Source organism: Streptomyces sp. NPDC046197, from assembly GCF_040646295.1.
Classification (GTDB): Bacteria; Actinomycetota; Actinomycetes; order Streptomycetales; family Streptomycetaceae; genus Streptomyces.
Window position 1 is genome coordinate 1 of sequence record NZ_JBEYZY010000027.1, and the last position, 55,695, is coordinate 55,695.

53 protein-coding genes, 5 tRNA genes, 1 other RNA gene and 1 pseudogene are annotated in these 55,695 nt (G+C 71.7%); 25 read left to right on the forward strand and 35 right to left on the reverse strand.

The features are described 5' to 3' along the window. Positions 1–269 precede the first annotated feature (269 nt). On the forward strand, positions 270–992 hold the full coding sequence (locus AB0A61_RS29975; protein WP_361299007.1) for a GAF and ANTAR domain-containing protein: 723 nt from the start codon (positions 270–272) through the stop codon (positions 990–992). Between the two features lie 169 nt (positions 993–1,161). Here AB0A61_RS29975 and AB0A61_RS29980 read toward each other — a convergent pair whose 3' ends face one another. From AB0A61_RS29980 to AB0A61_RS29990, 3 genes are all read right to left on the reverse strand, one after another. After that, the gene (locus AB0A61_RS29980; protein ID WP_361299010.1) at positions 1,162–1,983 is read right to left on the reverse strand and encodes a YceI family protein; all 822 of its coding nucleotides are present in this window, start codon (positions 1,981–1,983) and stop codon (positions 1,162–1,164) included. 100 nt (positions 1,984–2,083) lie between these two features. Then, positions 2,084–4,618, reverse strand: a complete 2,535-nt coding sequence (locus AB0A61_RS29985) for an MFS transporter (RefSeq protein ID WP_361299013.1) — start codon at positions 4,616–4,618, stop codon at positions 2,084–2,086. Between the two features lie 12 nt (positions 4,619–4,630). Continuing rightward, positions 4,631–5,134, reverse strand: a complete 504-nt coding sequence (locus AB0A61_RS29990) for a MarR family transcriptional regulator (protein ID WP_361299016.1) — start codon at positions 5,132–5,134, stop codon at positions 4,631–4,633. A gap of 295 nt (positions 5,135–5,429) precedes the next feature. Here AB0A61_RS29990 and AB0A61_RS29995 point away from each other — a divergent pair, with 295 nt between their 5' ends. Next, on the forward strand, positions 5,430–5,624 hold the full coding sequence (locus tag AB0A61_RS29995) for a hypothetical protein (RefSeq protein WP_361299018.1): 195 nt from the start codon (positions 5,430–5,432) through the stop codon (positions 5,622–5,624). 12 nt (positions 5,625–5,636) lie between these two features. Here AB0A61_RS29995 and AB0A61_RS30000 read toward each other — a convergent pair whose 3' ends face one another. Further along, entirely contained in the window at positions 5,637–5,879 is a 243-nt protein-coding gene (locus tag AB0A61_RS30000) for a hypothetical protein (RefSeq protein ID WP_361299021.1), read from the reverse strand. A 67-nt stretch (positions 5,880–5,946) separates the two neighbouring features. Between AB0A61_RS30000 and AB0A61_RS30005 the strand changes: the two genes are divergently transcribed. After that, positions 5,947–6,381, forward strand: coding sequence for a hypothetical protein (locus AB0A61_RS30005; protein ID WP_361299024.1), 435 nt, complete (start codon positions 5,947–5,949; stop codon positions 6,379–6,381). A gap of 280 nt (positions 6,382–6,661) precedes the next feature. On the opposite strand, the gene AB0A61_RS30010 is transcribed toward AB0A61_RS30005, so the two are convergent. The 8 genes from AB0A61_RS30010 to AB0A61_RS30045 all read right to left on the reverse strand — a co-directional run bounded on the left by AB0A61_RS30010 (position 6,662) and on the right by AB0A61_RS30045 (position 11,090). Continuing rightward, on the reverse strand, positions 6,662–7,579 hold the full coding sequence (locus AB0A61_RS30010) for an RNA polymerase sigma factor SigF (RefSeq protein WP_361299027.1): 918 nt from the start codon (positions 7,577–7,579) through the stop codon (positions 6,662–6,664). A gap of 247 nt (positions 7,580–7,826) precedes the next feature. Next, positions 7,827–8,699 (reverse strand): RNA polymerase sigma factor SigF, encoded by an 873-nt coding sequence (locus AB0A61_RS30015; RefSeq protein ID WP_361299030.1) that lies wholly within the window; start codon positions 8,697–8,699, stop codon positions 7,827–7,829. Between the two features lie 145 nt (positions 8,700–8,844). Further along, positions 8,845–9,138 carry a Dabb family protein gene (locus AB0A61_RS30020; RefSeq protein ID WP_361299033.1) on the reverse strand — a complete coding sequence of 98 codons (294 nt, stop codon included), beginning with the start codon at positions 9,136–9,138 and terminating at the stop codon, positions 8,845–8,847. Next, a complete protein-coding gene (locus tag AB0A61_RS30025; protein ID WP_361299036.1) occupies positions 9,138–9,314 on the reverse strand; it encodes a hypothetical protein in 177 nt (58 codons plus the stop codon). Before AB0A61_RS30025 ends, AB0A61_RS30020 begins: the two co-directional genes overlap by 1 nt. Before the next feature lie 87 nt (positions 9,315–9,401). Next, positions 9,402–9,486: transfer RNA gene (locus AB0A61_RS30030), tRNA-Ser, on the reverse strand. A gap of 67 nt (positions 9,487–9,553) precedes the next feature. Further along, the gene (gene tadA / locus AB0A61_RS30035) at positions 9,554–9,985 is read right to left on the reverse strand and encodes a tRNA adenosine(34) deaminase TadA (RefSeq protein ID WP_361299039.1); all 432 of its coding nucleotides are present in this window, start codon (positions 9,983–9,985) and stop codon (positions 9,554–9,556) included. Positions 9,986–10,041: 56 nt separating this feature from the next. Further along, positions 10,042–10,578 (reverse strand): hypothetical protein, encoded by a 537-nt coding sequence (locus AB0A61_RS30040; RefSeq protein ID WP_361299238.1) that lies wholly within the window; start codon positions 10,576–10,578, stop codon positions 10,042–10,044. A gap of 290 nt (positions 10,579–10,868) precedes the next feature. Next, on the reverse strand, positions 10,869–11,090 hold the full coding sequence (locus AB0A61_RS30045) for a hypothetical protein (RefSeq protein WP_361299042.1): 222 nt from the start codon (positions 11,088–11,090) through the stop codon (positions 10,869–10,871). A 150-nt stretch (positions 11,091–11,240) separates the two neighbouring features. Between AB0A61_RS30045 and upp the strand changes: the two genes are divergently transcribed. After that, entirely contained in the window at positions 11,241–11,876 is a 636-nt protein-coding gene (upp, locus tag AB0A61_RS30050) for a uracil phosphoribosyltransferase (protein ID WP_361299045.1), read from the forward strand. Between the two features lie 366 nt (positions 11,877–12,242). Here the strand turns inward: upp and AB0A61_RS30055 are convergent, their stop codons facing one another. Beyond that, positions 12,243–12,869 (reverse strand): LytR C-terminal domain-containing protein, encoded by a 627-nt coding sequence (locus tag AB0A61_RS30055; RefSeq protein ID WP_361299241.1) that lies wholly within the window; start codon positions 12,867–12,869, stop codon positions 12,243–12,245. Positions 12,870–13,016: 147 nt separating this feature from the next. Then, positions 13,017–13,313, reverse strand: a complete 297-nt coding sequence (locus tag AB0A61_RS30060; protein ID WP_004943146.1) for a type II toxin-antitoxin system VapB family antitoxin — start codon at positions 13,311–13,313, stop codon at positions 13,017–13,019. A gap of 182 nt (positions 13,314–13,495) precedes the next feature. On the opposite strand from AB0A61_RS30060, the pseudogene AB0A61_RS30065 reads away from it, so the two are divergent. Both AB0A61_RS30065 and AB0A61_RS30070 read left to right on the forward strand, forming a co-directional pair. After that, positions 13,496–13,693, forward strand: a pseudogene (locus AB0A61_RS30065) (helicase HerA-like domain-containing protein); the annotation flags it as partial. Positions 13,694–13,746: 53 nt separating this feature from the next. Continuing rightward, complete coding sequence (locus tag AB0A61_RS30070; RefSeq protein WP_361299048.1) at positions 13,747–13,932, forward strand: hypothetical protein; 186 nt, start codon at positions 13,747–13,749, stop codon at positions 13,930–13,932. Positions 13,933–13,964: 32 nt separating this feature from the next. Here the strand turns inward: AB0A61_RS30070 and AB0A61_RS30075 are convergent, their stop codons facing one another. From AB0A61_RS30075 to AB0A61_RS30090, 4 genes are all read right to left on the reverse strand, one after another. Beyond that, the gene (locus tag AB0A61_RS30075) at positions 13,965–14,126 is read right to left on the reverse strand and encodes a hypothetical protein (RefSeq protein ID WP_361299051.1); all 162 of its coding nucleotides are present in this window, start codon (positions 14,124–14,126) and stop codon (positions 13,965–13,967) included. Positions 14,127–14,181: 55 nt separating this feature from the next. Beyond that, positions 14,182–14,529, reverse strand: a complete 348-nt coding sequence (locus tag AB0A61_RS30080; protein ID WP_361299054.1) for a hypothetical protein — start codon at positions 14,527–14,529, stop codon at positions 14,182–14,184. Positions 14,530–14,682: 153 nt separating this feature from the next. Next, complete coding sequence (locus tag AB0A61_RS30085; RefSeq protein WP_361299057.1) at positions 14,683–15,357, reverse strand: HdeD family acid-resistance protein; 675 nt, start codon at positions 15,355–15,357, stop codon at positions 14,683–14,685. 243 nt (positions 15,358–15,600) lie between these two features. Further along, entirely contained in the window at positions 15,601–16,203 is a 603-nt protein-coding gene (locus AB0A61_RS30090; RefSeq protein ID WP_361299060.1) for an HhH-GPD-type base excision DNA repair protein, read from the reverse strand. A gap of 272 nt (positions 16,204–16,475) precedes the next feature. Here AB0A61_RS30090 and AB0A61_RS30095 point away from each other — a divergent pair, with 272 nt between their 5' ends. Then, positions 16,476–18,344, forward strand: a complete 1,869-nt coding sequence (locus AB0A61_RS30095; RefSeq protein WP_361299244.1) for a copper resistance protein CopC — start codon at positions 16,476–16,478, stop codon at positions 18,342–18,344. An 11-nt stretch (positions 18,345–18,355) separates the two neighbouring features. On the opposite strand, the gene AB0A61_RS30100 is transcribed toward AB0A61_RS30095, so the two are convergent. Beyond that, positions 18,356–19,222 carry a DUF72 domain-containing protein gene (locus AB0A61_RS30100; protein WP_361299063.1) on the reverse strand — a complete coding sequence of 289 codons (867 nt, stop codon included), beginning with the start codon at positions 19,220–19,222 and terminating at the stop codon, positions 18,356–18,358. 521 nt (positions 19,223–19,743) lie between these two features. On the opposite strand from AB0A61_RS30100, the gene AB0A61_RS30105 reads away from it, so the two are divergent. Both AB0A61_RS30105 and AB0A61_RS30110 read left to right on the forward strand, forming a co-directional pair. Continuing rightward, entirely contained in the window at positions 19,744–20,034 is a 291-nt protein-coding gene (locus AB0A61_RS30105) for a hypothetical protein (RefSeq protein WP_361299066.1), read from the forward strand. A 12-nt stretch (positions 20,035–20,046) separates the two neighbouring features. Next, positions 20,047–20,937: a DUF2637 domain-containing protein gene (locus tag AB0A61_RS30110; RefSeq protein WP_361299069.1), complete on the forward strand. Its 891-nt coding sequence runs from the start codon at positions 20,047–20,049 to the stop codon at positions 20,935–20,937. Positions 20,938–21,039: 102 nt separating this feature from the next. Here AB0A61_RS30110 and AB0A61_RS30115 read toward each other — a convergent pair whose 3' ends face one another. The 4 genes from AB0A61_RS30115 to leuA form a co-directional block, all read right to left on the reverse strand. After that, positions 21,040–23,733 (reverse strand): SpoIIE family protein phosphatase, encoded by a 2,694-nt coding sequence (locus AB0A61_RS30115; RefSeq protein ID WP_361299072.1) that lies wholly within the window; start codon positions 23,731–23,733, stop codon positions 21,040–21,042. Between the two features lie 338 nt (positions 23,734–24,071). Then, positions 24,072–24,896, reverse strand: a complete 825-nt coding sequence (locus AB0A61_RS30120; RefSeq protein ID WP_361299075.1) for a ZIP family metal transporter — start codon at positions 24,894–24,896, stop codon at positions 24,072–24,074. A 187-nt stretch (positions 24,897–25,083) separates the two neighbouring features. Continuing rightward, positions 25,084–25,893 (reverse strand): ATP-binding cassette domain-containing protein, encoded by an 810-nt coding sequence (locus tag AB0A61_RS30125; RefSeq protein WP_361299078.1) that lies wholly within the window; start codon positions 25,891–25,893, stop codon positions 25,084–25,086. Further along, positions 25,890–27,689, reverse strand: coding sequence for a 2-isopropylmalate synthase (gene leuA / locus AB0A61_RS30130; RefSeq protein ID WP_361299081.1), 1,800 nt, complete (start codon positions 27,687–27,689; stop codon positions 25,890–25,892). The genes AB0A61_RS30125 and leuA overlap by 4 nt, the downstream gene beginning before the upstream one ends. Positions 27,690–27,876: 187 nt before the next feature. On the opposite strand from leuA, the gene AB0A61_RS30135 reads away from it, so the two are divergent. Beyond that, positions 27,877–28,566 (forward strand): FadR/GntR family transcriptional regulator, encoded by a 690-nt coding sequence (locus AB0A61_RS30135; RefSeq protein WP_361299084.1) that lies wholly within the window; start codon positions 27,877–27,879, stop codon positions 28,564–28,566. A gap of 162 nt (positions 28,567–28,728) precedes the next feature. Here AB0A61_RS30135 and AB0A61_RS30140 read toward each other — a convergent pair. Beyond that, positions 28,729–28,813 (reverse strand) — tRNA-Ser (locus tag AB0A61_RS30140). A 72-nt stretch (positions 28,814–28,885) separates the two neighbouring features. Here AB0A61_RS30140 and ffs point away from each other — a divergent pair. The 6 genes from ffs (at position 28,886) to AB0A61_RS30170 (ending at position 38,033) form a co-directional block, all read left to right on the forward strand. After that, positions 28,886–28,984, forward strand: an RNA gene (ffs, locus tag AB0A61_RS30145) — signal recognition particle sRNA small type. Positions 28,985–29,030: 46 nt separating this feature from the next. Further along, the gene (locus AB0A61_RS30150) at positions 29,031–31,520 is read left to right on the forward strand and encodes a DNA polymerase III subunit gamma and tau (protein WP_361299086.1); all 2,490 of its coding nucleotides are present in this window, start codon (positions 29,031–29,033) and stop codon (positions 31,518–31,520) included. A gap of 244 nt (positions 31,521–31,764) precedes the next feature. Continuing rightward, positions 31,765–33,027 (forward strand): phosphoribosylamine--glycine ligase, encoded by a 1,263-nt coding sequence (gene purD / locus AB0A61_RS30155; protein ID WP_361299089.1) that lies wholly within the window; start codon positions 31,765–31,767, stop codon positions 33,025–33,027. A gap of 328 nt (positions 33,028–33,355) precedes the next feature. Next, on the forward strand, positions 33,356–35,263 hold the full coding sequence (locus tag AB0A61_RS30160; RefSeq protein WP_361299247.1) for a hypothetical protein: 1,908 nt from the start codon (positions 33,356–33,358) through the stop codon (positions 35,261–35,263). Positions 35,264–35,533: 270 nt separating this feature from the next. After that, positions 35,534–37,024, forward strand: a complete 1,491-nt coding sequence (locus tag AB0A61_RS30165) for a N,N-dimethylformamidase beta subunit family domain-containing protein (protein ID WP_361299092.1) — start codon at positions 35,534–35,536, stop codon at positions 37,022–37,024. Between the two features lie 109 nt (positions 37,025–37,133). Next, positions 37,134–38,033: a phosphoribosylaminoimidazolesuccinocarboxamide synthase gene (locus tag AB0A61_RS30170; RefSeq protein ID WP_361299095.1), complete on the forward strand. Its 900-nt coding sequence runs from the start codon at positions 37,134–37,136 to the stop codon at positions 38,031–38,033. Between the two features lie 45 nt (positions 38,034–38,078). On the opposite strand, the gene AB0A61_RS30175 is transcribed toward AB0A61_RS30170, so the two are convergent. From AB0A61_RS30175 to AB0A61_RS30210, 8 genes are all read right to left on the reverse strand, one after another. Continuing rightward, a tRNA-Gly gene (locus tag AB0A61_RS30175) sits at positions 38,079–38,151 on the reverse strand. Between the two features lie 23 nt (positions 38,152–38,174). Continuing rightward, the gene (locus tag AB0A61_RS30180; RefSeq protein ID WP_361299098.1) at positions 38,175–38,798 is read right to left on the reverse strand and encodes a response regulator transcription factor; all 624 of its coding nucleotides are present in this window, start codon (positions 38,796–38,798) and stop codon (positions 38,175–38,177) included. After that, on the reverse strand, positions 38,795–40,102 hold the full coding sequence (locus AB0A61_RS30185; protein ID WP_361299101.1) for a histidine kinase: 1,308 nt from the start codon (positions 40,100–40,102) through the stop codon (positions 38,795–38,797). Before AB0A61_RS30185 ends, AB0A61_RS30180 begins: the two co-directional genes overlap by 4 nt. 25 nt (positions 40,103–40,127) lie before the next feature. Then, the gene (locus AB0A61_RS30190; protein ID WP_361299250.1) at positions 40,128–40,934 is read right to left on the reverse strand and encodes an ABC transporter permease; all 807 of its coding nucleotides are present in this window, start codon (positions 40,932–40,934) and stop codon (positions 40,128–40,130) included. 182 nt (positions 40,935–41,116) lie between these two features. Continuing rightward, positions 41,117–42,073: an ABC transporter ATP-binding protein gene (locus AB0A61_RS30195; RefSeq protein WP_361299104.1), complete on the reverse strand. Its 957-nt coding sequence runs from the start codon at positions 42,071–42,073 to the stop codon at positions 41,117–41,119. A 183-nt stretch (positions 42,074–42,256) separates the two neighbouring features. Continuing rightward, a tRNA-Gly gene (locus AB0A61_RS30200) sits at positions 42,257–42,329 on the reverse strand. Positions 42,330–42,410: 81 nt separating this feature from the next. After that, positions 42,411–42,482, reverse strand: a tRNA-Gly gene (locus AB0A61_RS30205). A gap of 157 nt (positions 42,483–42,639) precedes the next feature. After that, positions 42,640–42,957 (reverse strand): Lsr2 family protein, encoded by a 318-nt coding sequence (locus AB0A61_RS30210; RefSeq protein ID WP_361299107.1) that lies wholly within the window; start codon positions 42,955–42,957, stop codon positions 42,640–42,642. A 353-nt stretch (positions 42,958–43,310) separates the two neighbouring features. Between AB0A61_RS30210 and purS the strand changes: the two genes are divergently transcribed. The 7 genes from purS to purM all read left to right on the forward strand — a co-directional run bounded on the left by purS (position 43,311) and on the right by purM (position 51,094). After that, a complete protein-coding gene (gene purS, locus AB0A61_RS30215) occupies positions 43,311–43,574 on the forward strand; it encodes a phosphoribosylformylglycinamidine synthase subunit PurS (protein ID WP_361299110.1) in 264 nt (87 codons plus the stop codon). Beyond that, complete coding sequence (gene purQ, locus AB0A61_RS30220; protein WP_361299113.1) at positions 43,571–44,251, forward strand: phosphoribosylformylglycinamidine synthase subunit PurQ; 681 nt, start codon at positions 43,571–43,573, stop codon at positions 44,249–44,251. Before purS ends, purQ begins: the two co-directional genes overlap by 4 nt. Next, on the forward strand, positions 44,248–46,506 hold the full coding sequence (purL, locus tag AB0A61_RS30225; RefSeq protein WP_361299116.1) for a phosphoribosylformylglycinamidine synthase subunit PurL: 2,259 nt from the start codon (positions 44,248–44,250) through the stop codon (positions 46,504–46,506). The genes purQ and purL overlap by 4 nt, the downstream gene beginning before the upstream one ends. Before the next feature lie 179 nt (positions 46,507–46,685). After that, complete coding sequence (locus AB0A61_RS30230; protein ID WP_361299118.1) at positions 46,686–47,483, forward strand: sterol carrier family protein; 798 nt, start codon at positions 46,686–46,688, stop codon at positions 47,481–47,483. A gap of 89 nt (positions 47,484–47,572) precedes the next feature. Next, the gene (locus AB0A61_RS30235; protein ID WP_361299121.1) at positions 47,573–48,370 is read left to right on the forward strand and encodes an META domain-containing protein; all 798 of its coding nucleotides are present in this window, start codon (positions 47,573–47,575) and stop codon (positions 48,368–48,370) included. Positions 48,371–48,442: 72 nt separating this feature from the next. After that, positions 48,443–49,972 carry an amidophosphoribosyltransferase gene (purF, locus tag AB0A61_RS30240; protein ID WP_361299124.1) on the forward strand — a complete coding sequence of 510 codons (1,530 nt, stop codon included), beginning with the start codon at positions 48,443–48,445 and terminating at the stop codon, positions 49,970–49,972. Between the two features lie 33 nt (positions 49,973–50,005). Continuing rightward, positions 50,006–51,094 (forward strand): phosphoribosylformylglycinamidine cyclo-ligase, encoded by a 1,089-nt coding sequence (gene purM / locus AB0A61_RS30245; protein WP_361299127.1) that lies wholly within the window; start codon positions 50,006–50,008, stop codon positions 51,092–51,094. Between the two features lie 120 nt (positions 51,095–51,214). On the opposite strand, the gene AB0A61_RS30250 is transcribed toward purM, so the two are convergent. Beyond that, a complete protein-coding gene (locus AB0A61_RS30250) occupies positions 51,215–51,466 on the reverse strand; it encodes a DUF3073 domain-containing protein (RefSeq protein ID WP_361299130.1) in 252 nt (83 codons plus the stop codon). Positions 51,467–51,821: 355 nt separating this feature from the next. Then, on the reverse strand, positions 51,822–52,925 hold the full coding sequence (locus AB0A61_RS30255; RefSeq protein WP_361299133.1) for a Glu/Leu/Phe/Val dehydrogenase dimerization domain-containing protein: 1,104 nt from the start codon (positions 52,923–52,925) through the stop codon (positions 51,822–51,824). A 231-nt stretch (positions 52,926–53,156) separates the two neighbouring features. On the opposite strand from AB0A61_RS30255, the gene AB0A61_RS30260 reads away from it, so the two are divergent. Together AB0A61_RS30260 and bldC are read left to right on the forward strand one after the other, a co-directional pair. After that, positions 53,157–54,017: a hypothetical protein gene (locus tag AB0A61_RS30260; RefSeq protein ID WP_361299136.1), complete on the forward strand. Its 861-nt coding sequence runs from the start codon at positions 53,157–53,159 to the stop codon at positions 54,015–54,017. A 533-nt stretch (positions 54,018–54,550) separates the two neighbouring features. After that, entirely contained in the window at positions 54,551–54,757 is a 207-nt protein-coding gene (gene bldC / locus AB0A61_RS30265; protein ID WP_003949541.1) for a developmental transcriptional regulator BldC, read from the forward strand. Positions 54,758–55,211: 454 nt separating this feature from the next. Here bldC and AB0A61_RS30270 read toward each other — a convergent pair whose 3' ends face one another. Further along, positions 55,212–55,403: a DUF6274 family protein gene (locus AB0A61_RS30270; RefSeq protein WP_361299139.1), complete on the reverse strand. Its 192-nt coding sequence runs from the start codon at positions 55,401–55,403 to the stop codon at positions 55,212–55,214. Positions 55,404–55,695 lie beyond the last annotated feature (292 nt).

Here is a 55,695-nt window from a genome sequence, read left to right on the forward strand (position 1 = left end):
GTCGGACTTCGAGACCGTCCAGGAACTGCGCTGTGACCTGCGCTGGAAGGCCGCCTGCGGACTGGGCCTGCACGACATGGCCTTCGACCCGTCGCCGACGCGGAGGCCGACCCTGCTGTGCCCACCCCCGCCCGGCTCACTCAGGACCGCTTCCGACCGTCAACGGAGCGAAAAGCCCGGGTGCACAAACGAGATAAGGTTCTGTACGTCCTGTGCTCGCAGTCGGGAATGTGCTGCGGAGCTCTCCTGCGCATGGTCTGTGACCGTGCATGCCGAAGAGGTTCGTGGTGCCTGCGTCCGACTTTTCTGGTTTGCCCCGTTTTTCGGGGAATTTCGAGCTGGCCGAAGCCTTGACGCTGGCCGCTCAGCAACTGCACGACACGGTCACCCCGCACAGCACCATGCGCACCGCCGTCCGCCTCGCCGTGCACCTCCTGCCCGGCGCCGAGCACGTGGGGATCTCCGTGATGGAGGGCGGCAACCACCGCCGTCCGGTCGCCTGGACCGACGACGTGGTACGCGCCGCCGAGGACGACGGTGGAAGCCGTGGCCGGCCCATGTACTGGCACCACCTGTGGCAGGCACCGGTCGTGCGCCTGGAGGACAGCGAGACGGAGGACGGCGGCGCGACGCTGGCCGGTCTGGGCCTGCGCTCGGCGCTGGCGCTGCGGCTGCGCGCCGACAAGCGGCGGCTGACGGTGCTCACCGCCTACGCCCGCAAACCGCGCGCCTTCGACGAGGAGGCGACCCGGATCGGGCGGCTGTTCACCGCGCATGTCAGCCTTGCCCTGGAGTCGGCGACCGTGCGCGAGCAGCTCACCGAGGCGATGCGCACCCGCGACCTGATCGGGCAGGCCACCGGCATCCTCATGGAGCGGCTGAACATCGACGCGGCGGAGGCCTTCGACAGCCTGGTGCGCGCATCGCAGCGGGAGAACGTCAAGCTGCGGGACCTGGCCCGCAGGATCGTCGACGCGAACAACCCGACATGACCCGACATGACCCGGCATGAGCCGGCATGACCTGGCATGACCTGACGGCGGTTCGGGCGCCGACCGGCGGTACGGGCGAAGGCAGGGCCATGAGCCAGAGGGCGCCGCGAGCGGCATCCCGATGCCTGGTCGGCGCCGACCCGTCACGTACGCCGTCGGCGCCGATCCGTCACGCGGTCGGGAGCGACTCGCCCTGCACGGCCTGGATGTCCAGCTCCACCTTCAGCGTCGTGCCGATGGCGGCGATGCCGGCCTGGACGACCTGGTTGTAGTTCATGGCGAAGTCCTCGCGGCGCAGCTCCGTCGTCGCCCGGAAGGCGGCCCGTGTGCCGCCCCAGGGGTCGGCGCCGGTGCCGAGGTAGGCGAGGTCGAGGTCGACCGGGCGGACGACGCCGTGCATGCCCAGCTCGCCGTGAACGGTCCAGCGGTCCGTACCGGCGGCCGTCACACCGGTGGAACGGTAGGTGATCTCCGGGTACCTCTCGACGTCCAGGAAGTCCGGGGACTTCAGGTGCCCGTCGCGCATGCCGTTGCCGGTGTCGACGGAGGCGGCGCGGATCACCGCCGCCACCCGGGACTTGGTGACGTCGTCCGGGGCGATCTCGATCGTGCCCGCGAAGTCCGTGAACCGGCCGTGCACGCTGGAGATGCCCAGGTGCTGGGCGACCGCGGCGACCGAGGAGTGCGCCGGGTCGACGGTCCACGGCCCGGGCGGCGGCAGTTCGGTGCCGCCCTGCCGGGCCAGCGTCACCGCGCCGATCTCGGCCCGGCCGCTCGCGGTGACGATCGCGCTGGAGGCGGCGGGCGCGTACCCGACCGCCGTGACGATGACCGTGTACGCCCCGGGTGCCAGCGCGGTCGCGTCCCGGACCGCGCCCGCGTGGTCGGCCTCGGCCCGCAGCACCTGCGTGCCCGTCATGTCGGTCACCGTGACGACCGCGTGCGACACGGCCCATCCGTCCCGGGTGTGGATCCTCGCGGTCAGTGCCATCCCGTTTTCTCCCTGAAAGGCCTTACAAATCGCTCGCAATGAAACCGGCCCGTGCGGGCGCACCTCCGCTCGGAGCGCGCCCGCACGGGCCGGGCAGCCGTTACTCGGCCGGGTGGGCCAGTTCGATGTCGTGGTCGTCGACGCCGCGGCCGGAGACCGTCAGGGCCGTCGCCACCGGCGGGTAGCCCGTCGCGATGACGGTGTACTCACCGCTGTCGAGGTCGGTGAAGGCATATGCCCCGTCCGTGCCGGTGGTGGCCGTGCCGACCACGTTGCCCGCCGCGTCGACCAGCGTCACGCGGGCGTCGGCGAGCGGCCCGTACGGTGCCCGGACGACGCCCTGGAGCTGGGCGCCGAAGTCCAGGTCCACCTCGATACGGGTGACCCCGGTGCCGCTCACCTCGACCGGCAGTGCCCGCGGCCGGTACCCGGCGGCGTTCACCGCGACGGTCACCGCGCCCGGCACCAGCTCGGCGAAGGAGAACTCGCCCTGCTCGCCGCTGGTCCCGGTGGCCAGCAGGTCCCCGCGCACGTCGGTGACGATCACCATGGCGTCCTTGACCGGCAGCCCGTCGGCGGCGGCCCGCACCACACCGCTCAGCCCGCTGGTGCCGCTGAGCAGGATGTCGTACGCCACCGGCTCGCCGTTGACCACGATGGTGGACGCCTGCGGCTGGAAACCGTCGGCGGAGGCGATCAGCACGTAACTGCCCGCGCCCGGAGCGTCCACCGCGTAGGCGCCGTCGGCCTGCGCGACCGACCGGCCCAGTTGACGGCCCGCCAGCGAGATCAGTGTGACGGCGGCCTGCGGCACCGGCGCGCTCTCGGCGCCGCGGACGAAGCCGCGCACCGGGATACCGCCGCCGAAACCGGCCTCACCGGGGGCCATGGTGGCCACTGCGGCCAGTCGCTGGGTGCCCTCGGGACCGGCCTCGGTGGTGGGGACCACGGGGACCGCCCAGCTGGGCACCCGCTCCTCGGCCGGGACGGAGGCCTCGGCGGCGGCCGGAGCGGCGGCCGGGTCGACCGCGGCGGGCGTGCCCTCGGCGGCCTGGGCCAGCGCGCCCTTCGTGCGCAACGGGACCTCCTTGATGAAAAGCGTGATCAGGAAGGCGACGGCCGCCAGGCAGCCGGCGATCATGAAGATGTCGGCGATGCCGTGACCGTAGGCGCTCTCCATGAGGGTGCGCAGCGGCTTCGGGAGCGCGTTCATGTCCGGAATGCTGTCGCTGGAGCCGGAGCCCTGCAGGGCGGCCGCGTACCTCGGGCTGAGGTCGGCCAGGCCGTCCTTGACGTAGTCGGTGATCCGGTGGGTCATCACCGCGCCCAGCGCGGAGACGCCGACGGCACCGCCGAGGGACCGGAAGAAGGTGACGGTGGAGCTGGCCGAGCCGAGGTCGGCGGGCGACACCTGGTTCTGCGTGCACAGCACCAGGTTCTGCATCATCATGCCGATGCCGAGGCCCAGCAGGGCCATGAAGACGGCCATCTTCCAGTACACGGTGTCGTACCGGATGGTGCCGAGCAGGCCCAGGCCGGCCGTCACCAGGACACCGCCTCCGACCAGCCACCCCTTCCAGCGGCCGGTGCGGGTGATGAACTGGCCGGAGACGGTGGAGGAGACGAACAGACCGCCGATCATCGGGATGGTCATGACGCCCGACATCGTGGGGGACTTGTCCCGCGCCAGCTGGAAGTACTGGCTGAAGAACACCGTGCCGGTGAACATCGCGATGCCGACGAACAGCGAGGCGAGCGAGGCCAGCGTGATGGTGCGGTTGCGGAACAGCCGCAGCGGGATGATCGGCTCGCTCGCCTTGGCCTCGACGAGCACGAACAGCGCACCGAGGACGATCGAACCGCCGACCATCGCGTACGTCTGCCACGACAGCCAGTCGTACTTGTCACCGGCGAAGGTGACCCAGATCAGCAGCACCGAGACGGCGGCGGAGATGAGGAACGCACCGCCCCAGTCGACCTTGGCCTCCCGCTTCACCACGGGCAGGTGCAGGGTCTTCTGCAGCACGATCAGCGCGATGACGGCGAAGGGCACGCCGACGTAGAAGCACCAGCGCCAGCCCAGCCACGAGGTGTCGGTGATGACACCGCCGAGCAGCGGGCCGCCGACGGTGGCGACGGCGAACGTGGCGCCCAGGTAGCCGGAGTAACGGCCGCGCTCCCGCGGGGAGATCATCGCCGCCATGACGATCTGCGCCAGCGCGGACAGTCCGCCGACGCCGATGCCCTGGACCACGCGGCAGGCGATCAGCATGCCGGGGTTCTGCGACAGACCGGCCGCCGCCGAGGCGACGACATAGATGACCAGGGCTATCTGGACGAGTGCCTTCTTGCTGTACAGGTCGGCGAGCTTGCCCCACAGGGGAGTGGCCGCGGTCATCGACAGCAGGGCGGCGGTGACCACCCAGGTGTAGGCGGACTGACCGCCACCGAGGTCACCGATGATGTGCGGCAGCGCGTTGGAGACGATCGTGGACGACAGGATCGCCACGAACATGCCGAGCAGCAGCCCGGAGAGCGCCTCCATGATCTGCCGGTGCGTCATCGGAGCGCCGCCGGGGGAGCCTCCCCCGTGCTTGGCGTGGGCCCGCACACCGGCTGGTGTGGTCGTTGCCATGGGCTTCCTTACTTACGTGCTTGCGGGTGTACGGGTGGTCTCTTCGAATACGGGGGCGGCCACGGAGGCGTGCCGGACCGGGGCGGACCGGCAGTCGCCGAAGCTGGCGCGCAGGCGCGTCATCAGCCGGATGAGCTGACCGACCTCGTCGTCGGTCCAGTCGCTCAGCCGGTCGGCGAGCAGACGAGTGGTCCGCCGGGACAGCTCGTCCAGCTGCTCCAGGCCCGCGGGCGTCAGGCGCAGGATGCGCGAGCGCTTGTCCGCGGGGTCCGGTGACCGCTCGATCCAGCCGCGTGCGGCGACGTGTGCGACATGCCGGCTGGTGACCGACATGTCCACGGCGAGCAGCTCGCCGAGCCTGCTCATGCGCATGTCGCCGTGGCGGCCGAGCAGGGTCAGCACGGCGGCCGACCCGGCCGGGCAGTCGGGCGGCAGGATCCGCCCGATGTCCCGTTTCACGGCTCCGACGGCACTGAGCTGACGCGCCAGCTCTTCGTACTGCGCCTGCTCGGCCATCACATCTCCCGTATCGTTGCTTCGGGCAACCATAGAGGCGGTTGGTTGCTGCAGGCAAACAAATGAGGGTGGGGAGCCGTAAAAACTTGGCAAAGGCAAGAATTGCAGCCGGAAAGTTGCTGATCAGCTGACTTTCCGGCCGGTGTGGTCCGAGAGCGGGGCCGTCGGGCCGGGGCGGGGGTCCGCGGGCGGCAGCCCCGGGGCCGGTCGTACCGTCGCGGAGTGCCTTGGAGCGGGCGCCGAACCGAACCCCGGCCTTGGGCAAGCCCCGCCGCTTTCGCTAGGGTCTCGGGCCATGGCTAACACCCAGGGCCCCCAGGGCAACTACGACCCCGCCGGCAGCACCCAGATGTTCCGCGCGTTCGTCGACGAGGCTCCCCAGGGCAGGCAGCAGCAGGCCGCCTCCAGCGGGCCCCGCATCGGCCTGATCGTGGGCATCGTCGTCGCCGTGGCGGTCGTCGCCGCGCTGGCGTGGCTGGCCCTCAAGTAAGGGCGCGCGCCCCTATTTCCACGCGACCGAGACGTCCCGCGTCTCGATGTGCATGCCCAACGGCACCCGCCAGGCGTCGACGCACACCGTCCAGGTCGCGTCCTTCCGCGCGCCGGCCTTGATCGGCGCCGGGAGGTCCTCGGTCGACTCGACCGTCGCCCAGTCGATGCCGAGCGCGCCGATGATGTGCGTCCCGAGGGTCACCGTGCCCGAACGCACCCGCGTACCGCCCGAGTTGCGGAAGGCGACGGTCACGTTCTCGCACCATCGCCGGTCCGTGGCCTGCCGCACGGGCTGACCCCAGCCCAGCACGGCGGGCCCGGTGGGCCTGGTGGGCGCCGAGGGCGACCCGGACGGTGCCGGAGCCGGTGGACCGCCCGGCGTACGGCCGGACGCCCCGCCATCGGACGTACCGCCGCCGGACGTACCGCCGTTGGTGGCGCCGCCGCCCGCGGAGGTGCCGCCGCCGGAAGCGCCACCGCTCGCCGGGGCCCCGCCCGTGGAGGACCCGGGCGCGGACGGCCCGCCCGAGGAGCCGTTCGCCGTGTCAGCGGCCCCGGCGCCTCCTGCGCCGCCCGCGCCGCCCGCTCCCGCAGTCGCCGCACCCGGCGACGAGTCCGGTGCCGGATTCCCGACGCGGCTCCCGGACCTGCCCGTGTCGCCCCCGTCCAGCGGTACCCACCTCACCTCGCCGCTGGGCCCCGCCGCCGGACCGGACGGCCCGGGCGACCCGCCGGCCGCTCCGACCGCGACATAACCGCCGCCCTGGCCTCCGCCCGTGCACGCGGCCAGGATCCCGCCCAGACAGACGACGGCCGCCGACGCGGCCATCACGGCGCCTCGGCGGCCAGGAGTCGATCTCACCCATGTCGTCCGTGTCGATCGAAGCACCGCGCCATGGTGGCTGACGCCCCGTCAAATGGGAAGGGCCGACGACCGCGGACTCCAAGAGACCGAAGAGCCCGAAGAGCCCGAAGAGACCGGCACGGCCGCCGGCCTCTCGGAACTTTCGGGGTCAGGCCGGGCTCAGGCCGGGCTCAGTCGGAGATGAGCCCCTCCCGCAGCTGCGCCAGCGTCCGGGTCAGCAGCCGGGAGACGTGCATCTGCGAGATGCCGACCTCCTCGCCGATCTGCGACTGCGTCATGTTGGCGAAGAAACGGAGCATGATGATCCGTCGCTCGCGGGGCGGGAGCTTGGCGAGCAGCGGCTTGAGCGACTCGCGGTACTCGACGCCCTCCAGGGCCGTGTCCTCGTAGCCCAGGCGGTCCGCCAGCGAGCCCTCGCCGCCGTCGTCCTCGGGGGCGGGGGAGTCCAGCGACGACGCGGTGTAGGCGTTGCCGACGGCGAGACCGTCGACCACGTCCTCCTCCGACACGCCCAGCACGGCGGCCAGTTCGGCGACCGTCGGGGAGCGGTCGAGCTTCTGGGAGAGCTCGTCGCTGGCCTTGGTGAGGGCCAGCCGCAGCTCCTGCAGGCGCCTGGGCACCCGCACCGACCAGGACGTGTCCCGGAAGAAGCGCTTGATCTCGCCCACGACCGTGGGCATCGCGAAGGTCGGGAACTCCACGCCCCGCTCGCAGTCGAAGCGGTCGATCGCCTTGATCAGGCCGATGGTGCCGACCTGGACGATGTCCTCCATCGGCTCGTTGCGGGAGCGGAAGCGGGCGGCCGCGTAGCGGACCAGCGGGAGGTTGAGCTCGATGAGGGTGTCACGGACGTAGACGCGCTCGGGGCTGTCCTCGTCGAGGGTGGCCAGCCGCAGGAACAGGGATCGGGACAGGGTTCGGGTGTCGATGTCCTCCGGGGCGGGCAAGGCCGCGGTGGGCGTGGCCGGAAGGGCCGGGGCCGGAGTGGCCTCGAGGGCCACAACGTCGTCGAGGGCGTCGAGCGCCTCGGGCGCGCCCTCGCTCTTCGTGAGCGTGAGCACCTTCGAGCTGCCCTGATCTGCGGACATGCCACCCCCTCTGGGTCGCGGGACGGTCGCGGCCGGCGCTCCCCGACGAGAAGAACGCGGCCCTCACCTGAATACCGGAGCCGAAGCCTCGGCAAACGCGCTTCCCGCAGAATGTCACATGTCGGCAACACGCTGTAGTGACATGTCGACATCCGAGACGCGAATCGGCCCTGGAAAAAAGGGGTCTGACGCTATTTCGGCACGCGAATGCGGGGATCCGCCCTGGTGAGCGATTCGCCCGTGCCGGTTACGCCTCGATCGTGTTTGCGGACCGCAGTCGCTGGAAGCTACGCGCGAGTAGCCGGGAGACATGCATCTGGGAGACGCCGAGTTCCGCACTGATCTGCGACTGGGTGAGATTGCTGTAGTAACGCAGCAACAGGATTCTCTGTTCGCGTTCGGGGAGCTGGACGAGGAGGTGCCGGACCAGGTCGCGGTGCTCCACGCCGTCCAGGGCCGGGTCCTCGTAGCCGAGCCGGTCCAGCAGGCCGGGCAGCCCGTCGCCCTCCTGTGCGGCCTCCAGCGAGGTCGCGTGGTACGACCGCCCCGCCTCGATGCAGGAGAGCACCTCGTCCTCCGTGATGCGCAGCCGCTCGGCGATCTCCGCCGTGGTCGGGGAGCGCCCGAAGGCGGTGGTCAGGTCCTCGGTCGCGCTGTTGACCTGCACCCACAGTTCGTGCAGCCGGCGCGGTACGTGGACGGTGCGGACGTTGTCGCGGAAGTAGCGCTTGATCTCGCCCACCACGGTCGGCATCGCGAAGGTCGGGAACTGCACACCCCGGTCCGGGTCGAAACGGTCGATGGCGTTGATCAGGCCGATGGTGCCGACCTGGACGACGTCCTCCATCGGCTCGTTGCGGGAGCGGAAACGGGCGGCCGCGTAGCGCACGAGCGGGAGGTTCGCCTCGATGAGAGCCCCGCGCACGCGGGCGTGCTCCGGTGTGCCGGGTTCGAGCTCCTTCAACTGGGTGAAGAGCACCTGGGTGAGGGCCCGGGTGTCGGCACCGCGCCGCTTCTCCGGAGCGGGGGCCGTGGCCTGATCGTGAGCCTCTTCCTGGGGTGGCGCAGTACTGGCCGACACGGTCAACGCCACCTCTTCTTCGATCAACTCATCCGTCAAAAGCGGTTATAGCGTCACAAGACATGTGCATCGTGTTCAAGCACCGCATAACTACGTGTTGAGGTATGAATTAGGGCATAAGGCACAGTGAAGCCCCGCACCGCTCCGGTACGGGGCCGATCGTGCAGCCGTACGGCCGTACGGCTCAGAATTCGTAGTCGGCGATCACCCAGGTGGCGAACTCCCGCCACAGCGCCACGCCCGCCTGGTGCGCCGGGTGCTCCAGGTACCGCCGCAGGGCGTCGACGTCCTCGACCGCGGAGTTGATCGCGAAGTCGTAGGCAACGGGCCGGTCGCTGATGTTCCAGCCGAGCTCCCAGTGGCGCAGTTCGCCGATCCGGCCACCCAGGGCACGGAAGGCCTCGACGCCCTCCACGACGCGTGGATCGTCGCGCTCGACACCCTCGTTCAGCTTGAACAGGACCAGGTGGCGGATCATCACTTTCCTCCGTTGGCGACCCATGTCATGAAGGTTCCGATCGCCTTGGCGGCGTCCGATATGCCCTCAAACCCTATCTGGACGTAGCTCGCGGCCTTGGCCGGGTCCGTGATGATCACGTAGAGAACGAAGACCACGAGTACGTAGAAGGCGATCTTCTTGGCGTTCACCGCCATGCGGCCCTCCCCTGTCGCTGTTTGCCCCCGGGCGCTGATGATGATCGCAGATAAGGCCCCGTCCGATCGGACGGGGCCTTTCTCCAGCGGTAGCGGAGGGATTTGAACCCTCGGTGACTTGCGCCACACTCGCTTTCGAGGCGAGCTCCTTCGGCCGCTCGGACACGCTACCGAGGGAGACCTTACAGCACGGTGGGCCGTGGTCTGAAATCCGTTTCCGGCAGCTGACCGGACGGGACTCAGCGGCTGCGGAAGAATTCGGTGAGAAGGCCGGCGCATTCGTCGGCGAGGACGCCTTCGACGACTTCGGGCCGGTGGTTGAGCCGCCGGTCGCGTACGACGTCCCACAGGGACCCGGCCGCCCCCGCCTTCACGTCGCGGGCGCCGTAGACCACCCGGTCCACGCGGGACTGCACGATGGCACCGGCGCACATCGTGCACGGCTCCAGGGTGACCACGAGCGTGCAGCCGGACAGCCGCCACTCGCCGGTCCTGGCCGCGGCCCGCCGGATGGCGAGGACCTCCGCGTGCGCGGTGGGGTCGCCGGTGGCCTCCCGCTCGTTGTGCCCGGTCGCGAGCACGGTCGTACCGTCACCGGAGAGCACGACGGCGCCGACCGGGACGTCCCCGCCCCGGACGGCCTGCCCGGCCTCGTCCAGGGCGAGCCGCATCGCGGCCCGCCAGCGGTCGCGTACCGGGTCGGGTGTCCTGCCCGTGTCCGGCGCGGTCAGCGGACGGTCTCCAGCACCTCCGAGGCGCCCAGGGCCTCGGCGATCGCGCTCAGCGCGTCCTCCGCGTCCAGGGCGCGCAGCTCCTTCTCGCCGACGCCCAGGTCGTCGAGGATCTCGCCGTCGCCGAGCGGGCTGTGCGTGATGGCGTCGGCGGAGCCGGTCTCCTCGTCCTCGTCCTCGGCGGTGGCGGGATCGCCGTCCTCCGTGCCGTCGAGGTCGAGGGAGTCCAGGTCGGGGCCGTCGTCGCCGGGCTCCCTGCCGAGCAGTTCGTCGGTGAGCAGGATCTCGCCGTAGCTGCTGCGGGCAGCGGCGGCGGCGTCCGAGACGTAGATACGAGGGTCGTCCTCGCCGTCCACGCGGACGACGCCGAACCACGCGTCCTCCTGCTCGATGAGGACGAGCACCGTGTCGTCCTCGGTCGAGGCTTCCCGGGCCAGGTCGGCCAGGTCGGACAGCGTCTCCACATCGTCGAGCTCTGTGTCGCTCGCTTCCCACCCGTCTTCGGTGCGCGCGAGCAGTGCGGCGAAGTACACCGTGACTCTCCCACTGGTCATAGGCGTGCCGGTTGGGGGTCCCCCCGGCGGAGGTTCTGGGCGGGCAGAGCTGGGCTCCGAGCCCCACCCACTCGGAATCGTGGCAGAAACAAGGCGTTCAGGGGACGTCTTCGGCTCCCTGTGTCTGGCAGTTTTGATCGCACGTCCGTAAAGGACTCACCAGCGCACTCGTTGCCGCCACCTGCGGATCGTACGCGGCTTTTCCCGGCATCCACGCACGCCCCACCTCGGCAACGCCCGTGCGGGGTGTCGGTCTTCCCGATGCTTCCCTACCAGCGGAACGTTCGCATGCGCATCGCGTGCCGCAGTCGGGCGACCTTGGCGCGGCGGGGCTGGACGCGGTCGCGCAGCTGCCGGGCCTCGGCGAGTTCGCGCAGGAACCGGGCGCGCCGCCGCCGGCGTTCCGCTTCGGTCTCCGGCGTGTCCGGCGTGTCCGGCGTCCCGCGCCGGGCGCGCTGCGACGGATCTTCACGGGATTCCCGGTCAGGCATTGCTTCACCACCCCAGTCCGTCCCTCCCGCTTTCCCCCGGACGGACGGTTCGATGCCAGCCACCTGCTCGATCGCCGGGGCAGGGCACCTGCGGCCGGAGCGGCGACGGGGAGCGGGCGGGCGGGTTCGGGGCCCGGTTACTGTTGGCACATGCGTCTCCACGTCGTCGACCACCCCCTGGTCGCCCACAAGCTCACCACCCTGCGCGACCAGCGCACCGACTCCGCCACCTTCCGCCGGCTCGCCGACGAGCTGGTCACCCTGCTCGCCTACGAGGCGACGCGCGACGTGCGCACCGAACAGGTCGACATCACCACGCCGGTCGCCCAGACCACCGGCGTCAAGCTCTCCCACCCGCGCCCGCTGGTGGTGCCGATCCTGCGGGCCGGCCTCGGCATGCTGGACGGCATGGTGCGGCTGCTGCCGACCGCCGAGGTGGGCTTCCTGGGCATGATCCGCAACGAGGAGACGCTGCAGGCCTCCACGTACGCCACGCGCATGCCGGAGGACCTCTCCGGCCGTCAGGTGTACGTCCTGGACCCGATGCTGGCCACCGGCGGCACGCTGGTCGCGGCGATTCAGGAGCTCATCAAGCGCGGTGCAGACGACGTGACCGCGGTCGTGCTGCTCGCCGCTCCGGAGGGCGTCGAGCTCATGGAGCGGGAACTGGCCGGTACCCCGGTGACGGTCGTGACGGCCTCGGTCGACGAGCGCCTCAACGAGCACGGCTACATCGTCCCGGGCCTCGGCGACGCGGGCGACCGGATGTACGGCGCCGCCGAGTAGGTGCCCGCACCCAAGGGGTGCCGTTTGGATCACCGCGGGTCCGCGACGCCTGGCACGGCACCTCGCCGCGTTGTCGCATCACCCGAGTACGCCCGGTACGCGGGTCATGCTCCGCCTTGCGATGCACCGCACCATGCGCCGCGGCCTGATCCGCGCCGATCCGAACGACACCCCCTAGCCGTTCCCCTGGTCGCCGCTTCACGGGGTGACGCGGCGGCTCGCCACCGGTGGCAGAGCGGCCTGCCCGTCACCGGCGGTGCGGCCGGCTGTCTGCCGACGGGGGTACGGCGATCCGCCCGTCACCGGCGATGCGGCCGGCTGTCCACCGGATACGGCGATCCGCCCGTCTCCGGGTGATACGACCGCTCAGCAGTCCTTCTTCGTGGTGGGGCTCGGCTGCGGGGCGTTCAGGGCGGCCAGGGCCTTGTCGGCGTCCGGCCGGCCGGTGAGCTGCTTGAAGCCGGTGCCGATGATCAGGTCGACGTCGCCGCCCTTACGGGCGTCCGCGCGGCGTTCGGCGCCGGTGAGCTGGGTGGAGAGCACCGACAGCGAGGTGTTCAGGGACGAGGCCGGTCCGAGGAGCAGCCCGGTGCCCTTGACCTTCTTGTCGTAGTCCTTGGACGCGTTGCCCACCTGGCCGATGTGGAAGCCGCGCTTCTTCAGTTCGTCCGCGGTCTGCTTGGCCAGTCCGCCGCGGGACGTGGCGTTGAAGACGTTGACGGTGATCTGGCCCGGCTTGGGCAGCGCCTGGACCGCACCCGTCGGCACGGGGCTCGCCTTGGTCCCCGCCTTGGTCGGGCAGTTTCCCTCGGTACCGGCCGCCGCCGCCTTCTTGCCGCCGCCGGTGAAGACGTCGATGAGCTGCAGCGTGCCCCAGCCGATCACACCGAGCACGGCGACGGAGGAGACGGCCAGGAACACGAGCCTGCCGCGCCGCCGGGGCCTGCGCATCCGGGGGTACCTGTTGCCCGTGATCCGGTACTGCCCGCCCATGCCGGGGGGAGTCAGCATGCTCATGGGCGCAGCGTAGTGGGCCCGGGCGGGGATTCCTACTAGATGATCATCGGATCCGCTCAGCAGAACCCGAAAGGTGCAAGCCGTTGTCGAACAGCCCTCTTTGCGGTGCTGTCCGCGCGGCCGTCAGTCCAGTTCCAGCACGCGCGCGTGCAGCACCTGGCGCTGCTGGAGCGCCGCTCGCACCGCACGGTGGAGGCCGTCCTCCAGGTACAGGTCGCCCTGCCACTTCACGACGTGCGCGAAGAGGTCGCCGTAGAAGGTCGAGTCCTCCGCGAGCAGGGTCTCCAGGTCGAGCTGCTGCTTGGTGGTCACGAGCTGATCGAGGCGGACCGGGCGCGGCGCGACGTCCGCCCACTGCCGGGTACTCTCCCGGCCGTGGTCGGGGTACGGCCGGCCGTTTCCGATGCGCTTGAAGATCACACGGAAAGCCTACCGGTCAAGACGTTCCGGGCGCAGCCATGGCGACGGAGTGCGAGGCTGGAAAAGGCGTACCAAAACGGGGCGAACCGGAAACGGGGCCGGAGAAGAGCGACGGCGAGACCGCGCCCGAGGCCACCGCCCCCGAGGCACCGGGAAGCGGCCCGGAACTCCCGCGCGAGGCCCTGGAGATCGCCTCCGGTTACGCCTTCGCCGGCCCCGCCCTCGACCGGGGCGCCCTGGTCCGGGACGGTCACTGCCTGCCCGACGCGCAGATCCGCATCCCGCTGCCGATGCTCAACCGGCACGGCCTGGTGGCGGGCGCCACCGGCACCGGCAGGACCAAGACGCTCCAGTTGGTCGCCGAGCAGCTCTCGGCGCAAAGCTCACCGCCGCACAGGCCCAGGAGGTCGCCCGGGCCGGCGGGGCGGCCCCCGTGCCCGCCCCGGAGCGCAGGGGCGGCCTGGCCGGACCGGGCGAGCGGCAGGCCCGCCAGGAGCCGTCCGTCGTCGAGCAGGTGGTCAACAGCGGCGCGTTCAGGTCGCGGGCCCGTTCGCCGGGCACCCGGATCGGCAAGGAGATCACCCGGTCCCTCTTCGGCACCCCCCGCAGGAGGCGGTGAGCCGGACGCCGCCGTGGCGTCCGGCTGCCGGTTCAGTCGCGTTCCGGTTCCTCCGCCGTGGGTGGCCGCTGTTCGTGCGGCTCGGCCCGGTGGGGGTGACGGGGTTGCTCGGCGTGCGGCTCGGCGGTGCCGCGCCGGGCCTCGGCGCGCAGCAGGGCGCGCAGGACCGCGTAGGGGTCGCTGGGCATGGGCATGGCTGTGCTTTCTTGTGTGGTGCTTGCCGATGGACCGGGAGGAGAGCCGGTCCGGTCAGCAGCGCAGCACCACGCAGCACAGCGCGAGCAGACGGCGGTACGGGGCGGTCGGCGGTGCGGGGACCGGGGGGTGGTCCGCCGCCCGCGCCTGCGGCCGGTCGGACAGCGGGGCGGGCCGCAGGGCCGTGACGGCACCCGCGGTGTCCCGGACCGGGGGCCGGAGCACGGCGTCGAGGACGTCCTGCTCGGCGGCCGTTCCGCCGCTCTCGCAGGCCACCACCACGACGGGCACCGCATGCGCCTCGGCGTGCATGCCCGGCACCAGTAGGGCGAGCAGCAGTACGAGCACTCGCAGACAGGCGCACCGGCCCGTGGCGGGACGGGTGTGCGGTGCGGTGCTCACACCGGTCATCTCCCCGCGTGCCGTACGCAGTTCATCGCGCCGACGCCGAGAACCGCCCGCACGGTGTACGGGCGGGGCGCGGGGTTGACGTCGTTGTACGGGTGGGGGCGGGGGTGACGTTGTCGTACGGGCGGGGGGCGGGATCGACGTCGTTCACGCGGTCCGGGGGATCTGCTCGGCGTGTGCGCGGACGCGGAACGCCGTGACGATCTCGATGATGCCGACCACGACCAGCCAGCAGCCGCTCAGCACGGTGAGCACGGCGACCGACTGCAGCGGCCAGACGATCAGAAAGATCCCGGCGACGAAGGTGAGGATCCCGAGGAAGATCAGCCAGCCGCGGGCGGGCGCCGACGCGTCGTGCACCGCGGCGATGGTCAGCGTGATACCGCGGATCAGCCAGCCGATGCCGATCCACAGGGCGAGCAGCAGGATCGACTGCAGGGCGCCCCGGAAGCAGAACAGGCCGAGCAGGATCGACAGGGCACCGCTGGCGAAGGCCAGCACGCGCAGCGAGGTCTTCATGTGCGTGCCGAAGGCGGCCGCCAACTGGAGCACGCCGCTGAACAGGAGGTAGATGCCGAACAGGATGCCCGCGACGAGCAGGCTGGGACCCGGCCAGATGAGCACCAGGATGCCCAGGACGAGGGCGGCGACACCGGTCCCGAGGACGGCCTGCCAGGCCGCGCGGGACAGCAGGTGCAGGGGGCCTTCCAGCGGCTGTTCGCCGTAGGGAGGCGGGCCGTGCGGATCACGGGCGGCGTGGTCGTGGACGCGGCGGTCGTCGAAGCCAGGGCCCCCGGGGCCGCCGCTCGGTGGATCGCTCATGATTCATGCTTGGCCCGGTCACGTGCCTGCCGCCACCGGAAGGGGGCCACTTGGCTGACGTCGGGTTCGGGAAACGGTCGGCGGACCGGCGTGCGGTTCGGACCGGCGTCCGGTTCGGGGTGGTGGCGTGGAAGGGCGGAAGGGGTGCCCGGTTCGGGTGATGGCGTCGCGGGTGCGCTCCGGCCGTCCGGCAGCCTCCCCGCAGGCCCCCGGTCACCCCCGGCCGCCCGGCAGCCTCCGCCGTCACTTCCCGGGGGACTTCGTCGCCTTGGTTGCCTTCGCCGCGGCCTTCATCTCCTGCTTGTGTGCTCGGACCTTGGCCAGTGACTCGGGGCCGGTGATGTCGGCGACGGACCGGAAGGACTTGGGCTCGCCGTACGCGCCCGCGGCCTCCCGCCACCCGTCGGGCCGAACACCGAGCTGCTTGCCGAGCAGGGCGAGGAAGATCTGCGCCTTCTGCCGGCCGAAGCCGGGCAGTTCCTCGAGCCGCTCGAACAGTTCCTGTCCGCTGTCGACGTCCCGCCAGATGGCCTCGGGGTCTCCGTCGTAGTGCTCCACCAGGTACCGGCACAGCTGCTGGATCCGCTTGGCCATCGACCCCGGATAGCGGTGCACGGCCGGCTTGTCCGACAGGAGCCTGCCGAAGGTCTCCGGCTCGAACGCCACGATCTCGTGCGCGTCCAGGTCGTCGGTGCCCATGCGCCTGGCGATCGTCGCCGGCCCCTTGAACGCCCACTCCATCGGGATCTGCTGGTCCAGCAGCATCCCGATCAGCGCGGCGAGCGGACTGCGCCCGAGGAGCGCGTCGGCCTCGGGGTCCTGGGCGAGGTGAAGAGTGACGTCCATGCCCCGATGATCGCCCCGCCCGGCCCCGACCGCAGCCGGGCGCCCCCGCGGGAAAGTCGTCACCCGCCCGGGCGCCGTGCATCGCGTTCGGGGACCATGGGGCGGGCCGGCGACGGAGGCGGCCCGCGCGGTGAGTGATGCGCGGTCCGAGTGCGTACGTACCGGCAAGCCGGCAAGTCCCCCTACGGAGAAGTGACGTGGCCCGACGCAGTGAAGGGTGTGACAGCCGTGCGCGGTGCGGGCGGGGAGGACGGCGGCGGCTGCTGGGACCGGTGCTGCTCGGGGCCGTACTGGTCCTGCTCCTGCTCGGCGGCGCCGGGCCCGCGTCGGCGCACGCCGCCCTCCGCGCCACCGACCCCGCGGACGGAAGCGTCGTCAGGTCGGCCCCGCGTACGGTCACACTGACCTTCAGCGAGTCCGTCGCCCTGCTCGACGACTCCTTCCGGCTGTTCTCCCCCGACGGGCACCGCGTGCACACGGACGAGGCGCAGCACGTGCCGGGCCGCTCGGACACGGTCCGGGTGACGCTGCCGACCGGACTGGCCCAGGGCACGTTCACCGTGGCCTGGCGGGTGGTGTCGGCGGACAGCCACCCCGTCTCCGGCGCCTTCACCTTCTCCGTCGGCAAACCCTCCGCGACCACGGCCGCGATCGACACGGGCCCGGCCGAGAACCCGGCGACCGGCAGCCTCTACGACCTCGCCCGCTACGCCGCCTACGCCGCCGCGGCCCTCCTCATCGGCACCGCCGCATTCGCCCTGGTCTGCCGCCCGCCGGACACCGGCCCGCTGCACAGGCCCCTGGCGGCGGGCTGGTGGACGCTGCTGGCCGCCACGGTGGTCCTGCTGGTGCTGCGGGCGCCGTACGAGACGGGCACGGGCCCGGCGTCGGCCTTCGACGCCTCGGCCCTGGGGCGCACCCTCACGAGCCGTCCGGGTCTGGCCCTGCTGGCCAGGCTGCTGCTGCTCGCGCCGACCGCCGTCCTTCTCGTACGGCTGTCCCGGCGCCCGCAGGGGGAGAGGCCGACGCGTCCGGCCCTCGCGGCGGGCGTCGTCCTGGCCCTCGCCCTGGCGCTGACCTGGGCGTCGGCCGAGCACGCGTCGGCCGGTGTCCAGGTGCCGGTCGCGATGACGTCCTCCGTCCTGCACCTGCTGGCGATGGCGGTCTGGCTGGGCGGCCTCACGGCCGTGCTGGCGACGCTCAACCGGACCGCGCCGGGACCGGGGAGCGGGGACGCCGTCACTGTGGCCCGCTTCTCCCGCGTCGCCTTCGCCGCCGTCTGCGTGCTGGTCGTAACCGGCGTCTACCAGTCCTGGCGCGGTCTCGGCTCCTGGTCCGCGCTGACCGGCACGACGTACGGCCGGCTCCTGCTCGTCAAACTCGCGGCGGTGGCACTCCTGCTGGCCGTGGCGAGCCGCTCGCGCCGCTGGACGGCCCGGCTTGTGACGGGGGACGCGGAGGCCGCCGTACGGGGAGGGAAACCGGAACCGGCGGTACGGGAGCGAATTCCGGTGCGGGCGGTGCGGGCGGTGCGGGCGGTGCGGGCGGTGCCGGAGCGGAGCCCCGAGCGGGCGGTGCGGGAGCGGGTTCCGGAGCCGGTCGGCGGCCCGCCGCCGGCCGGGGCGGAGCGGCCGGCGGCGCCGGCGCCGGACGTCCACCGCCGTGGCCTGCGCCGCTGGGTGCTGGCCGAAGTCGCCTTGGGCATCGCGGTGTTGGTCGTCACCACCGTGCTGACCGGCACGCTGCCGGGGCGCGCGGCCGCCGAGGCGGCCGAGGCGGGGCCCGCGGCCGGGGGCCCGGCCGCCTCGGTGACGACGATCCCGTTCGACGTCGGCACCGCGGGAGCTCACGGCAAGGTGCAGATCACCCTGGAGCCGGGCCGCGTCGGCCAGAACTCGGTGGAGGCCGTGGTCTACGGCCCCGACGGCGGTTTCGCCACCGTCCCCGAACTCCGCCTGTCCCTCTCGCTGCCCGCGCAGAGGATCGGCCCGATCGACGCCAGGCTCACCGACATGGGCGGCTACTGGGGCACCGACACCCTCAACCTGCCGATCCCCGGCACCTGGACCATGAAGGCGACGGTGCGGGTGTCGGAGCTGGACCAGGTGAGCGAGTCGAGGAAGGTCCGGATCCTGCGCTGACGGCTTCCGCGTCAGCGGTCCCGTGGCGCGCGTGTGCCGTCGAGCAGGGCGCGCATCCGCTCGGCGGCCCGGACCGCCGCGTCGCCGCAGCAGTTGTTGAACAGCACGTGGAGCTGCTCCACCCGCCCGGCGAGCGCGCGCAACCGCGGTACCCACTCCCGCAGTTCGGCGTCGGCGTAGTCGTACCGGAACCGGTCCTCCTTGCTTCCGGTCCCCCACGCGGTGCTGCGCCCGTGGAAGCGGACCACGGACAGCCGGGCGGAGGTGACGGGGGTGACCGGCGGGATGGAGGAGGGCAGTGTCCGCGCCATGTCGACGGCGACGGCGGCGAAGTCGTGCCGGCGCAGCAGCGCGGCGGTCGCGTCCCCCTGCTCCTCACGCCACCACGCGGGATGCCGGAACTCGACGGCGACGGGCCACTTGGCGGTCCGCTCGGCGCACTGGTCGAGGAACGCCTCGGCCCGCGCGCCCGGCCGGAACCACGGCGGGAACTGGAACAGTACGCTCCCGAGCCGCCCGCCCCGCCGCAACGGCTCGATCCCGTGGGCGAACCGCTCCCACACCTCGTCGAGCACTCCCGCGTCCCGCGGGTTGCGCCCCAGGCCCTGCGGCAGTGCACCGCTGCGGGTGGGATGGCCGGTGAGCAGGGAGAACGCCTTCACGTCGAAGACGAACCCGTCCGGGGTGCGCTCGACCCACAACCGGCTGTTCCGCTCGCTGGGCAGGGCGTAGTACGTCGCGTCGACCTCGACGACGGGTAACCGCGTGGCGTAGTACCGCAGGCGCCCTTCGGCATCCCGCGACCCCGCCGGATACCACCCGCCGCGTACGAGCACCGGATCGGTCCACGAACACGCACCCACAAGGATCTCGGCCATGACGAGCGGTTACCCCGACGCGCCGTCGAGCAGTGCCGAAGATGGGATCTGACGCAAGTCATCACATTGGGCCGTCCGGGGACTTTCGTGTCCCTTCCGTAACTTCGCATATTCGGGTGCGTTATGCCGGTGTTGCGTCGCCGGGCCCCCGGAGAAAGCCATTATGTGGAATATCACTCTGTGGACGCTGATCGTGTGTTCTTCCGTCTGCACCGTGGGATCCCTACTCCTGCCGGGTTGTCAATGCAGAATGCGGCGGGTCGATATCGAGGAATTACGCCGTCGTCGTCGTATGGTTGACGTGTTGCAGCGCAACACTCGCCCCGTCCGTGGCGAGTCGATCGCCGACGAGCTCTCGACCGGTGCCGAGCAGGGGCCGCGTCGGGAGGCCGTGGGGGCCCACGGTGTCCATCTCGTCGGCTAGACGGACGAAACATCCGATCGCACATATAGGGCTAATCGGGGAATTCCTTCACCCGTTTGCCGCGCATCCGGCGGACTGGGGCGGCGTTAGTTGGGATATGACTAAGGCAACCAGGGAAGGGTACTTCCGCCTGCTCGCGGGACAGGAGCGGGAGGACTCGACTGCCGGGGGCGCGGTGGCGCTGGGCCCATATACTTATATTCCCGCTCCGGTGCACTCATCGGCCGCTGCCAACGGCACACTGACCAGAGGCGGACTCCCGGTCGCGCTCAAGGTGACCGAGCCTCTGCTGCGGGATTTCCTGGACGCAATGAGCGCGCTGGAGGCTGATCTCGCCCGGCGCTGGGTCGTTTCGGAGGGCCGGTCCGCATTCGCGGGAGCGGAATAGCCGGGCGGCGTCATGTACGACGAAGACATCGACCACCGCCCAGGGCACTCCACGGGTTACCCGGACCGGTTCAACGAGGCCGGCACGGGCCGGCACCGGGCCCCGACCGGAGTGTTCTCGACGCCCCTGGTGCCGCCCGACTCGGCCTGGGACCCGGCCGAGGAGCTGGCCTTCATGCTCCAGGACGCCATGCTGGAGGAGCAGCGGCCGAGAATCCCCGCGGGCCGGGACGAGCCGTCGGCCACCGTCCCGGCCGCCGGCACGCCGCTGGAGAATCTGCAGGAGATCACGGCTGAGCTGCCGCCGCTGAAGGAGGCGGCCCGCGGCCACCGCAAGGTCCGTGAGCACAAGCGGCTGAGCGGTGTGCGGACCGCCAGTCATTTCATCGCCGCCCTGGCCGCCCTCATCGCCTCCGGCGTGAGTTTCTTCGGCGGGATGGTGGCCTACGACCCCCTGCGCATCGTGGCCCTCTCCCGCATGCAGACGAGCGTCGCCTCCTGGTGGCCCCTGCTCGTCTACGGACCGTGGCTGGTCGCGTCGCTGTCCGTGCTGCGGGCCGCGCTGTACCAGCGCCGCGCCGTCCACTCCTGGTGCGTGGTGCTGCTCTTCTCGTCCATCGCGATGCTTTTGTGCGTCGTCCAGGCGCCCAGGACGATCATCGACATCGCGGCGGCCGCCCTGCCGGGCCTTGCGTCCCTGGCGTGCTTCCAGCAGTTCGTACGCCAGATCACCCTGACCCGCCCGCCGAGGCGAACGGCGCCCCGTCACCGGCTGCCGCGCACCCCGCCGCCCGAGCCGTCCGCGGAGGAGCCGGCACCTCCGGCGGCGGACGAGCCGGCCCCCGCCCAGGAAGCCCACCAGCCTTCGGACGCGGACGCCGCACGGCCTCGCGAACGGTGGTGAACCGCCGTCCCACCGGCACGACACGGGCCCCGACCGTTCACCGGTCGGGGCCCTGCGGCCGTCCCGGCGGGCGGGCCGGGGCCGGGAGCGTCCCGCCCGGCTTCACATGACGGGATCACCGAACTGTTCCAGGAGAGCGTCGACCGGCGTCTGGACCGGGGCGGCGAACGCCCGGCCGTGAAGGCTCAGTTCCGCCCAGATGACCTTGCCGCGGGACGTGTACCGCGTGCCCCACCGCTGTGCGAACTGCGCCACGAGGAACAGTCCCCGCCCGCCCTCGTCCGTGGTCGCCGCCCGGCGCAGGCGCGGCGAGGTGCTGCTGCCGTCCGACACCTCGCAGATCAGGCAGCGCCCGTACAGCAGCCGCACCCTGATCGGCGGGGACGCGTACCGGATCGCGTTCGTGACCAGCTCGCTTACGAGCAGTTCCGTGGTGAACGCGGTCTCCTCCAGCCCCCACTGCCGCAGCCTCTCCCGGCAGCGGTTGCGCACCGAGGGCACCACCGCCGGATCCGGCGGCACCTCCCACTCGTCGATGCACTCGCGCGGGAACAGCCGGGTGCGCGCCACCAGCAGCGCGATGTCGTCACAGGGGTGGTCCGGCTTGAGCGCGTCGATCACCCCCTGGCAGGTCTGCTCCGGCGTATGTCCTGCGGCTTCGTCCAGGGCCATGCGCAGCGCGTCCAGTCCGATGCCGATGTCACGGTCGCGGTTCTCCACCAGGCCGTCGGTGTACAGCACCAGTTGTGAGCCTTCCGGCAGCCGCAGATCGGCGGTCTCGAAGGGGTACCCGCCCAGTCCCAGCGGGGTCGAGCTGGGCACGTCGGCACAGGTGACGGTTCCGTCCGGACGGATCACCACCGGATCGGGGTGTCCCGCACGGGCCGCCGTCAGGGTGCCCGCCACCGGGTCGTAGATCGCGTACAGACAGGTCGCTCCCGCCACTCCCAGTCTCTCGTGGTCCTGCGCACTGTCGTCGGCGCTCTCCTCGCTGTCCATGCGCACGACCAGGTCGTCCAGGTTTCCGAGTACCTCGTCGACGGGCAGGTCGAGGGCTGACAGGTTGTGGACCGCGGTGCGCAGCCGCCCCATCGTCACCGCCGCGTTGAGCCCGTGACCGACGACGTCGCCGATCACCAGCGCGACACGTGCGCCGGGGAGCGGGATGACGTCGAACCAGTCCCCGCCCACCCCGGCCTCCCCCGGCAGGTACCGCCAGGCCACCTCCACCGCGTCCTGCTCCGGCTGCCCCCGCGGCAGCAGACTGCGCTGCAGGGTCACGGCCATCGCGTGCTCCCGGGTGAACCTGCGGGCGTTGTCGATGGCGACGGCCGCCCGCGCGGCCAGCTCCTCCGCGAAGGACAGGTCCTCCGGCACGAACGGCGGGGTGGCACCCGTCCGGTAGAAGTTCGCCACCCCCAAGGAGACGTTCCGGGCCCGCAGCGGCACGGTCACCAGCGAATGCATCCCGCGCGCCAGGGCCTCGCGGGCACGGTCCGGGTCCTGCTCCTGCCAGCCGCGCGCCCGCGACAGGTCGGCCTCCAGTACGCCGTGCCCCTGGCTCATCGCCAGCATCTGCGGGGTCCCGGGCGAAAAGCTGATCACCTCGTCCAGCGGATACATCGGCAGCATCTCCTGCTCGCCGCCGATCGCCGCGCGCCGCAGGCGCCGCCATCCCTCCGCGGTCGGCTCCCAGCCCCGCAGCACCGCATCCAGCAGGTCCACCGTGACCACGTCGGCGAACTGCGGCGCGGCCACTTCGGCCAGCTCCTGAGCCGTGCGCCGCACATCGAGCGTGGTGCCGATCCGCATGCCGGCCTCGTACAGCAGCTTGAGCCGCTCGCGGGCCACCGTGGCCCGCCCGGAAACCGCCGCCAGCTCGGTGGTGTCGCGCAACGTCACCACGCTGCCTCCGCGCTTCCCGTCCGGGAACGTGGGCCGCTTGTTCACCGCCAGCAGCCGGCCTCCCACGAGGTGCACCTCGTCATTGATCACCTCAGGCCCCACGAGCAGGCCCTTGAGCTGTTCGGGCAGGTCGAGCTCGCGCACATGGTGGTCCCGCGCGTCCTCCGGAAGCGCCAGCAGGCGTATCGCCTCGTCGTTGGCGAGCACCAGTCGGCCGTCGGCGTCGATGATGAGCACCCCCTCCCGCACCGCGTGCAGGACCGCCTCGTGGTGCTCGTACATCCCCGCCAGTTCGGCCGGGGCCAGCCCGCGTGTCTGCCGCATCAGGCGTCGGGACGCCAGCGTCGTCCCGGTCCCGGCCAGCACCAGTGCGACCGCCCCGGCGCCGAGCGTGATCGGCAGCTGTGGAACCCACAGGTGGGCCACGTTCCTGACCGTGATCCCGGCGGAGACCAGCCCGACGACGGTGCCGCGCCGGTCGGTGACCGGGACCACCGCCTGTACGGCCGTCCCCCTGCCCGTCGGCAGGGGCGGTCCGCCGGCCTGTTCGATGACGGTACGGCCCTTCAGCGCGGGTCCGATGGTGCCGACGAACTTCTTCCCGATCTCCTGCGGGAACGGGTACGTGTAGCGGATTCCCTGCGTGTTCATGGCCACGACGAAATCCACGCCCGCCTTCTTGCGTGCCTCTTCCGCCCGCGGTTGCAGCAGCGCGCTGGGGTTGGGGCTGCGCAGGGCCTGGGCCGTGCCGGGGGCGCTCGCGAACGCCTGGGCCGCGACGACCGACTCCCGGCGGCCCAGCTCCACGGCGTCACGCGCCGCCTGGACCACCACGGCGGCCACCGCGGCCAGGACGAGCAGCACCACGATCCCGACCTGGAGAAGGAACATCTGCCCCGCCGTGCTGCGCGGGTTGAGCAGGCAGCTGCGGCGTTCACGCGGCTGTCCGGTGAGCGGATGACGGAATGTTGTCCGGTATAGCCCGAAAGGCACCTTCACGTACCCTTCATAACACTCCACGCGCCGACCCGGACCGCCACCCGTGCGGCAGAACGCGTCGAAGGCCCCGACCGGCGAACCGGTCGGGGCCTTGGTGTGCCCCGCGGGGCTGACGCGGGAGCCCGGCACACGAGCGCGTGGGGGGCGCCCCACACGGCCCTGCGCGCCCTGTTGCGCATACCGCCGGCACACGAGCGCGTGGGGGGCGCCCCCTGCGGTCGGGGCTCGATTCAGGCGCCCGCGGCCGTGACCACCGCGTCCGTGGCGAAGCCCAGCAGGAGGCCGGCCAGGATGCACCAGGTGGTGAGCGTCTTGAATCCGGCCCTGCGGGCCACGGCCAGCAGCTCGATGACCACGTAGAGGATCGAGCCGGCGGCAAGGCCGAGGAAGGCGATGGACAGGGTGTCGTTGACCAGGTGCTGTCCGGCGATCGTGCCGAGGAAGGTGGGTCCGCCGCCGATCAGGCCGAGCAGCAGCAGCGTGGGCCAGGACGGACGCACGCCCTCGGCGGCCAGGGGGGCGACGATGCCGAAGCCCTCGGTGGCGTTGTGCAGCCCGAATCCGACGATCAGCAGGACGGCGAGCGAGAGCTCGCCCCGGGCTGCGGAGTTGCCGATGGCCAGCCCCTCGGCGAAGTTGTGCAGGCCGATCCCGGTGGCGATCATCAACGCCAGCGACCCGGCCTGGCTCCGGGTCTTCGGGGCCAGTTCGGTACTGGCGGCGGCACCGGGCCCGGCGGCTTGCGAGGCGGCCCGCCGACGGGCGATCCACCCGTCGTACTGAACGAGCCCGGCCAGCCCGATCGTCAGGCCGAGGGCCAGCGTGGTGCCCCCGGAAGCAACCGTTCCCCAGTGGTGCTCGCCGAGCGCCTCGTCGACCGGCTCCCAGGCGTGGGTCAGCACGTCCCACACGAGGAAGACCAGGATGCCGATGGCCACGGCGTTGAGTCCGGCCCGGAGGCGAGGCGTCGGGGTGCGGAGGCGGCCGAGGGGGAGGCCGAGGTAGATGGTGAAACCTGCGACGGCGCCGAGCAGGGCGATGTTCGCGCTGGACATGGGGACTCTCCGGTCTGACGTGCTGGGGAAGCGCACAGAAGGTAAGACAGGTAAGCCTTGCCTAACAACCTGGGAAGCCCGGCTTCGGGGAAGCTTGGTCAAGTCGTTACGCGACAAGCCCGCCATCGCCGGCCGCGGTGGTGCTCGCCGATGCGCGCGCACCGGCGAGCACCACCGCGCCAACTCCTCAGCCGAGGTGCCCTCTGGCCGGGCGGTCGGTCCGCACGCTCCAGCGTCCGTCGACACGGGTGAGGCGGACGGGATGGTCGAAGCACTTGCTGACCTGCTCGCCGGTCAGGACCTCATCGGCGGGACCGGAGACCAGACAGTGCCCGTCGCGCAGCAGCATCACGTGGGTCGTCCCTGGGGGAAGTTCCTCCAGATGGTGGGTGACCAGGACGGATGCGAGATCCGCGTAGGTGTGCTGCAGCGTGTCGATCCGCTCGATGAGCTGCTCACGGCCGGCGACGTCCAGACCGGTGGCGGGCTCGTCGAGCAGCAGAAGCCGCGGCCTCGGCATGAGCGCACGGGCGATGAGCGCACGGCCCCGTTCGCCCTGGGACAGGGTCGGCCACCGTGCCCCGCGACGATCGCTGAGGCCGAGCAGCCCGATGAGACGGTCGGCCGTGGCGAGCTGCTCAGGCGTCGGGTTCCAGCGCGGAACACGCTCGACGGTGTTGGTCAGCCCGGTCAGTACGACGTCCTGGACCTTGAGGGGTGAACGCAGCTCGTGCCGGGGGTTGACGTGGCCGACGTGGGAGCGCAGCTGACGTATGTCGACCCGTCCCAGTCGATGGCCCAGCACCTCGACCGTGCCGCGAGTGGGGTGGGCGAGCGCTCCGAGGAGACCGAGCAGAGTGCTCTTGCCTGCCCCGTTGGCGCCGAGCAGCGCCCAGTGCTCGCCGGCTCGTACGGTCAGCGACACCTCGCGCAGGATCGAATTGCCGTCGCGGACGACTTCCACGTCCTTCACGCGGAGCACCGGGGTTGCGCTCATGAGGAGGCCCGCCCGGAGCGGTTGACGGCAGCCATGACCGCGTGGACCGATGCGGTCAGGACGGAGGTGTCCCAGCCCGCACCCCAGCAGGTGACGTCGTCCACGCGGCATTCGGCGTAGGCGACGGCGGGGCTGCCCGGGCCGCTTGTGGCGGAGTGCTCGGTGTAGCCGAGGATGTCGACGGTGATGCCGACGGTACGGAGGGCATCGGCGAGGGCGGACAGGGGTCCGTTTCCGGTACCCCGGCAGGAGCGGACCTGTCCGTCGGTGTGCAGCGTGCAGGCGAATTGGTGCTCGCCGGGAGCGGGTTCCGTGGCGTTCCAGGAAGCCAGGGTGACCCGGCCGTCCAGAGCCGGGGTGATGTAGGTGGTGCGGAAGAGCTCCCACAGCTCCTTGTGGGACAGCTCCTGACCGGTGGCGTCGGTGACGTGCTGCACGGTGCGGGAGAAGTCCGGGCGCATCGCCTGAGGCAGGTCAAGGCCGTGGTGGGTGCGGAGGAGGTGGGCGATGCCTCCCTTGCCGGACTGGGAGTTGATACGGATGACTTCCTCGTAGGTACGGCCGATGTCGCCCGGGTCGATGGGGAGATACGGAACCGCCCAGGGGGCCGTCGCGACGGGGATGCCCTTCTCGGCGGCTCGCCCGGCGTGGTGGGCCATCCCCTTGGCGATGGCGTCCTGGTGGGTGCCGGAGAAGGCCGTGTGCACCAGGTCGCCGACGTAGGGGTGGCGGGGGTGAACCGGCAGTCGGTTGCAGTACTCCACCACCTCGCGCACCGCGTCGATGTCGGAGAAGTCGATCATGGGGTTCACGCCCTGTGCGTACAGGTTCAGTGCCAGGGTCACCAGGTCGACGTTCCCGGTGCGCTCGCCGTTGCCGAACAGGCAGCCCTCCACGCGCTGCGCGCCTGCCAGGACGGCGAGTTCGGCGCAGGCGACGCCGGTGCCGCGGTCGTTGTGCGGGTGGACCGACAGAATCACGCAGTCGCGACGCGCGAGGTGGCGGTCCATGTACTCGATCTGGTCCGCGTACACGTTGGGGGTGGCGATCTCCACCGTCGCCGGCAGATTGTGGATCACCGGCCGGTCCGGGCTCGCCCCCCACAGCTCGGTCAGGCTGTTGCACACCTCCAGGACGAAGTCCGGCTCTGTGAGGTTGAAGACCTCGGGGGAGAACTCGAACCGGATGTCGGCACCCCGCTGTTCCTCGGCGCGGTGCATCAGGTGGGCGGCGGCGTCCCGGATCAGCTCGTGGACTTCGGCGCGGGAGCGACCCAGGACGACGTCCCGCCACGTGGGCGCGGTCGCGGTGTAGAGGTGCACGAGGGTGCGGGGGAGTCCTTCGACGGAGGCGATGGTCCGGTCGATCAGGTCCCGGCGTGCCGCGGTGAACACGGAGATGGTCACGTCGTCGGGGACGATGCCGCTCTCGGCGAGGTGGCGTACGAAGTCGAAGTCGGTCCCACTGGCGGAGGGGTAGCCCACCTCGATCTCCTTGAACCCCATGGTGACCAGGAGGTCGAACATCCGGCGCTTGCGCTCCGTGTCCATCGGCTCGGCCAGCGCCTGGTTGCCGTCGCGCAGGTCGACCGGCACCCACAGGGGGGCCCGCTCGATCCGGCGTGAGGGCCAGGTCCGATCCGTCAGAGGCAGGGCAACCCGCTGGTGCGCGGGCTGGTAGCGGTGATGCGGCATTGCGCTCGGGCGCTGGGGGTTCCAGCGTGGCGCATTCGCCGGGACGTCACCGGAAGGAGTGCGCAGGGTGGGAAACAGTGTGTTCCGGAAGGAGGAAGCCATCGTGCGGAACTTCTTTCAGTCGGCCATCCGATGACCGGCGCAGCCCGGCACCCCGCTGCGGGGTGCCGGTCGTGTCAGGCCCCGCAGCGGCAGCCGAGAAGAAGCTCGTGCAGCAGCATGCCGGTACACTAGCGATAGCTCAGGTCCTCAGACAACCTGAGGAGCGGGGGCCTTGGAAGGGATGACCATGCCACTTGACGCTTTGCGGCCGTCACCTCTGGTCGAGCAGGCCACCGAGCGCCTGCGCGAGCAGATCACCGGCGGCGAGTGGGCCGTGGGGACGAAACTCCCAGGCGAGACCGCCCTGGCCAAGTCCCTCGGCGTGGGCCGCTCGACCGTGCGTGAGGCCCTGCGCGCACTGGCCGGGGCCGGGCTGGTGCAGGCGCGCCAGGGATCCGGTGTCTTCGTCATCGCGACCAGGCCGAAGGAGGACTGGTCCACGCACCTTCGCCGGGCGGCCGTCACCGATGTCTACGAGGTCCGGATGCTCGTCGAGGTCCAAGCCGCCCACCTGGCCGCGCAGCGCCGGACCGACGATGACATCGCCGCCCTCCAGGGGGCCCTGGCCAGGCGCCGGGACGCCGCGAACGCCGGCGACGCCGAGTTCGTCGCGGCCGACATCGCCCTGCATGAGGCCGTGGTCGCCGCAGCGCACAACCCGGTCCTCACCGGCTTGTTCACCGAGTTCGTACCCGTGCTGCAACGTCGGCTGCTCGATCTGGTCGAGCTTCTCAACCTGCGCTCCGAAGACCCGAATCACGGCGACGAGGGGCACGCCGCACTGGTGGACGCCGTCGTACGGGGAGACGCCGAGGGGGCCGGACACGCGCTCCGGGCCGAGCTCAAGCAGACGCTCGCCCTGCTTCACTCCCTCTGACCACGGCCCCGGCCGGAGCTGAGTTCGCGGATTGAGTTCGCGAGGTGAGGGGACTGAGAGCCGGTCATGGAGCCGGTCATGGAAAAACTGAGACCCACGGCATGCCGAAGACCCCGGCCGTCACACGGTCCGGGGTCTTCGATTCGCCTGTTCAGGCGGCTGCGGAGGATACGAGATTCGAACTCGTGAGGGGTTGCCCCCAACACGCTTTCCAAGCGTGCGCCCTAGGCCTCTAGGCGAATCCTCCGCCGGAAACATTACATGACCGAGAGGAGTGCTCGCGAACTCGTTCCCGGCTGCCGCCATCGGGTACTCTTTGCGCAGCCCCTCACGCGGCGCTATCTGACTGAACTCCCCCAGGGCCGGAAGGCAGCAAGGGTAGGTTGGCTCTGGCGGGTGCGTGAGGGGCGCTTGCGTTCCACGGGCCGGCCCCGTTGTCGGTGGGCGCCTATAACCTCGTAAGCGTGTCGTCTCTCGCGCTGTACCGCCGCTACCGCCCGGAGTCCTTCGCCGAGGTCATCGGGCAGGAGCATGTCACCGACCCGCTGCAGCAGGCGCTGCGGAACAACCGGGTCAATCACGCGTACCTGTTCAGCGGTCCGCGAGGGTGCGGCAAGACGACCAGCGCCCGGATTCTCGCCCGCTGCCTGAACTGCGAGCAGGGCCCGACGCCCACCCCCTGCGGTGAGTGCCAGTCGTGCCGCGACCTCGCGCGCAACGGTCCGGGGTCCATCGACGTCATCGAGATCGACGCGGCGTCGCACGGTGGTGTCGACGACGCCCGTGAGCTGCGGGAGAAGGCCTTCTTCGGGCCTGCCGGCAGCCGCTACAAGATCTACATCATCGACGAGGCCCACATGGTCACGTCGGCCGGCTTCAACGCGCTGCTCAAGGTCGTCGAGGAGCCGCCGGAGCACCTGAAGTTCATCTTCGCGACCACCGAGCCCGAGAAGGTGATCGGGACCATCCGGTCCCGTACCCATCACTACCCGTTCCGACTGGTGACGCCGGGCACGCTCCGGGACTACCTCGCCGAGGTTTGTCAGAAGGAGCGGATCCCGGTCGAGGACGGCGTCCTGCCGCTCGTCGTGCGGGCCGGTGCCGGGTCCGTGCGTGACTCCATGTCCGTCATGGACCAGCTGCTGGCCGGTGCCGGGGACGAGGGTGTGACCTATGCCATGGCCACCTCCCTGCTCGGCTACACCGACGGCTCGCTGCTCGACTCCGTCGTCGAGGCCTTCGCCTCCGGGGACGGGGCCGCGGCCTTCGAGGTCGTCGACCGTGTCATCGAGGGCGGCAACGATCCTCGCCGCTTCGTCGCCGACCTGCTGGAGCGGCTGCGGGACCTGGTGATCCTGTCCGCCGTGCCGGACGCGGCGGACAAGGGACTCCTCGACGCCCCCGCCGACGTCGTGGAGCGGATGCAGGCCCAGGCACGCTCCTTCGGCGCCGCCGAGCTGAGCCGCGCCGCCGACCTGGTCAACGAGGGGCTCACCGAGATGCGTGGCGCCACCTCGCCCCGCCTCCAGCTGGAGCTGATCTGCGCCCGCGTGATGCTGCCGGCCACCTACGGCGACGAGCGGTCCGTGATGGCCCGCCTCGACCGGCTGGAGCGCGGAGTGAACTTCGCCACGGGCGCCGGTGCGCCCGCCATGGGGTACGTGCCCGGGCCCCAGGCACACGCCGGACAGGTCGCCGGGAGTGGCGCGGCGGCGCCGGTCGCGGCGGTGCCGCCGGGCGGTGGGCCCGCCGCGGCCCGGGCCGCGGTACGGGCTTCGGGAACGCCGGGCGCCCAGGGCGGGCCCGCTCCGGCCGGTGTGCCGGGGGATCCCGGCGCCGGTGCCGTCGCTCCTGGGGCCGCCTCGGGCCCCGCGGGTCACGGCGCTGCCCCGGACCCCGCAGGCCCTTCCAGCCCCGCCAGTCCTGTCGGCCCCGCCAGTCCTGTCGGCCCCGCCAGTCCTGTCGGCCCCGCCAGTTCCGGCCCTTCCGGCCCTTCCGGCCTCGTCGGGGACGACCGCTTCCAGGAGCCGTCGGCCCCCGCCGCGGCCTCTGCGCCCTCCTCCGCTGCCGTCGCGCCCGAGGCGCCGTCCGCCGCCCCACCGGCCGCCCCCGGCGCCTGGCCCACCGCGGCCGCCGCGGGCGGTGGCCGGCGGCCCGGCGGCTGGCCCACCGCGGCGGCGCCGGGCGGCGGCCGGGCTCCGGTCGCGGCGGCCGCGTCGGCACCCGCACGGCCGTCGGCTGCGGCAACCCCGCCCGCCTCTCCCGGCGTGCCGTCCGCCACCGCGCCCGCGGCACAGGCCCCCGTGGGCGGCGGGCTCGACCCGCGCACCCTGTGGCCGAACATCCTCGAAGCGGTGAAGAACCGCCGACGCTTCACCTGGATCCTGCTCAGCCAGAACGCCCAGGTGACCGGCTTCGACGGCACCACCCTGCAACTCGGCTTCGTCAACGCCGGCGCGCGTGACAACTTCGCGAGCAGCGGCAGCGAGGACGTGCTGCGGCAGGCGCTGTCCGAGCAGTTCGGCGTCCAGTGGAAGATCGAGGCGCTCGTCGACCCGGCGGGCGGCGGTGCCGCACCGGCCACTGCCACCGGCGGGTACGGCTCGGGCGCGGGCCCCGCATCCGGTGGTGGCGCGGGCCCCGGCGGCGGTGGATACGGTGCGGGCGGCGGCTTCGGCGGGGGCGGCGGCGCCACGGCCGGGCAGCGCACGGCGGCTGCGCAGCCCACGGCCACGGCGGCGTCCGCCCCACCCCAGGGCCGTCCGGCGGCCGCGGCGCCCCCCGCGTCGACCACGGCACCCCGGCGCACCGCACCCGAGCCGACACCGGTCGCCCCCGAGGACGACATTCCCGAGGACGACGACCCCGACCTCGACGAGTCGGCCCTCTCCGGGCACGAACTCATCGTGCGGGAGCTGGGCGCGACGGTGGTCGAGGAGTACTCGACGGAGTAGGCGTATCCACACCTGCGGGGGCGCCTTCAACGGGCCGCAGCCGGGGGTGGGGGCGGCTGCGTTGCACCCCGGGCGCGCCCACACCAGCGGGTCGGGCTTTCGGGGGAACCGATCGTGCTTTCGGAACCACAGCCGGAGTCGGAGAGGCACCGCCGCGCTTTCGGAGGAACCCACGAACACCCCGCCCCCCGCTGTTCGGAAGCCCGCACAATCCCCGTCGGCCTCCTCCCGTTAGGCTGACCCCGTGAAGGTCCTCGTCATCGGTAGCGGCGCCCGCGAGCATGCCCTGTGCCGTTCCCTGTCCCTCGACCCCGACGTCACCGCGCTGCACTGCGCCCCCGGCAATGCCGGCATCGCCGAGGTCGCCGAGCTGCATCAGGTGGACGCCCTCGACGGCGCGGCGGTGTCCGCGCTGGCCACGGAGCTCGGCGCCGCCCTCGTGGTGGTCGGCCCGGAGGCGCCGCTGGTCGCCGGAGTCGCCGACGCCGTGCGCGAGGCGGGCATCCCGGTCTTCGGCCCCTCCGGGGAGGCCGCCCGGATCGAGGGCTCCAAGGCCTTCGCCAAGGACGTGATGGCCGCCGCCGGCGTGCCCACCGCGCGGTCGTACGTCTGTACGACCGAGGAGGAGGTGGCCGAGGCCCTCGACGCCTTCGGGGCCCCGTACGTCGTCAAGGACGACGGGCTGGCCGCGGGCAAGGGCGTCGTCGTCACCGGTGACGTCGAGGCGGCCAGGGCGCACGCGGCGGCCTGCGAGCGGGTGGTGGTCGAGGAGTACCTCGACGGCCCCGAGGTGTCCCTCTTCGCCGTCACCGACGGCACGACGGTGCTGCCGCTGCAGCCCGCCCAGGACTTCAAGCGGGCCCTGGACGGCGACGAGGGCCCGAACACCGGGGGCATGGGCGCCTACTCCCCGCTGCCCTGGGCCGCCCCGGATCTGGTGGACGAGGTCCTGCGGACCGTGCTGCAGCCGACCGTGGACGAGATGCGCCGCCGGGGCACGCCGTTCTCGGGTCTGCTCTACGCCGGTCTGGCGATCACCGGCCGGGGCGTCCGCGTGATCGAGTTCAACGCCCGCTTCGGCGACCCCGAGACCCAGGTGGTCCTGGCCCGGCTGCGGACCCCGCTGGCCGGGGTCCTGATGGCCGCGGCCACCGGCAACCTCGCCGACCTGGCGCCCCTGCGCTGGAGCGACGAGGCGGCCGTCACCGTGGTCGTCGCCTCGCACAACTACCCCGGCACCCCGCGCACCGGTGACCCGATCACCGGTCTGGACGAGGTGACCGCCGAGGACGCCCCGCACGCCTACGTCCTGCACGCCGGAACCAGGCGCGAGGGCGACGAGGTGCTGAGCGCTGGGGGCCGGGTGCTGTCCGTCACGGCCACGGGCAAGAACCTGACCGAGGCCCGCGAACGGGCCTACACCGCAGTGCAGCGCATTCGCCTCGACGGCTCCCAGCACCGCACGGACATTGCGGCGAAGGCGGCGGCGCGGACAGCGGGGGCCTGATCCCCGAGCGCGCGGGCCGGAAAGCAGCGCCGGTCACCCGCTTGCCGGACCCACTGGTTCCACCGGCACCGGCCATCTCGCAGGTCACAGGCCCCGGAGGCGATCCGGGGCCTGATCTTTGCTGTCCGTCGATCACCTCTGACCAAAGCCATTCCATCGAGTGACCAATGCCGTATCCGGCTGACGTGGGGCGGAGCCCCAACTAGGGTGCGGCGCAAGCGTTCCGGCACTTGGCCCACCGGCATTGCGATGTCACTGACGGGTGCCACAGTGGGGGAGTGAGCAACACCAGGACAGTCGGGAGGGGTGACGTCCGGTCGTGACCGGTATGGGCGTGGAGATCGGCGCGCAGGCCGCGCGCTCCCGGGCCCTGGCCGTGCTGCGCATCCGCAGCAGGGCGGTGGCCGTGGCCGTGCTGCCCGCTGCCGTCGCCGTGATCCTCCTCGCCGGCGGCTCCACCGGGCATCTGGTGGGCGGCGGCTGGGACCTCGCCCGCTGGGTCGTGGGCGCCGTGGCCGTCGTCGTGGTGCTGGTCGCCACCGTCATCGGGCTGGTCGTCGCGCGGGCCCGCCCCGCGGTGAGCCCGACGGTGCCGGTACCCGAGGAATCCGCTCCGGACCTGTACCGCCTGGTGCGCGATCTCGCCGACCGCCTCGAGGTCCCGGCCCCGTCCGCCATAGCGCTCACCCCGGACTGCGACAGCTGGCTGGAGGACCGCACCCACCCCGCCCACGGCCCGCCCGCGCGGGACGACCACGACACCCCGGACGGCGTACCCGGCCTGTCCCCGGCCCGGCCTCGCCGCACCGCCGCTCCCGTCCTGGTCATCGGTTCCCCGTTCCTGTGGTGGATGCGCGTCGGCGAGCTGCGGGCGGTGCTCGCCCCGGTCGTCGCCGGTACGGGACCGTCGGCGCACCCGGACATAGCGGCCGCCCGCCGTTTCGTCCGGGGCCTGGACGCGGCCGTGGCCGTGACCGCGACATCCGCCCGCCGCTCCCTGTCCGGCTCGGTGCGCGCGGGTCTCGGCTGGGTGGCCCGTCTGCTGCTGCGCAGCTGCCGGGAGCACGCGGTCGAGATGGAGCGGGGAGTGGCGGCCGCGGCGGCCGAGCGTGCACAGGCTGTGGACTACGGCCTCCGGATCGTCGCCCAGGAGCAGGTCGGCCTGGCGTACGCGGGCTGGGACCGGCTGCTGACCCGAGTCGCGCTCCCGGCCTGGCGGATGGGCCGCTGGCCGTCCCGGCTGGACGCGGGTGTCGTGGCGGCCCTGACCGAGCTGTCCCGCCGGGACCGGCTGGCCGAGGGATTCGCCTCCCGGCTCGGCGAGCGGCCCGCCTGCGACCTGCTCGAAGAGCCCGGCGCGGTGGACGAGGCCGCCTCGCTGCTGGCCGCCCGGCTCTTCCACGGCGGCCCGGCCGGGCGGGGCCCGGACTGGTCCCCGGTGGACTGGCAGGAGTACCCGGACGAGGTCGTCGACCGCAAGTGGCGTACGGACGCGGCCCGCCTGCACCGGGTCCTGGACGCCCTGGGCGTCCGCCGCTCCCCCGACCCGCCGGCTCCCGACCCGCACGGCGCGACCCTGGCCCGGGTCCTGGACCACCTCTCGGCCCCACCGGCCGCGACGGACACTCCGGTCCCCGGGACACCGGCCGGCCCCGGCGGCACCGAGCCGGCCCAGGGCCGTCACTGCGAGCCGCCGGCCGGCCCCGGCGCCCCAGCCCGGCCCGCAGCGATCGACGCTCACCGTCCCGAGCCGGTCTTCGAGAGGCGTGAGAGCGGGGAGGGGATCGGTGACGGGAGCGGTGCGGAGGACGAGGCCGAGCTCGACAACGAGCGGAGTGCGGCGCTCGCGGCGGGTCTCAGTGCCGAGCTCGCGCGTGAGGAGGCGGCCGTACCGCCGGGCTGGAGGACGGCGACGCAAGCCGTCGGCCAGGTGTCCGCCACCGTCCTGTGGGACGACGGCTCGCTGCCGCTGTTCCCCCTCCAGCCCCCGCGCACCGGCCGCGAGCTCCTCGCCGACCACGTCACGGCGATGGTGTGCTGCGCCGCGATGGACACCGCCGGCGCGACACCCGGCCTCGACTGGCTCGACGGCCCGTCCCTCCTGGTCAACGGCGAGCGGGCGGCCGACCTCACCCCGAAGGTTCTCGCCCTGGTCGAGGACAGCGACCCGGCGCCCCTCCGGGCCTGGCTGGTCGAGTTGGGCATACGCCCGGAGAAGCCCGTGCGGCTGGGATGAGCGACCGTATCCCGCCCCGGACCCACCCGACCCGTCCCGGTCCGTCCGTCCCCGGATGCCGTCCCGTACCCGATGTACCGGATTACCCGCTTCCACTTTCGGCCAATTCGCAACGAATAGTGACAGCATGCGTGCGTTATGTGATGTGCTGGGATCGATCGCGCACATGGCAAGCGCGCGCGACATACGACAGACCTACAAAAGAGACACACACAGAAGACGCACAGAGGCACACCGCGGACCACGGGGGCACGAGGGAGGGGAACGGCCATGGGATCGGAGCAGATCCGCCGCTGGGAGTCGGGAGCACTCGCGCACGCCGTGACGGACCCCTTCGGCCAGGGCCCGGTCCCCTGGCTGCGCGGCAGCGAGACGTACTTCGACGACACCGGTCACGTCGTCCCCTGGTACGTCGACCCGGCCCCCCGCCCGGCGCCCGGCGCCCCCCGCGTCCCTGCCCCCCGCGCCTCCGGCGGGCCCCGCTCGGCCGACGACGTCCACCGCCAGATCAAGGGCTTCACCTCCACCGGCGCCGTCGCGCCCGGCGAGGCCATCGACTTCCACGTCACCGTCGACCCGCCGCAGCAGTTCAGCGTCGACGTCTACCGCATCGGCCACTACGGCGGCGACGGCGCCGCGAAGATCACCACCAGCCCTCGCCTGTCGGGCATCGTGCAGCCCCCGCCGCTGGCCGCCGACCGCACGGTCTCCTGCCACCACTGGTGGCTGTCCTGGCGGCTGCAGGTCCCGTCGTACTGGAGTATCGGCGCGTACGTCGCCGTCCTGACCACGGCGGACGGCTACCGCTCGCACATCCCGTTCACCGTCCGCGACAACCACCCGGCGGACCTGCTGCTGCTCCTGCCGGACATCACCTGGCAGGCCTACAACCTCTACCCGGAGGACGGCCGCACCGGCGCCAGCCTCTACCACGCCTGGGACGAGAAGGGCCGCCTGCTCGGCGAGGCCGACGCCGCGACCACCGTCTCCTTCGACCGGCCGTACGCGGGCGCGGGCCTGCCCCTGCACGTCGGCCACGCCTACGACTTCATCCGCTGGGCCGAGCGCTACGGCTACGACCTGGCCTACGCCGACGCCCGTGACCTGCACGCCGGCCGGGTCGACCCCACTCGCTACCGCGGCCTGGTCTTCCCCGGCCACGACGAGTACTGGTCGGTCAGCATGCGCCGCACCGTCGAACTGGCCCGGGAGCACGGCACGTCCCTGGTCTTCCTCTCCGCGAACACCATGTACTGGCAGGTGGAGCTGGGCCCCTCTCCGTCCGGCGTGCCCGACCGCCTGCTGACCTGCCGCAAGCGCAAGGGCCCGGGGCGGCCGGTGCTGTGGCGGGAGATCGACCGCCCCGAGCAGCAGCTGGTCGGCATCCAGTACGCGGGCCGGGTCCCCGAACCGCACCCGCTGATCGTCCGCAACGCCGACCACTGGCTGTGGGAGGCCACCGGAGCGGGCGAGGGCGACGAGATCGAGGGCATGGTCGCGGGCGAGGCCGACCGCTACTTCCCGCGCACCCCGCTGCCCGAGCACCAGGACCGCATCCTGCTCGCGCACTCCCCGTACACCGACGGCGACGGCGCTTCCCGCCACCAGGAGACGTCGCTGTACCGCGCCCCCTCGGGGGCCCTGGTCTTCGCTGCCGGAACGTTTGCCTGGTCGCCCGCCCTGGACCGCCCCGGCCACGTCGACACGCGGATCCAGCGGGCCACCGCCAACCTCCTGGACCGCATCTGCAAACACGACTGACGGCACGTACCCGACGTGGGCCGCGTCCGTTCCCACGCACCCCGACCCAGGTCCGGTCCCTCCCATACGGGAGAATCGAGCCACTTGGACAGAACCACGGGGAGGAACCGTGTCCGGATTCGTCGAAAAGCCCGAGCCGATCCAGGTTCCGGGTCTGGTGCATCTGCACACCGGAAAGGTGCGCGAGCTGTACCAGAACGAGGCGGGCGACCTCGTGATGGTCGCCAGCGACCGCATGTCCGCCTACGACTGGGTGCTGCCCACCGAGATCCCCGACAAGGGCCGCGTGCTCACGCAGCTCTCTCTGTGGTGGTTCGACCGGCTCGCCGACCTGGTCCCCAACCACGTGCTGAGCACGGAGCTGCCCGAGGGCGCCCCCGCCGACTGGGCGGGCCGCACCCTGGTCTGCAAGTCCCTGCGGATGGTCCCCGTGGAGTGCGTGGCCCGCGGCTACCTCACGGGCTCGGGCCTGGCCGAGTACCAGGAGTCCCGCACGGTCTGCGGGCTCGCCCTCCCCGAGGGTCTCGTGGACGGCTCCGAGCTGCCCGCCCCGATCTTCACTCCGGCCACGAAGGCGGAGGTCGGCGAGCACGACGAGAACGTCTCCTACGAGGAGGTGGCCCGCCAGGTCGGCGCCGACACCGCGGCCGGGCTGCGCCAGGTCACCCTCGCCGTCTACGGCCGCGCCCGGGACATCGCCCGGGACCGCGGGATCATCCTGGCCGACACCAAGTTCGAGTTCGGCTTCGACGGCGACACCCTCGTCCTCGCGGACGAGGTGCTCACCCCGGACTCGTCCCGCTTCTGGCCCGCCGACCAGTGGCAGCCGGGGCGCGCGCAGCCGTCGTACGACAAGCAGTTCGTGCGCGACTGGCTGACCTCGCCCGAGTCCGGCTGGGACCGCAGGAGCGAGCAGCCCCCGCCGGCGCTGCCGCAGCAGGTCGTGGAGGCGACCCGGGCGAAGTACCTGGAGGCGTACGAGCGGCTGACGGGAACGCGCTGGTCGTAGGCCATGAAAAAGACCCCGGTCGCAATGACCGGGGTCCTGTTCCTGAGCGGACGACGAGGCTCGAACTCGCGACCTCAACCTTGGCAAGGTTGCGCTCTACCAACTGAGCTACGTCCGCGTTGCGCCGTGGCGCGAGAGCAACTATACCCAACCTCGCTCGCGTGCGAGCCGTACGGCGGCATGACGGTTCTCCGCACCGAGCTTGGTCACCTCCGACGACAGGTAGTTCCGTACGGTCCCCGGCGACAGCGCGGCCCGCTCCGCGATCTCCGCGACCGGCGCCCCGTCGGCGGCGAGCTCCAGCACCTCTGCCTCCCGCGCGGTCAGCGGGGAGTCGCCGGCGGAGATCGCGTCGGCGGCCAACTCCGGATCGACGTAACGGTTTCCGGCGTGCACCGTACGGATGATCTCGGCCAGCCGCTGAGCGCTGACGGTCTTCGGTACGAACCCCCGCACACCCGCCGCAAGCGCCCGCTTCAGATGTCCGGGCAGCCCGTGACTGGTGACGATCAGTACCTGGCAGCCGGGCAGCTCGGTGCGCAGGGATGTGGCGACCTTCACACCGTCCGCGCCCGGCATCTGAAGATCCAGTACGGCCACGTCGGGCGCGTGCGCCCTGGCCATGGCCAGCGCCTCCGGTCCGCTGGCCGCCTCGGCGACGACCAGAAGGTCCTCCTCCAGGGCGAGCAGCGCGGCGAGCGCGCCGCGGATGAGGTGCTCGTCGTCGGCCAGCAGCAGCCGCACCGGCCGGGGGGACGCCGTCATGGGGTGACCTCGCTCAAGGGATGGGGCCCGCTCGGTGGACGAGTCCCGCTCGCAGGACGGGGAAGGGCGGGCGCGGCGGTCGGTGGCAGCGGGACCTCTGCGGCGAGCCGGAAGCGGCCCGGTCCTGAGGGGCCGGCCCGCAGGGTGCCGTCGAGCTGCGACAGCCGCTCGCGCAGTCCCGCGAGCCCGGACCCGGACCCGGACCCGGGGCGGGCGTCCGGCACCCCGTCGTTCTCCACCGACAGCTCGGCCCGGCCGTCCGCCACGCGCAGGGCCACCGTGCAGTGCCGGGCGTCCCCGTGGCGCAGGACGTTCGTGGCGGCCTCCCGGACCACCCAGCCGAGCGCGGACTGCACCGGGGCGGGCAGCCCGGTGGCCGAGCCCGTGACCGTGCAGTCGATGCCGGCGGCCGCCAGCACGCCCTGGGCTCCGGCGAGTTCCGCGGCCAGGTCGGCCTCGCGGTAGCCGCGCACCACCGCGCGCACCTCGCGCTGCGACTCCTGCGCCAGCCGCTGCACCTCGGTCATCTGCGCCACGGCCTCGGGACGGCCCCGTTGTGCCAACTGCACGGCGAGCTCGGCCTTCAGCGCTATCACCGCGAGGTTGCGCCCCATCACGTCGTGCAGGTCCCGCCCGAACCGCAGTCGCTCCTCGGCCACGGCGAGCCGGGCCTCGATCTCCCGGGCCCGCTCCGCCTCCCACAGCACGGACAGGGTCCAGGCCCCGCAGCGCGAGGCGAGCAGCGAGAACACGGTGCCGAAGGCAGTCATGAGCCCGGTGAGCAGCGCCTCCATGCCGTCCGCGCGGGCGAGTCCGTAGACGGCCATGAGGACGGCGGCGAGGACGGCGGACCGGCGGATGAACACCCGGACCGGCACCACCAGCCCGTAGGGCAGGCCGAAGGACAGCAGGACGGCGCCGAGCACCATCCGGCCGGTCGCCGGGTCGGTCGGCCGGCCGGCCTGCAGAACCACGATCAGCGCCAGCTGCACGACCAGCAGGAGGGCCGGCACCCGCAACGTGCCGCGGGGCAGTTCGGCGCGGCCGAGGTAGTGGTCGAGGACGGGCCTGACCAGCCGGCTGGCCGCCACGCACTGCAGGGCGTTGCCCAGCAGGAGCAGCCCGGCCAGGATCCGCGCGGGCACCCCGTCGGGGAGCCCGGCGACCAGCGGCAGCAGCAGCCAGGACAGCGAGAACAGCCACAGCGTGCAGTGCCACATGACGACGCTCTGCAGTTCCACGCGGGCGGCCTTGCTGCGCTCGTGCCAGGTGCGGCGCTGCCAGTCCCGTATGCGTCCGATCACTGCGTGCCCCCCGGCTCCCCGTCCCTCAGCGCCGTGGTTCCCAACGGAACCACCGCCGTACAGCAAACACCGACGCAACGGTCCAGGCCAGCGCGGACACCACGGCACCCAGTGCCTGGCCGCCCGACAGCTGCCCGGTCCAGCCGCCGCGCACCAGGGTGATCACCGGGGTCAGCGGCAGCACTCGGCACATGTTCGCCAGGCGGTCGGGCAGCAGCTCCAGGGGGACGGCCAGCCCGGAGCCGATCATCGTGAGCAGGATCAGCGGGCCCGTGGTGACCTGCGCGCTCTCGGTGGTCCGGGTGAAGCTGGCGGTCACGGCCGCGAGGCACACGCACAGCACCAGGCCCAGGAGCAGTCCGAGCACCGCCAGTTGGGGCGCGCGGGGGGCGGGCACCCGCAGCAGCGCCGTGCAGGCCGTCACCAGCAGCAGGGACTGGACCAGCGCCGTGACGGCGGCCGGCAGAGCGGATCCGGCCAGGATCTCCGTGTCGCGCAACTCGCCGGTGCGCAGCCGCTTGAGGACCAGCTGCTCGCGCCGGGAGACGAAGACGCCGACCAGCGTCGAGTACACGGCGAACAGCAGCGAGAAGCCGATTGCGGCGGGCAGCACGACCAGCCCGACGCTGAGGCCGACGTTCTTGAGGTTCATCTGCTCGACCGCCGACTGCACGCTGAACGGCAGGACCAGCGGGAGGAACACGGCCGCCACCATGGCACTTCTGCTCCGCCCGAGCAGGGTGAGCTCGGCCCGCGCGAGGGCGGCCATGCGGCCCGCCGGTGCGGCAAGGACCCCACTCGCGCGACGCCCGCCTCCGGGGGTGCCGCTCATGCCGGGTAGGCCTTCGGCCGGGATGCCGCCCATGCCGGGTACGCCTCCAGGGATGCCGCCCATGCCGGGTACGCCTCCAGGGGTGCCGCTCATGCCGGGTACGCCTCCAGGGGTGCCGCTCATGCCGTGTGCGCCTTCGGCCGGGGTGCCGCTCATGCCGGGTACGCCTCCAGGGGTGCCGCTCATGCCGTGTGCGCCTTCGGCTGCGGCGCGGACGCCTCCCGCGCGATGCCCAGGAACGCCTCCTCCAGGGAGGCCGATCGCGCGTCGAGACCGCGCAGTTCCACCCCGGCCCGGCGGGCCCACAGCAGCAGTTCCGTCGCCGTCCGCTGGAGCTCCCGGGTGCGCAGCCGGACGAGCCGGCCCCGTACCTCGTGCGTGAGGACCCCGAGTCCGGCGAGCGGTGGCAGGTCCCCGACGAAGTAGCCCTCGGGCAGTTCGAAGGAGATCCGGGACGGCTGGGACGCGGTCACCTCGGCCGGGGTCCCGGCGGCCGCGATGCGCCCCTCGTGCAGGATCGCGAGCCGGTCGGCCAGGATTTCGGCCTCCTCCAGGTAGTGCGTGGTGAGCAGCACGGTCGTCCCGGCGTCGCGCAGCGCCCGCACCAACTCCCAGGTGTCCCGGCGCCCTTCGGCGTCCAGCCCGGTCGTCGGCTCGTCCAGGAACAGCACCTCGGGTTCGCCGAGCAGTGCCAGGGCCAGGTCCAGGCGCCGTCGTTCACCCCCGGACAGCTGCTTCACCCGTACGTCCGCCCGGCGCTCCAGGCCGACCAGCGCCAGCGCCTCCCGGACCGGGCGCGCTGCGCTGACGCATCCCGCCCACATCCGCGCGGTCTCGGCGACGGTCAGCTCGGACGGGAATCCGCCTTCCTGCAGCATCACTCCGGTGCGCGGCCGTACGACGGCCCGCTCGCCGTGCGGATCGTGCCCGAGTACCCGCACCCGGCCCCCGGTCGGCGGTGCCAGTCCCTCCAGCAGCTCCACCGTCGACGTCTTGCCCGCGCCGTTGGTGCCCAGCAGCGCGAAGACCTCCGCGCGGTCCACGTGGAACGTGATCCCGCGCACGGCCTCGAACCCGCCCCCGTACACACGCCGCAGGTCGGTGACCTCTATCACGTGTTCGCGTTCGTTGGTGTCCATGGCTCCAGCGTCCCGGCGGACGGAAGCCGGCAGCAGTGCGCGGTGTCATCACCCGGCATGACAAATGTCAGAGGGCGTGCACGATGCGGCACAACGAGGCGTGCAAGACGAGGCACAACGAAACGTGCAAGATGCGGCACACGAAAAAGACCCCGGTCCAGTGGACCGGGGTCTTGTTTCCCGAGCGGACGACGAGGCTCGAACTCGCGACCTCAACCTTGGCAAGGTTGCGCTCTACCAACTGAGCTACGTCCGCAATGCCCCCGACCGGCTCCCACCGATCGGTGCGAGCACCAGCCTACCTGATCCACAAGAGTGGTCGGGACCGGCGGTGCAGAGCGGGTGACAGGAATCGCACACTGCGCCTTCCCCCTGGAAGGGGGATGTTCTGCTACTGAACTACACCCGCATGTACTCCGTGGGCTTCGGCCTTTCGGCCTCGCCCCTCGGCGTGCTCCAGACATTAACTGATCAGCAGGGGGGTAGCGCAAGTCGGTTGGCCCCAGGGCCCGCTGACGGGCCCTGGGCCGCGCCCGGCCGCCCCGGCACGCCGTGGAACGGTGGCGTCACTGTGCCGCGGCGAACGCCTCGTAGACCTTCTTGGGGATGCGGCCGCGGGCCGGCACGTCCATCTTGTTGGCCTGGGCCCAGGCCCGGACGGCCGCCGGGTCGGGGGCGACCTCCGTCTGCCGGTAGGCCTTGCCCGACCTCGACCGCTTGCGGCCCGCCTCCACGTAGGGCGCGAGCGCCTTACGCAGTTTCTTGGCATTGGCTTGGTTCAGGTCGATCTCGTAGGACTTGCCGTCGAGTCCGAAGGCGATCGTTTCCGCCGCTTCCGAGCCGTCGATGTCGTCAGAGAGAGTGACCACGACACGCTGCGCCACGAATATCGGTCCCTTCGTGCGACACCTCCACGGGCACGTCTCCGCGGTGACGTGCGGAGACGTTCGGAGATGCCGGCTGTTCGCCTGTTATCGGGAAAAGTATCGGCTGTCGCCAATTCATTTGTACAGTGCCGGGCATTGCAAAGTGAAGCCCGACTAAATCTGTCCGCGTGTCCCAGCGCAATACCGGGTCCGACACGGATCGCCGAACTTTCCCAGAACTTTTCACGAAGACGCCCGCTCGATACCGGATCGTGATGACGGTCACGTAGTTTCCTACGAGTCTACTCGCGTAGAAATTTTGTACAGGTAGTCTGAAGGAACCTGCTCAGCACCACACACCGGGAGTGCCAGTGGCACGCGTCGTAGTCGACGTCATGCTCAAGCCGGAGATCCTCGACCCCCAGGGCCAGGCGGTGCAGCGCGCACTGCCGCGGCTGGGTTTCGACGGCATCTCCGACGTACGTCAGGGAAAGCGATTCGAACTGGAAGTTGACGGGCCGGTCGACGAGGCCGTGCTCGCCCGCATTCACGATCTTGCCGAATCCTTCCTCGCCAACACCGTGATCGAGGACTTCACCGTCAAGGTGGAGGAAGTCACGGAGGCCGCGAAGTGACCGCTCGTATCGGCGTCGTCACTTTTCCGGGCAGCCTCGACGACCGGGACACCCAGCGTGCGATCCGCCTCGCGGGCGCGGAACCCGTCGCCCTGTGGCACAAGGACAAGGACCTCGAGCAGGTCGACGCGGTGGTCCTGCCCGGCGGTTTCTCCTACGGCGACTACCTGCGCGCCGGCGCCATCTCCCGCTTCTCGCCGGTGATGGAGACCGTCATCGAGCAGGCGAGGGCCGGCCTGCCGGTCCTCGGCATCTGCAACGGCTTCCAGGTCCTCACCGAGGCCCACCTCCTGCCGGGCGCCATGCTCGGCAACGACCACCTCCACTTCATCTGCCGCGACCAGAAGCTGCGGGTGGAGAACGCGGAGACCGCCTGGACCGGCGACTACAGCGCCGGTCAGGAGATCCACATCCCGCTGAAGAACATGGACGGCCGGTACGTCGCCGACGACTACACGCTCGACAAGCTGGAGGCCGAGGGCCGGGTGGTCTTCCGGTACGTCGACTTCAACCCGAACGGCAGCCTCCGGGGCATCGCCGGAATCACCAACGAGGCCGGGAACGTCGTCGGCCTCATGCCGCACCCCGAGCACGCCGTCGAGCCGCTGATCGGTACCGGGCGTACCGACGGGCTCCCTTTCTTCACCTCGATCATCAAGAAGCTGGTGGGCGCATGAGCAGGACGCCTCTGGACACGGTCGAGCACGCGGCCGCGACCCCCGACGTCGAGCTGCCCTGGGCCGAACTCGGCCTGAAGAAGGACGAGTACGAGCGGATCGTCGAGATCCTGGGCCGCCGCCCCACCGGCGCCGAACTCGCCATGTACTCGGTGATGTGGTCCGAGCACTGCTCGTACAAGTCCTCCAAGGTCCACCTCCGCCAGTTCGGCGAGAAGGCCCCCGAGAACGACGCCCTGCTCGTGGGCATCGGCGAGAACGCCGGTGTGGTGGACGTCGGCCAGGGCTACGCGGTGACCTTCAAGGTCGAGTCGCACAACCACCCGTCGTACGTCGAGCCCTACCAGGGCGCGGCCACCGGCGTGGGCGGCATCGTCCGCGACATCATCGCGATGGGCGCGCGGCCGGTCGCCGTCGTCGACCCGCTGCGCTTCGGCGCGGCCGACCACCCCGACACCAAGCGCGTCCTGCCGGGCGTCGTCGCGGGCATCGGCGGCTACGGCAACTGCCTGGGCCTGCCCAACATCGGCGGCGAGGTCGTCTTCGACGCCTGCTACCAGGGCAACCCGCTGGTCAACGCGGGCTGCATCGGTGTCATGCGGCACGAGGACATCCACCTGGCCAAGGCCTCCGGCGCGGGCAACAAGGTCGTCCTGTACGGCGCCCGGACCGGTGGCGACGGCATCGGCGGCGCCTCGATCCTGGCCTCCGAGACCTTCGACGACGCCAAGCCGTCCAAGCGCCCGGCGGTCCAGGTCGGCGACCCCTTCCAGGAGAAGCTCCTCATCGAGTGCACGCTGGAGGCGTTCGCCGAGAAGCTGGTCGTCGGCATCCAGGACCTGGGCGCGGCCGGTCTGTCCTGCGCGACCTCGGAGCTCGCCTCCAACGGCTCCGGCGGCATGCGCGTGACCCTGGACGACGTACCGCTGCGCGACTCCACGCTCTCGCCGGAGGAGATCCTCATGAGCGAGTCGCAGGAGCGCATGTGCGCGGTCGTCGAGCCGGACAAGGTCGACCGCTTCCTGGAGATCTGCGAGAAGTGGGACGTCATCGCCACCGTCATCGGTGAGGTGACCGACGGCGACCGCCTGGAGATCTACTGGCACGGCGGCAAGATCGTGGACGTCGACCCGCGCACGGTGGCGCACGAGGGCCCGGTCTACGAGCGCCCGTACGCCCGCCCGTCCTGGCAGGACGAGCTGCAGGCCGACGACGCGAACAAGCTTCCCCGGCCGTCGTCGAGCCAGGAGCTGAAGGACCAGATCCTGAAGCTGGTGGCCTCTCCCAACCAGGCCTCCAAGAAGTGGATCACCTCTCAGTACGACCACTTCGTGCAGGGCAACACCGTCCTTGCCCAGCCCGAGGACTCCGGGATGATCCGCATCGACGAGAGCACCGGCCTCGGTGTCGCGCTCGCGACCGACGGCAACGGCCGGTACGCCAAGCTCGACCCGTACGCGGGCGCGCAGCTGGCCCTCGCGGAGGCCTACCGGAACGTGGCGACCACCGGCGCCAAGCCGCTCGCCGTCTCCGACTGCCTCAACTTCGGCTCGCCCGAGGACCCGGCGGTCATGTGGCAGTTCGCGGAGGCCGTGCGCGGTCTCGCCGACGCCTGTCAGCAGCTCGGCACCCCGGTGACCGGCGGCAACGTCTCGCTCTACAACCAGACGGGCGAGGCGGCCATCCACCCGACGCCGGTGGTCGCGGTCCTCGGCGTCATCGACGACGTGGCCCGGCGCACCCCGGTCGCCTTCCAGGAGGAGGGGCAGCTGCTCTACCTCCTCGGCGACACCCGTGAGGAGTTCGGCGGCTCGGCCTGGTCGCAGGTGGTCCACGACCACCTGGGCGGACTGCCGCCCAAGGTCGACCTGGAGCGCGAGCGGCTGCTCGCCGAGATCCTGATCTCCGCCTCCCGCGACGGCATGGTCGACTCCGCGCACGACCTGTCCGACGGCGGTCTGATCCAGGCCGTGGTGGAGTCCGCGCTGCTCGGCGGCAAGGGTGCCCGGCTGGTCGTGCCGGACGGCCTCGACGCGTTCACCTTCCTCCTGTCGGAGTCGGCCGGACGCGCCGTCGTCGCCGTACCGCGCTCGGAGGAGGTCCGCTTCAACGACATGTGCGGCGCGCGCGGCCTGCCCGCCACCCGCATCGGTGTCGTGGACGGGGACACGATCGAGGTCCAGGGCGAGTTCGAGCTGTCCCTGACCGAGCTCCGCGAGGCCCACGAGGCCACGATCCCGGCGCTGCTCGCGTAAGCGGCCGTACGGTCGCACGCACGCCTTACGGCACCTCGTACGACGTCGAAGGCCCCGACCGGTTCGCCGGGCGGGGCCTTCGAGACGCGTGCCGTGGACCGGCTGTGGCCCTCGTCGGGGAGAGCGGCCGCGCGCAAAGGGCCTGAGCGGCCGCGCCGTGAAGGCTTAGGCTCACCCCCATGCCCCCGGCCAGGAAGCGCACACGGACCTACGACCCGGCGAAGATCCGCGCCGCGGTCCTCGCCCAGTTCGCCCACGTACGGGAAGCCGCCCGAGGCCTCACCCCCGAGCAACTCGCCCGGCCCACCCGGCTGGGCGACTGGACCGTACGGGACCTGGTCGCCCACATCGGCATGGCGCTCTCCGCGGTCGACCGGGCCCTGGACCGGCCCGAGCCGGCCCGGCAGGACGCGGTGCTGCTCGACTGGCCGTTCGCGACGGCGGTGAACGCCGCCGAACTCGCCGTCCTCGCCCACCGGTTCGCCGAGGAGAACCCCGACCTCGACGCCTACCTCGGCGGGATCGAGGAGCGGTTTGTGGCGCGATCGGCCGGGCTGCCCGGCACCCGGCTGCTCGCCACGAACGTCGGAGCCCTGCCACTGGCCGACTACCTCGTCACCCGCACCGTCGAACTCGTCGTCCACACCGACGACCTGAACGCCGCCGTCCCGGGGTCCGACATCCCGTACGACCGCCAGGCCGTCGCCGCCTGCACCCGGTTGCTGGCCGACGCGCTGGCCGTGCGGGCGCCCGGCGGGTCCACCGAGGTGCGCATCCCGCCGTACGCCGTGGTGCAGTGCGTCGAGGGACCCCGGCACACCCGCGGCACCCCGCCCAACGTCGTCGAGACCGACCCGCTGACCTGGATTCGGCTCGCCACCGGGCGGATGGCCTGGAAGGACGCCGTGGAGGCGGCCGCGGTCAGCGCGAGCGGGGAGCGGGCGGACCTCGGGGCGCTGCTGCCGCTGATGTCCTGAGCAGGGCGAGGGGAACCGATGAGCCGGCCGGGGGAACCGATGAGTCGGCCGAGGGGAACCGATCACCCCACCTCGCCCGTCGAATCGGCATGTACCGGTACAAGCAGCGCATCATCCTGACGGCGGCCGTCGCGCTGGCTCCGCTCGCGGTGGCTTGTGGCAGCGAGAAGGTGGGCAGCGGACCCGGCGGCGCCCGGCAGTCCGTCGCCGGAGTCCACTGGAGCGTGGACAGCCTCACCCTCGACGGCCGGACCAGCCGGGCCCCGGGCAACGCCTACCTGCGGATCGGCGAGGACGGCAGGGCGGAGGGCAACCTCGGCTGCAACAGCTTCGGCTCGACGGCCCGGCTGACGGACGACCGTGTCGTCTTCCGGCGGACCTGGGCCACCGAGATGGCCTGCCCGGGCGTCCCCATGGCCTTCGAGCAGAAGCTCTCCCGGACCCTGGCCGACGGAGCCCTCAAGGCCGCGGTCACCGGCGACCGGCTGACCCTCACCACCGACGCGGGCGACGCCGTGCACCTCACCAAGGAGCGCGACGCTCCCCTCTACGGCACGAAGTGGACCGTCACCGCCCTCGGTTCCCACGGCACCTCGGTGTCCCTCCCGAAGAACGCCAAGCCCTACCTGGTCCTCGACCGCGCCTCCGGCAAGGTCACCGGCAGCCTCGGCTGCAACCACGTCTGGGCGCAGGCCACCGTGCGCGACGGACACATCACCTTCGGCCGCGCGTCCACCACCCGAATGATGTGCGACGCCTCACTCATGCGCACGGAGAAGAGCCTGCTGCGCCTGTTCGACGGCACCGCGACCTACCGGCTCGACCACCGCACCCTCACGCTGACCAGCCAGAACGGGGAGAGCGTGACAGCAGTCGCGAGCGGGTGACCCCTTACCGCGGTGCCTTCCCCGGCATTCCCCAATTCGGACCAGTGGTCGATCTCGCCTACACTCGGTGCCGTGCCACGTGGTGACGGTCGACTCAATCACGATCTGCTCCCCGGCGAGAAAGGCCCCCAGGACGCGTGTGGCGTCTTCGGTGTCTGGGCTCCGGGCGAAGAGGTCGCAAAGCTCACGTACTTCGGGCTCTACGCCCTCCAGCACCGGGGTCAGGAATCCGCGGGAATCGCGGTCAGCAACGGCTCCCAGATCCTCGTCTTCAAGGACATGGGCCTGGTCTCCCAGGTCTTCGACGAGACCTCGCTCGGTTCGCTCCAGGGTCACATCGCGGTCGGTCACGCCCGCTACTCGACCACCGGCGCCTCCGTGTGGGAGAACGCCCAGCCGACGTTCCGCGCCACCGCGCACGGCTCCATCGCGCTCGGCCACAACGGCAACCTGGTCAACACGGCGCAGCTCGCCGAGATGGTCGCCGAGCTGCCCCGGGACAACAACGGCCGCTCGACCCGGGTCGCGGCCACCAACGACACCGACCTGCTCACCGCGCTCCTGGCGGCCCAGGTCGACGCCGACGGCAAGCCGCTGACCATCGAGGAGGCCGCGCACGCGGTCCTCCCGCAGGTCAAGGGCGCCTTCAGCCTCGTCTTCATGGACGAGCACACCCTGTACGCCGCCCGCGACCCGCAGGGCATCCGCCCGCTGGTTCTCGGCCGGCTGGAGCGCGGCTGGGTCGTCGCCTCGGAGACCGCCGCGCTGGACATCACCGGCGCCAGCTTCGTCCGCGAGATCGAGCCGGGCGAGTTCGTGGCGATCGACGAGAACGGTCTGCGCACGTCCCGATTCGCGGAAGCGAAGCCCAAGGGCTGTGTCTTCGAGTACGTGTACCTGGCCCGCCCGGACACCGACATCGCCGGCCGGAACGTCTACCTCTCGCGCGTCGAGATGGGCCGCCGCCTCGCCAAGGAGGCCCCCGTCGAGGCCGACCTGGTGATACCGACTCCGGAGTCGGGCACCCCCGCCGCCATCGGCTACGCGGAGGCCTCCGGCATCCCGTTCGGCGCCGGCCTGGTGAAGAACGCCTACGTCGGCCGCACCTTCATCCAGCCCTCGCAGACCATCCGCCAGCTGGGCATCCGCCTGAAGCTGAACCCGCTCAAGGAAGTCATCAAGGGCAAGCGGCTGGTCGTCGTGGACGACTCGATCGTCCGCGGCAACACCCAGCGCGCCCTGGTCCGCATGCTCCGCGAGGCGGGCGCGGCCGAGGTCCACATCCGGATCTCCTCGCCGCCGGTGAAGTGGCCCTGTTTCTTCGGCATCGACTTCGCCACCCGCGCCGAGCTCATCGCGAACGGCATGTCCATCGAGGAGATCGGCACCTCGCTGGGCGCCGACTCGCTCGCGTACATCTCCATCGACGGCATGATCGAGGCGACCACGATCGCCAAGCCCAACCTGTGCCGCGCCTGCTTCGACGGCGAGTACCCGATGGAGCTCCCCGACCCCGAGCTGCTCGGCAAGCAGCTCCTGGAGACCGAGCTGGCCGCGGGGCCCGCCGCCACGGCCGCGGCCGACGCGATCCGCCGCCCGTAAGTCCTGCCGTACGACACGAAAGTTCTCACCTCCATGTCTGAGACCGTCAGTGCCGAGGGCGGCGCCAGCTACGCAGCCGCGGGCGTCGACATCGAAGCGGGCGACCGCGCCGTCGAGCTGATGAAGGAGTGGGTGAAGAAGACCCAGCGCCCCGAGGTCCTCGGCGGCCTCGGCGGCTTCGCCGGGCTCTTCGACGCCTCCGCCCTCAAGCGCTACGAGCGTCCCCTGCTGGCCTCCGCCACGGACGGCGTCGGCACCAAGGTCGACATCGCCCGCCGGCTGGGCGTCTACGACACCATCGGCCACGACCTGGTCGCCATGGTCATGGACGACATCGTGGTGTGCGGTGCCGAGCCGCTGTTCATGACCGACTACATCTGCGTCGGCAAGGTGCACCCCGAGCGGGTCGCCGCGATCGTGAAGGGCATCGCGGAGGGCTGTGTGCTGGCCGGCTGCGCCCTGGTGGGCGGCGAGACGGCCGAACACCCGGGGCTGCTGGGCGCGGACGACTTCGACGTCGCGGGCGCCGGTACGGGCGTCGTGGAGGCCGACCGGCTGCTCGGCGCGGACCGTATCCGTAAGGGTGACGCGGTGATCGCGATGGCGTCCTCCGGACTTCACTCGAACGGGTACTCCCTGGTCCGTCACGTCCTGCTGGACCAGGCCGGGCTGTCCCTCGACACCCAGGTCGAGGAGTTCGGCCGCACCCTCGGCGAGGAGCTCCTGGAGCCGACGAAGATCTACGCGCTGGACTGCCTGGCGCTGACGCGGACCACCGACGTGCACGCCTTCAGCCATGTCACCGGCGGCGGGCTCGCGGCCAACCTGGCCCGTGTGATCCCCGACGGGCTGCACGCCGTGGTCGACCGCTCCACCTGGACCCCGGCCCCCGTCTTCGAGCTCGTCGGACGGACCGGCAACGTCGGGCGCCTGGAGCTGGAGAAGACCCTGAACATGGGCGTCGGCATGATCGCGATCGTGCCGCAGGAGTCGGCGGACGTGGCCCTCGCCACACTCGCCGACCGAGGGGTCGACGCCTGGGTGGCGGGCGAGATCACGGACCGGGGTGAGCACACCACGGGCGCGGAGCTGGTGGGCGACTACGCCCGACTCGGCGCCTGACGCGTCCCGTCCGGCGCTCGCGCAGCGCCGTCACGTGGGCGGAGCCCCGTGACGGCAGCACGAAACCCGGTCCGGTGCTGAGCCCCGGACCGGGTGAAAACGGCTGAGCCGCTGCAAGCGTTACGCGCCCCGGCGACGCTGGTGCGAGGAGTCTTCGTCCTCGTCCTCGTCGTCGTCCTCGTAAAGGTCGGCGTACCGTGCGTACAGGTCGTCGTCATGCTCATCGTCCTCGAAGCGGTCGCCGTTCGGCGACTGGTTCGACGTCGATGCGCCCAGCTCCTCGGCCAGGCGTGAGAGGTCCGTCCCACCGCTGTTGTACTTCAGCTGGCGGGCGACCTTCGTCTGCTTGGCCTTGGCCCGGCCGCGCCCCATGGCTCGACCCCCTCAACGACGGGGCTCAACGGCCCCAGAGTCTGACACGCGTTCATGATCCGGAACGGGCTCTCCGTGGAGAGACCGGTCCGTAGGGCTTCCACGGTACCTGAGCCCGCGGCCATACGGTACGTCGCCCGCAGGACGCGCGTGTGCACAGGACCGTTGAGGCGCCCCGTCCTCGCTGGTCAGTGGCGATTTTAACCACTTATTGGCGGGCGACCCGCCGGTGGAAGTGAGAGTTCTCTCCAACTGCCCACCGGCAGGTACCGTTCAAACGTAGGACGTCCGGGTCGTGCTGCATCCTGGCCGCGCCAGGCCGTCCCCGGCCCTCCTGGCTGCCCCGTCGGTGGTTTCACCACCCGCGCGTGACGCGTGCCTCCGCCATCCGCTGCTCGGCGATCCGGTCGGCCGCGGCAGCCGGCGGAATCCCGTCTTCCTTCGCACGTGCGAATATGGCGAGCGTGGTGTCGAAGATCTTCGCGGCCTTCGCCCGGCACCGGTCGAAGTCGAAGCCGTGCAGCTCGTCGGCGACCTGGATGACACCGCCCGCGTTCACCACGTAGTCCGGCGCGTAGAGGATCCCGCGGTCGGCGAGGTCCTTCTCGACGCCCGGGTGGGCGAGCTGGTTGTTGGCCGCGCCGCACACCACCTTGGCGGTCAGCGCCGCCACGGAGTCGTCGTTCAGGGCGCCGCCCAGCGCGCACGGGGCGTAGATGTCGAGGCCCTCGACCCGGATCAGGGCGTCGGTGTCGGTGACCGCGCTCACGCCGACCGGGTGCTGGTCGAGGATGGCCTGCACCGACTCCTTGCGCACGTCCGTGATCACGACCTCGGCGCCGTCCTTGAGGAGGTGCCCCACCAGGTGGCGGCCCACCTTGCCGACGCCGGCGATGCCGACCTTGCGGTCGCGCAGCGAGGGGTCGCCCCACAGGTGCTGGGCCGAGGCCCGCATGCCCTGGAAGACGCCGTAGGCGGTCAGCACGGAGGAGTCGCCCGCACCGCCGTTCTCCGGGGAACGCCCGGTGGTCCAGCGGCACTCGCGCGCCACCACGTCCATGTCGGCCACATACGTGCCGACGTCGCAGGCGGTGACGTAGCGGCCACCCAGCGAGGCCACGAAACGCCCGTAGGCGAGCAGCAGCTCCTCGGTCTTGTCCCGCTCCGGGTCTCCGATGATCACGGCCTTGCCGCCGCCGTGGTCGAGGCCGGCCATGGCGTTCTTGTACGACATGCCGCGGGCGAGGTTCAGCGCGTCGGCGACGGCCTCCTCCTCGCTGGCGTACGGGTAGAAGCGCGTACCGCCGAGCGCGGGGCCCAGCGCGGTGGAGTGGAGGGCGATGACGGCCTTGAGTCCGCTGGCGCGGTCCTGGCAGAGCACGACTTGCTCATGGCCACCCTGCTCCGAGCGGAACAGGGTGTGCAGTACCTCAGCAGGTGCGCCGGTTACGTCGGTCACGGTGGTGACTCCCGGGTAAGTAGCGGCGGGTGGGATCGGCTCCCGTACGGGTGGCGGGGGCTGTGGCATGAGCGTAGAGCCTGGCCACAGTCACCGCGGGTGCAGTGGTCGGGATCACCCTCCCACGGAGTACGTTCCCACTCCGGCGTGGGACGATTTGCAGTGGTTTTCCGTCCGCCCGGGCGTGGCCGGGGCGGGTTTCGGGTCTGGTCCGATGGGGAGGGAGCAGGCGTGCCCAAGGTGTCCTCGGTGGTCGTCCCGTACGCGACCTATCTGCGCGTCTACGAGCCGCTGGCCGCCTTCCCCGAGCCGGAGCGCAGTCAGTGGGCCCGCTACGCCCGCCGCGACGACCGCCCCTCCTACCAGGACGAGCTCCGCCGTGCCCTGGCGGACCTGCTGCCCACTCCGCCGATGCCGGTGCCGGTGCACGAGAGCCGGGACGCGTTCGTGCTCGACGTCGACGGGGTGGTGTGCGTCTGCCCCTGGCGCACCCGGCTGCGCGGCTGGCAGGCCCTGGGCGACCTCGCCGAGGAGCTCCCCGCCGTGGTCCTGGACGCGGTGCTGCCCCCGCTCGTACGCCGCCAGGCCGCCCAGGACTACGAGCGCTGGCTGGCCCGCAACCCCGATGCCCGGCCCTGGATCCGCACCGCGACCTGGCAGGTGCCGCTGAACTGGTTCGTGCTGGTCTCCGACGAGGAGCGGGAGTACGCCAAGGGCACCGCGGACTCGGCGGACTTCGGCGGCGACGTGCCGGTGCTGCGCTACCGGACGCCCATGGTGCAGGCCCGGCGCAGGGTGGCCCGGGCGCTGCGGACCCTCCGGGACACCATCGAGGAAGGGCCGCTGATCGACGGCCTGGTGGACGTGGGGCGCTGGCTGGAGGAGTTCCATCCGCGCTCGCTGGTGGAGCTGGACTACGGCGGGCTGGTGCACGTCCTGCCGGCCGGCGAGCTGGAGGGCGACCACTCGGCGGCGGACGTGGCCGAGGGCATCGAGGCGCTGCGCGCGGGCGACGGGGGCGCCGCGGGGGAGGCGTACGGACGGCTCGTGGAGCGGTGGCGGTCGGTGCGCGACCTGCGGTCGGCCAACTGACGGCCCGTCAGGAGTGACGCACGTCACGGCCTGGACGGCTTCGAACAGCGTACGGTCAGGGGCATTTCGCGAAGCTGACGGGGTGTAGGTCCCGATCCGGGCGTTTGCGCCAAGGGTGACGGACGGCACTTACCCGGCCCTTGCGCCGCTTGCCCCCCCTCATGCCAAAATAGGACAAGGAGTCCGGGGAGGACTCCGTCCGTCCGAACATGTACCACTGTGGGCGGAATCTCCGCATTGCACGCTTTGGGGGGTCCCGTGCCTCCTGATCGCCGCTGTGACTGATCGTCACAGCGGCGTGACTGTCCGCTATGGCATGGTCCATCGGCTTCCGTCGCTGATGGACACCTGGGAGGGCAATTCCATCGGTTTGGCCGACGCGGCTGGACAGATGGTGTAGTTGTAGTGCCGAGGACAAGCCGTTCGTCCTATAACCGACTCGACTCGCGTCGACCATTTCGGGCAACGCGGGTCAAGGTGCAGAATTTAGAGGAAAGAACCGAGAAGGTTCGGTTCTCCCGAGGAGGCCGCTCATGACCGCTCGCACCCCTGATGCCGAGCCGCTGCTGACCCCGGCTGAGGTCGCCACCATGTTCCGCGTCGACCCGAAGACGGTCACGCGCTGGGCGAAGGCCGGCAAGCTCACGTCGATCCGCACGCTCGGCGGGCACCGCCGCTACCGCGAAGCCGAGGTCCGCGCTCTGCTCGCGGGCATCCCGCAGCAGCGCAGCGAGGCCTGAACAACTGAATAGCAGGGCAAACCGGCCGACCCCCAACCGGCCGCTGCGCCCGACACCACAGCTCCAAGCGACGCGGGGACTGCCCCAACAGGCCCCACGCCCAAGCCGACCAGAGCTCGCCAGGCAATTGAACAAGGGTGCGTCGTCGATCGCGCTGGACTCCGCCGGGTCCAGCGCGATCTTTTTTGTGCGCCCACCGGGAGGTGCCGGGAGCTGTGTGCGCGGGCTTGTCGGAGTCTGGGGAGGGCTGTCGGATCACCTGTGGAGCACCCCGGAGAGCAGTGCAATTGCACATATTAAATTGATCCGTTGTAGGAGGGGTGTAAGTTCCTCGGTTTCAGAAACTCATGCGGTGACACCCATCACACGATCGGGCGCTTGTTCCCCGTCGCACCCCTGCGCTAAAGGAGGCGGCAGTTCCACCGCCCTGCTCCGGCAGGGGAGTTCGGGCCGGTCACGCGGTCGAGGGGCTCTCGTCCTCGAGCGTCTCGTCCGGGGCGTCCGCGGCCCGGGGGGCGCTGTCCATCGCCAGCCGCAGCAGGTGGTGGCAGACCGGGCAGTGACGGGTGAGATGCCGGTACGACGAGGCGGCCGCGAGGTGCGCACGGAGCAGCGCCCTTGTCTCGTGCCTGGCCGACGCCGTCATACGCCACCTCCAGCGGGCTTGCGGGAAAGCGGGCCCTGGTTTCTGGGTACCGGCCGAATGTGACGGCGTCAAGACGACGTGGCCCCCACCGAGCCACGCTCCGCCGGGCTCCACGGACGAGGCAGGCCGCCTGCGCAGGCGGGTGCCGCCGTGCGCAGGCGGGTCGAGGGGAGGGGTGCGCTGTGGGGGCGCGGGTCGAGGGGAGGGGTGCGCTGTGGGGGCGCGGGTCGAGGGGAGGGGTGCGCTGTGGGGGCGCGGGTCGACGGGAGGGGCGCGCCGTGGGGGCGCGGGT

Excerpts from the sequence above, each read along its gene's own strand:
- AB0A61_RS30230 (WP_361299118.1), top strand. The coding sequence starts at position 46,686 with ATGCCCCCGGCCAGGAAGCGCACACGGACCTACGACCCGGCGAAGATC.
- AB0A61_RS30120 (WP_361299075.1), bottom strand. The coding sequence starts at position 24,896 with ATGTCCAGCGCGAACATCGCCCTGCTCGGCGCCGTCGCAGGTTTCACC.
- bldC (WP_003949541.1), top strand. The coding sequence starts at position 54,551 with ATGACCGCTCGCACCCCTGATGCCGAGCCGCTGCTGACCCCGGCTGAG.
- AB0A61_RS30115 (WP_361299072.1), bottom strand. The coding sequence starts at position 23,733 with ATGTTCCTTCTCCAGGTCGGGATCGTGGTGCTGCTCGTCCTGGCCGCG.
- AB0A61_RS30020 (WP_361299033.1), bottom strand. The coding sequence starts at position 9,138 with ATGATCCGCCACCTGGTCCTGTTCAAGCTGAACGAGGGTGTCGAGCGC.
- AB0A61_RS30250 (WP_361299130.1), bottom strand. The coding sequence starts at position 51,466 with ATGGGGCGCGGCCGGGCCAAGGCCAAGCAGACGAAGGTCGCCCGCCAG.
- AB0A61_RS30110 (WP_361299069.1), top strand. The coding sequence starts at position 20,047 with ATGTACGACGAAGACATCGACCACCGCCCAGGGCACTCCACGGGTTAC.
- tadA (WP_361299039.1), bottom strand. The coding sequence starts at position 9,985 with ATGCGGCTCGCCCTGGACGAGGCCGGGCAGGCCGTCCGGGGCGGGGAC.
- AB0A61_RS29985 (WP_361299013.1), bottom strand. The coding sequence starts at position 4,618 with ATGGCAACGACCACACCAGCCGGTGTGCGGGCCCACGCCAAGCACGGG.
- AB0A61_RS30180 (WP_361299098.1), bottom strand. The coding sequence starts at position 38,798 with ATGACGGCGTCCCCCCGGCCGGTGCGGCTGCTGCTGGCCGACGACGAG.
- AB0A61_RS30085 (WP_361299057.1), bottom strand. The coding sequence starts at position 15,357 with ATGAGCGATCCACCGAGCGGCGGCCCCGGGGGCCCTGGCTTCGACGAC.
- AB0A61_RS30075 (WP_361299051.1), bottom strand. The coding sequence starts at position 14,126 with ATGCCCATGCCCAGCGACCCCTACGCGGTCCTGCGCGCCCTGCTGCGC.
- AB0A61_RS30010 (WP_361299027.1), bottom strand. The coding sequence starts at position 7,579 with ATGTCCGCAGATCAGGGCAGCTCGAAGGTGCTCACGCTCACGAAGAGC.
- AB0A61_RS30125 (WP_361299078.1), bottom strand. The coding sequence starts at position 25,893 with ATGAGCGCAACCCCGGTGCTCCGCGTGAAGGACGTGGAAGTCGTCCGC.
- AB0A61_RS29990 (WP_361299016.1), bottom strand. The coding sequence starts at position 5,134 with ATGGCCGAGCAGGCGCAGTACGAAGAGCTGGCGCGTCAGCTCAGTGCC.
- AB0A61_RS30195 (WP_361299104.1), bottom strand. The coding sequence starts at position 42,073 with ATGGACACCAACGAACGCGAACACGTGATAGAGGTCACCGACCTGCGG.
- AB0A61_RS30190 (WP_361299250.1), bottom strand. The coding sequence starts at position 40,934 with ATGAGCGGCACCCCCGGAGGCGGGCGTCGCGCGAGTGGGGTCCTTGCC.
- AB0A61_RS30090 (WP_361299060.1), bottom strand. The coding sequence starts at position 16,203 with ATGGACGTCACTCTTCACCTCGCCCAGGACCCCGAGGCCGACGCGCTC.
- AB0A61_RS30135 (WP_361299084.1), top strand. The coding sequence starts at position 27,877 with ATGCCACTTGACGCTTTGCGGCCGTCACCTCTGGTCGAGCAGGCCACC.
- AB0A61_RS30270 (WP_361299139.1), bottom strand. The coding sequence starts at position 55,403 with ATGACGGCGTCGGCCAGGCACGAGACAAGGGCGCTGCTCCGTGCGCAC.
- upp (WP_361299045.1), top strand. The coding sequence starts at position 11,241 with ATGCGTCTCCACGTCGTCGACCACCCCCTGGTCGCCCACAAGCTCACC.
- leuA (WP_361299081.1), bottom strand. The coding sequence starts at position 27,689 with ATGGCTTCCTCCTTCCGGAACACACTGTTTCCCACCCTGCGCACTCCT.
- AB0A61_RS30055 (WP_361299241.1), bottom strand. The coding sequence starts at position 12,869 with ATGGGCGGGCAGTACCGGATCACGGGCAACAGGTACCCCCGGATGCGC.
- AB0A61_RS30100 (WP_361299063.1), bottom strand. The coding sequence starts at position 19,222 with ATGGCCGAGATCCTTGTGGGTGCGTGTTCGTGGACCGATCCGGTGCTC.
- AB0A61_RS30235 (WP_361299121.1), top strand. The coding sequence starts at position 47,573 with ATGTACCGGTACAAGCAGCGCATCATCCTGACGGCGGCCGTCGCGCTG.
- AB0A61_RS29975 (WP_361299007.1), top strand. The coding sequence starts at position 270 with ATGCCGAAGAGGTTCGTGGTGCCTGCGTCCGACTTTTCTGGTTTGCCC.
- purM (WP_361299127.1), top strand. The coding sequence starts at position 50,006 with ATGTCTGAGACCGTCAGTGCCGAGGGCGGCGCCAGCTACGCAGCCGCG.
- AB0A61_RS30165 (WP_361299092.1), top strand. The coding sequence starts at position 35,534 with ATGGGATCGGAGCAGATCCGCCGCTGGGAGTCGGGAGCACTCGCGCAC.
- purL (WP_361299116.1), top strand. The coding sequence starts at position 44,248 with ATGAGCAGGACGCCTCTGGACACGGTCGAGCACGCGGCCGCGACCCCC.
- AB0A61_RS30160 (WP_361299247.1), top strand. The coding sequence starts at position 33,356 with ATGGGCGTGGAGATCGGCGCGCAGGCCGCGCGCTCCCGGGCCCTGGCC.
- AB0A61_RS29995 (WP_361299018.1), top strand. The coding sequence starts at position 5,430 with ATGGCTAACACCCAGGGCCCCCAGGGCAACTACGACCCCGCCGGCAGC.
- AB0A61_RS29980 (WP_361299010.1), bottom strand. The coding sequence starts at position 1,983 with ATGGCACTGACCGCGAGGATCCACACCCGGGACGGATGGGCCGTGTCG.
- AB0A61_RS30025 (WP_361299036.1), bottom strand. The coding sequence starts at position 9,314 with ATGGCGGTGAACGCCAAGAAGATCGCCTTCTACGTACTCGTGGTCTTC.
- AB0A61_RS30105 (WP_361299066.1), top strand. The coding sequence starts at position 19,744 with ATGACTAAGGCAACCAGGGAAGGGTACTTCCGCCTGCTCGCGGGACAG.
- AB0A61_RS30045 (WP_361299042.1), bottom strand. The coding sequence starts at position 11,090 with ATGCCTGACCGGGAATCCCGTGAAGATCCGTCGCAGCGCGCCCGGCGC.